Source organism: Nonomuraea sp. NPDC049709, from assembly GCF_040674815.1.
GTDB lineage: Bacteria > Actinomycetota > Actinomycetes > Streptosporangiales > Streptosporangiaceae > Nonomuraea.
Map to the genome: position 1 here is coordinate 1 of NZ_JBFANM010000010.1, position 56,454 is coordinate 56,454.

54 protein-coding genes and 2 riboswitches (1 of these 56 only partly in view) are annotated in these 56,454 nt (G+C 69.6%); of the genes, 14 read left to right on the top strand and 40 right to left on the bottom strand.

Annotated features, from left to right (window positions below; all coding sequences use genetic code 11):
- From AB0J69_RS11820 to AB0J69_RS11840, 5 genes are all read right to left on the bottom strand, one after another.
- Positions 1-1,544 (bottom strand): Clp protease N-terminal domain-containing protein (locus tag AB0J69_RS11820; RefSeq protein WP_146178305.1); only part of this gene is annotated, 1,544 nt, incomplete at its 3' end.
- Between the two features lie 1,202 nt (positions 1,545-2,746).
- Positions 2,747-3,079, bottom strand: coding sequence for an Lsr2 family protein (locus tag AB0J69_RS11825; RefSeq protein ID WP_043615857.1), 333 nt, complete (start codon positions 3,077-3,079; stop codon positions 2,747-2,749).
- A 522-nt stretch (positions 3,080-3,601) separates the two neighbouring features.
- Positions 3,602-4,090: an RDD family protein gene (locus AB0J69_RS11830; protein WP_364115709.1), complete on the bottom strand. Its 489-nt coding sequence runs from the start codon at positions 4,088-4,090 to the stop codon at positions 3,602-3,604.
- 111 nt (positions 4,091-4,201) lie between these two features.
- Positions 4,202-5,695, bottom strand: a complete 1,494-nt coding sequence (locus AB0J69_RS11835; RefSeq protein ID WP_364115712.1) for an RDD family protein — start codon at positions 5,693-5,695, stop codon at positions 4,202-4,204.
- Between the two features lie 85 nt (positions 5,696-5,780).
- Positions 5,781-6,350 carry an amino-acid N-acetyltransferase gene (locus AB0J69_RS11840; RefSeq protein ID WP_364115714.1) on the bottom strand — a complete coding sequence of 190 codons (570 nt, stop codon included), beginning with the start codon at positions 6,348-6,350 and terminating at the stop codon, positions 5,781-5,783.
- A 277-nt stretch (positions 6,351-6,627) separates the two neighbouring features.
- Positions 6,628-6,777, top strand: a riboswitch (cyclic di-AMP (ydaO/yuaA leader).
- A gap of 95 nt (positions 6,778-6,872) precedes the next feature.
- On the opposite strand from AB0J69_RS11840, the gene AB0J69_RS11845 reads away from it, so the two are divergent.
- Entirely contained in the window at positions 6,873-7,826 is a 954-nt protein-coding gene (locus tag AB0J69_RS11845) for an NlpC/P60 family protein (RefSeq protein WP_364115717.1), read from the top strand.
- 19 nt (positions 7,827-7,845) lie between these two features.
- On the opposite strand, the gene AB0J69_RS11850 is transcribed toward AB0J69_RS11845, so the two are convergent.
- Complete coding sequence (locus AB0J69_RS11850) at positions 7,846-8,058, bottom strand: LuxR C-terminal-related transcriptional regulator (RefSeq protein ID WP_043615366.1); 213 nt, start codon at positions 8,056-8,058, stop codon at positions 7,846-7,848.
- Positions 8,059-8,286: 228 nt separating this feature from the next.
- Between AB0J69_RS11850 and AB0J69_RS11855 the strand changes: the two genes are divergently transcribed.
- Positions 8,287-9,441 (top strand): cytochrome P450, encoded by a 1,155-nt coding sequence (locus AB0J69_RS11855; protein ID WP_364115720.1) that lies wholly within the window; start codon positions 8,287-8,289, stop codon positions 9,439-9,441.
- On the opposite strand, the gene lysX is transcribed toward AB0J69_RS11855, so the two are convergent.
- Positions 9,438-10,919, bottom strand: coding sequence for a bifunctional lysylphosphatidylglycerol synthetase/lysine--tRNA ligase LysX (lysX, locus tag AB0J69_RS11860; RefSeq protein ID WP_364115723.1), 1,482 nt, complete (start codon positions 10,917-10,919; stop codon positions 9,438-9,440). The two genes, AB0J69_RS11855 and lysX, sit on opposite strands and share 4 nt — an antisense overlap.
- A gap of 145 nt (positions 10,920-11,064) precedes the next feature.
- Between lysX and AB0J69_RS11865 the strand changes: the two genes are divergently transcribed.
- Complete coding sequence (locus tag AB0J69_RS11865; protein ID WP_364115726.1) at positions 11,065-11,544, top strand: hypothetical protein; 480 nt, start codon at positions 11,065-11,067, stop codon at positions 11,542-11,544.
- A 54-nt stretch (positions 11,545-11,598) separates the two neighbouring features.
- Here the strand turns inward: AB0J69_RS11865 and AB0J69_RS11870 are convergent, their stop codons facing one another.
- The 6 genes from AB0J69_RS11870 to AB0J69_RS11895 form a co-directional block, all read right to left on the bottom strand.
- A complete protein-coding gene (locus tag AB0J69_RS11870; protein ID WP_364115729.1) occupies positions 11,599-12,381 on the bottom strand; it encodes a type III pantothenate kinase in 783 nt (260 codons plus the stop codon).
- Positions 12,382-12,384: 3 nt separating this feature from the next.
- Entirely contained in the window at positions 12,385-14,910 is a 2,526-nt protein-coding gene (locus tag AB0J69_RS11875) for an L-aspartate oxidase (protein WP_364115731.1), read from the bottom strand.
- A 76-nt stretch (positions 14,911-14,986) separates the two neighbouring features.
- Entirely contained in the window at positions 14,987-15,493 is a 507-nt protein-coding gene (locus AB0J69_RS11880) for a DUF6624 domain-containing protein (RefSeq protein WP_364115734.1), read from the bottom strand.
- A gap of 20 nt (positions 15,494-15,513) precedes the next feature.
- Positions 15,514-16,350: a pantoate--beta-alanine ligase gene (panC, locus tag AB0J69_RS11885; protein ID WP_364115736.1), complete on the bottom strand. Its 837-nt coding sequence runs from the start codon at positions 16,348-16,350 to the stop codon at positions 15,514-15,516.
- 22 nt (positions 16,351-16,372) lie between these two features.
- Positions 16,373-17,263, bottom strand: coding sequence for a DUF2520 domain-containing protein (locus AB0J69_RS11890; RefSeq protein WP_364115739.1), 891 nt, complete (start codon positions 17,261-17,263; stop codon positions 16,373-16,375).
- 313 nt (positions 17,264-17,576) lie between these two features.
- Complete coding sequence (locus tag AB0J69_RS11895) at positions 17,577-17,804, bottom strand: chaplin (protein ID WP_364115742.1); 228 nt, start codon at positions 17,802-17,804, stop codon at positions 17,577-17,579.
- Positions 17,805-17,991: 187 nt separating this feature from the next.
- Here AB0J69_RS11895 and AB0J69_RS11900 point away from each other — a divergent pair, with 187 nt between their 5' ends.
- Complete coding sequence (locus AB0J69_RS11900; protein WP_364115745.1) at positions 17,992-18,954, top strand: SAM-dependent methyltransferase; 963 nt, start codon at positions 17,992-17,994, stop codon at positions 18,952-18,954.
- A gap of 33 nt (positions 18,955-18,987) precedes the next feature.
- On the opposite strand, the gene AB0J69_RS11905 is transcribed toward AB0J69_RS11900, so the two are convergent.
- The gene (locus tag AB0J69_RS11905; RefSeq protein WP_364115748.1) at positions 18,988-20,181 is read right to left on the bottom strand and encodes a cytochrome P450; all 1,194 of its coding nucleotides are present in this window, start codon (positions 20,179-20,181) and stop codon (positions 18,988-18,990) included.
- Entirely contained in the window at positions 20,181-20,924 is a 744-nt protein-coding gene (locus AB0J69_RS11910) for a TerC family protein (protein WP_364115751.1), read from the bottom strand. The genes AB0J69_RS11905 and AB0J69_RS11910 overlap by 1 nt, the downstream gene beginning before the upstream one ends.
- Before the next feature lie 115 nt (positions 20,925-21,039).
- Positions 21,040-21,155: riboswitch (SAM riboswitch) on the top strand.
- Positions 21,156-21,199: 44 nt separating this feature from the next.
- Here AB0J69_RS11910 and AB0J69_RS11915 point away from each other — a divergent pair.
- Positions 21,200-22,486: an aminotransferase class V-fold PLP-dependent enzyme gene (locus tag AB0J69_RS11915; protein ID WP_364115754.1), complete on the top strand. Its 1,287-nt coding sequence runs from the start codon at positions 21,200-21,202 to the stop codon at positions 22,484-22,486.
- A 3-nt stretch (positions 22,487-22,489) separates the two neighbouring features.
- Here the strand turns inward: AB0J69_RS11915 and AB0J69_RS11920 are convergent, their stop codons facing one another.
- Positions 22,490-23,143 (bottom strand): DoxX family protein, encoded by a 654-nt coding sequence (locus tag AB0J69_RS11920; protein ID WP_364115757.1) that lies wholly within the window; start codon positions 23,141-23,143, stop codon positions 22,490-22,492.
- A 122-nt stretch (positions 23,144-23,265) separates the two neighbouring features.
- Here AB0J69_RS11920 and AB0J69_RS11925 point away from each other — a divergent pair, with 122 nt between their 5' ends.
- The 3 genes from AB0J69_RS11925 to AB0J69_RS11935 are packed head-to-tail and all read left to right on the top strand — an operon-like array spanning position 23,266 to position 25,722.
- Complete coding sequence (locus tag AB0J69_RS11925) at positions 23,266-24,411, top strand: NADH-quinone oxidoreductase subunit D (protein WP_364115759.1); 1,146 nt, start codon at positions 23,266-23,268, stop codon at positions 24,409-24,411.
- Positions 24,408-25,544: an acyltransferase gene (locus AB0J69_RS11930; RefSeq protein WP_364115762.1), complete on the top strand. Its 1,137-nt coding sequence runs from the start codon at positions 24,408-24,410 to the stop codon at positions 25,542-25,544. The genes AB0J69_RS11925 and AB0J69_RS11930 overlap by 4 nt, the downstream gene beginning before the upstream one ends.
- Positions 25,537-25,722: a hypothetical protein gene (locus AB0J69_RS11935; protein WP_364115765.1), complete on the top strand. Its 186-nt coding sequence runs from the start codon at positions 25,537-25,539 to the stop codon at positions 25,720-25,722. Before AB0J69_RS11930 ends, AB0J69_RS11935 begins: the two co-directional genes overlap by 8 nt.
- On the opposite strand, the gene AB0J69_RS11940 is transcribed toward AB0J69_RS11935, so the two are convergent.
- The 11 genes from AB0J69_RS11940 to dacB form a co-directional block, all read right to left on the bottom strand.
- Positions 25,719-26,180: a DUF3180 domain-containing protein gene (locus AB0J69_RS11940; protein WP_364115768.1), complete on the bottom strand. Its 462-nt coding sequence runs from the start codon at positions 26,178-26,180 to the stop codon at positions 25,719-25,721. The genes AB0J69_RS11935 and AB0J69_RS11940 overlap by 4 nt on opposite strands.
- Positions 26,177-26,680 (bottom strand): 2-amino-4-hydroxy-6-hydroxymethyldihydropteridine diphosphokinase, encoded by a 504-nt coding sequence (gene folK, locus AB0J69_RS11945; protein WP_364115770.1) that lies wholly within the window; start codon positions 26,678-26,680, stop codon positions 26,177-26,179. The genes AB0J69_RS11940 and folK overlap by 4 nt, the downstream gene beginning before the upstream one ends.
- A complete protein-coding gene (gene folB, locus AB0J69_RS11950; protein ID WP_364115773.1) occupies positions 26,677-27,042 on the bottom strand; it encodes a dihydroneopterin aldolase in 366 nt (121 codons plus the stop codon). The genes folK and folB overlap by 4 nt, the downstream gene beginning before the upstream one ends.
- Positions 27,032-27,478, bottom strand: coding sequence for a nuclear transport factor 2 family protein (locus AB0J69_RS11955; protein WP_364115776.1), 447 nt, complete (start codon positions 27,476-27,478; stop codon positions 27,032-27,034). The genes folB and AB0J69_RS11955 overlap by 11 nt, the downstream gene beginning before the upstream one ends.
- The gene (folP, locus tag AB0J69_RS11960; protein ID WP_364116279.1) at positions 27,475-28,281 is read right to left on the bottom strand and encodes a dihydropteroate synthase; all 807 of its coding nucleotides are present in this window, start codon (positions 28,279-28,281) and stop codon (positions 27,475-27,477) included. The genes AB0J69_RS11955 and folP overlap by 4 nt, the downstream gene beginning before the upstream one ends.
- A gap of 109 nt (positions 28,282-28,390) precedes the next feature.
- Positions 28,391-28,969, bottom strand: coding sequence for a GTP cyclohydrolase I FolE (gene folE, locus AB0J69_RS11965; RefSeq protein ID WP_364115779.1), 579 nt, complete (start codon positions 28,967-28,969; stop codon positions 28,391-28,393).
- The gene (gene ftsH, locus AB0J69_RS11970; RefSeq protein WP_364115782.1) at positions 28,966-30,960 is read right to left on the bottom strand and encodes an ATP-dependent zinc metalloprotease FtsH; all 1,995 of its coding nucleotides are present in this window, start codon (positions 30,958-30,960) and stop codon (positions 28,966-28,968) included. Before ftsH ends, folE begins: the two co-directional genes overlap by 4 nt.
- 237 nt (positions 30,961-31,197) lie before the next feature.
- A complete protein-coding gene (hpt, locus tag AB0J69_RS11975; RefSeq protein WP_364115785.1) occupies positions 31,198-31,749 on the bottom strand; it encodes a hypoxanthine phosphoribosyltransferase in 552 nt (183 codons plus the stop codon).
- 10 nt (positions 31,750-31,759) lie between these two features.
- Positions 31,760-32,764: a tRNA lysidine(34) synthetase TilS gene (gene tilS / locus AB0J69_RS11980; RefSeq protein ID WP_364115788.1), complete on the bottom strand. Its 1,005-nt coding sequence runs from the start codon at positions 32,762-32,764 to the stop codon at positions 31,760-31,762.
- A gap of 491 nt (positions 32,765-33,255) precedes the next feature.
- On the bottom strand, positions 33,256-34,332 hold the full coding sequence (locus AB0J69_RS11985; protein ID WP_364116282.1) for a zinc-dependent metalloprotease: 1,077 nt from the start codon (positions 34,330-34,332) through the stop codon (positions 33,256-33,258).
- 46 nt (positions 34,333-34,378) lie between these two features.
- Complete coding sequence (gene dacB / locus AB0J69_RS11990; protein ID WP_364115791.1) at positions 34,379-35,800, bottom strand: D-alanyl-D-alanine carboxypeptidase/D-alanyl-D-alanine-endopeptidase; 1,422 nt, start codon at positions 35,798-35,800, stop codon at positions 34,379-34,381.
- 84 nt (positions 35,801-35,884) lie between these two features.
- On the opposite strand from dacB, the gene AB0J69_RS11995 reads away from it, so the two are divergent.
- Positions 35,885-36,376, top strand: coding sequence for an inorganic diphosphatase (locus AB0J69_RS11995; RefSeq protein WP_106243463.1), 492 nt, complete (start codon positions 35,885-35,887; stop codon positions 36,374-36,376).
- 7 nt (positions 36,377-36,383) lie between these two features.
- Here AB0J69_RS11995 and AB0J69_RS12000 read toward each other — a convergent pair whose 3' ends face one another.
- The 4 genes from AB0J69_RS12000 to AB0J69_RS12015 all read right to left on the bottom strand — a co-directional run bounded on the left by AB0J69_RS12000 (position 36,384) and on the right by AB0J69_RS12015 (position 41,581).
- Positions 36,384-37,484, bottom strand: coding sequence for an NlpC/P60 family protein (locus tag AB0J69_RS12000; protein WP_364115795.1), 1,101 nt, complete (start codon positions 37,482-37,484; stop codon positions 36,384-36,386).
- A gap of 79 nt (positions 37,485-37,563) precedes the next feature.
- Positions 37,564-38,982: a sigma-70 family RNA polymerase sigma factor gene (locus AB0J69_RS12005; RefSeq protein ID WP_364115798.1), complete on the bottom strand. Its 1,419-nt coding sequence runs from the start codon at positions 38,980-38,982 to the stop codon at positions 37,564-37,566.
- Between the two features lie 123 nt (positions 38,983-39,105).
- Positions 39,106-39,906 (bottom strand): hypothetical protein, encoded by an 801-nt coding sequence (locus AB0J69_RS12010; protein WP_364115801.1) that lies wholly within the window; start codon positions 39,904-39,906, stop codon positions 39,106-39,108.
- A 64-nt stretch (positions 39,907-39,970) separates the two neighbouring features.
- Positions 39,971-41,581, bottom strand: a complete 1,611-nt coding sequence (locus AB0J69_RS12015) for an ATP-binding cassette domain-containing protein (protein ID WP_364115804.1) — start codon at positions 41,579-41,581, stop codon at positions 39,971-39,973.
- A 121-nt stretch (positions 41,582-41,702) separates the two neighbouring features.
- Between AB0J69_RS12015 and AB0J69_RS12020 the strand changes: the two genes are divergently transcribed.
- From AB0J69_RS12020 to AB0J69_RS12040, 5 genes are all read left to right on the top strand, one after another.
- Entirely contained in the window at positions 41,703-42,866 is a 1,164-nt protein-coding gene (locus AB0J69_RS12020) for a DUF4185 domain-containing protein (RefSeq protein ID WP_364115807.1), read from the top strand.
- A complete protein-coding gene (locus AB0J69_RS12025) occupies positions 42,863-43,876 on the top strand; it encodes a DUF4432 family protein (RefSeq protein ID WP_364115810.1) in 1,014 nt (337 codons plus the stop codon). Before AB0J69_RS12020 ends, AB0J69_RS12025 begins: the two co-directional genes overlap by 4 nt.
- Complete coding sequence (locus AB0J69_RS12030) at positions 43,873-44,643, top strand: SDR family oxidoreductase (protein WP_364115813.1); 771 nt, start codon at positions 43,873-43,875, stop codon at positions 44,641-44,643. Before AB0J69_RS12025 ends, AB0J69_RS12030 begins: the two co-directional genes overlap by 4 nt.
- Before the next feature lie 279 nt (positions 44,644-44,922).
- Positions 44,923-45,342, top strand: a complete 420-nt coding sequence (locus AB0J69_RS12035; protein ID WP_364115816.1) for a peptidase inhibitor family I36 protein — start codon at positions 44,923-44,925, stop codon at positions 45,340-45,342.
- Positions 45,343-45,422: 80 nt separating this feature from the next.
- Positions 45,423-46,253, top strand: a complete 831-nt coding sequence (locus AB0J69_RS12040; RefSeq protein ID WP_364115819.1) for a hypothetical protein — start codon at positions 45,423-45,425, stop codon at positions 46,251-46,253.
- On the opposite strand, the gene AB0J69_RS12045 is transcribed toward AB0J69_RS12040, so the two are convergent.
- The 9 genes from AB0J69_RS12045 to AB0J69_RS12085 form a co-directional block, all read right to left on the bottom strand.
- Positions 46,212-47,648: a peptidase S10 gene (locus AB0J69_RS12045; protein ID WP_364115822.1), complete on the bottom strand. Its 1,437-nt coding sequence runs from the start codon at positions 47,646-47,648 to the stop codon at positions 46,212-46,214. The two genes, AB0J69_RS12040 and AB0J69_RS12045, sit on opposite strands and share 42 nt — an antisense overlap.
- Before the next feature lie 9 nt (positions 47,649-47,657).
- Positions 47,658-48,884, bottom strand: coding sequence for an enolase C-terminal domain-like protein (locus AB0J69_RS12050; protein WP_364115825.1), 1,227 nt, complete (start codon positions 48,882-48,884; stop codon positions 47,658-47,660).
- Positions 48,881-51,814: a glycoside hydrolase family 38 C-terminal domain-containing protein gene (locus AB0J69_RS12055; RefSeq protein ID WP_364115828.1), complete on the bottom strand. Its 2,934-nt coding sequence runs from the start codon at positions 51,812-51,814 to the stop codon at positions 48,881-48,883. Before AB0J69_RS12055 ends, AB0J69_RS12050 begins: the two co-directional genes overlap by 4 nt.
- On the bottom strand, positions 51,811-52,623 hold the full coding sequence (locus AB0J69_RS12060) for a carbohydrate ABC transporter permease (RefSeq protein WP_364115831.1): 813 nt from the start codon (positions 52,621-52,623) through the stop codon (positions 51,811-51,813). Before AB0J69_RS12060 ends, AB0J69_RS12055 begins: the two co-directional genes overlap by 4 nt.
- Positions 52,620-53,468, bottom strand: a complete 849-nt coding sequence (locus AB0J69_RS12065) for a sugar ABC transporter permease (RefSeq protein WP_364115834.1) — start codon at positions 53,466-53,468, stop codon at positions 52,620-52,622. The genes AB0J69_RS12060 and AB0J69_RS12065 overlap by 4 nt, the downstream gene beginning before the upstream one ends.
- Positions 53,465-54,715 (bottom strand): ABC transporter substrate-binding protein, encoded by a 1,251-nt coding sequence (locus tag AB0J69_RS12070; RefSeq protein ID WP_364115836.1) that lies wholly within the window; start codon positions 54,713-54,715, stop codon positions 53,465-53,467. The genes AB0J69_RS12065 and AB0J69_RS12070 overlap by 4 nt, the downstream gene beginning before the upstream one ends.
- 19 nt (positions 54,716-54,734) lie before the next feature.
- Entirely contained in the window at positions 54,735-55,433 is a 699-nt protein-coding gene (locus AB0J69_RS12075; protein ID WP_364115839.1) for a FadR/GntR family transcriptional regulator, read from the bottom strand.
- A 91-nt stretch (positions 55,434-55,524) separates the two neighbouring features.
- Positions 55,525-56,052 carry a DUF305 domain-containing protein gene (locus AB0J69_RS12080; protein WP_364115842.1) on the bottom strand — a complete coding sequence of 176 codons (528 nt, stop codon included), beginning with the start codon at positions 56,050-56,052 and terminating at the stop codon, positions 55,525-55,527.
- A gap of 105 nt (positions 56,053-56,157) precedes the next feature.
- A protein-coding gene (locus tag AB0J69_RS12085) for a phosphotransferase (protein ID WP_364115844.1) crosses the window boundary here: on the bottom strand, positions 56,158-56,454 show its final stretch. 774 nt of this gene lie beyond the right edge of the window; only the last 297 of its 1,071 coding nucleotides appear in the window; the start codon falls outside the window, past its right edge; it ends in the stop codon at positions 56,158-56,160.

The window sequence follows — 56,454 nt, forward strand, 5'->3', positions numbered from 1 at the left end:
ATGATCCGCTTGTGCAGCTCGTCCTCCATGCGGAGCAGGCGCTGCGACTCCTCCTCGGTCAGCTTGAAGACCGGGATGCCGGTGGCGGTCGCCAGAACCTCGGCGATGAGCTCCTGAGTGACCTCGGCCACGACATCCATGTCGCCGGCCTTCCACTCCTTCTCCCGCCGCTCGCGCTTGAGCTGGAGCTGCTTCTCCTGGTCACGGAGGGCAGCGGCCTTCTCGAAGTCCTGCGCGTCGATCGCGGACTCCTTGTCGCGACGGACGTTGGCGATCTTCTCGTCGTATTCGCGCAGGTCCGGCGGAGCGGTCATCCTGCGGATGCGCATCCGGGAACCGGCCTCGTCGATGAGGTCGATCGCCTTGTCGGGCAGGTAGCGGTCGCTGATGTAGCGGTCGGCCAGCTGCGCGGCGGCCACCAGGGCGTCGTCGGTGATCGACACGCGGTGGTGCGCCTCGTAGCGGTCGCGCAGACCCTTGAGGATCTCGATCGTGTGGCTGAGGCTGGGCTCGGCCACCTGGATCGGCTGGAAGCGCCGCTCCAGCGCCGCGTCCTTCTCCAAGTACTTGCGGTACTCGTCGAGCGTCGTCGCGCCGATCGTCTGCAGCTCGCCGCGGGCCAGCATCGGCTTGAGGATGCTGGCGGCGTCGATCGCGCCCTCGGCGGCGCCCGCACCCACGAGCGTGTGCAGCTCGTCGATGAACAGGATGATGTCGCCGCGCGTGCGGATCTCCTTGAGCACCTTCTTCAGGCGCTCCTCGAAGTCACCGCGGTAGCGCGAGCCGGCGACCAGGGCACCGAGGTCAAGCGTGTAGAGCTGCTTGTCCTTCAGCGTCTCGGGCACCTCGCCCCTGACGATCTTCTGGGACAGGCCCTCCACGACGGCGGTCTTGCCGACGCCGGGCTCGCCGATGAGAACCGGGTTGTTCTTGGTCCTCCGGGAGAGGACCTGCATGACCCGCTCGATCTCCTTCTCGCGGCCGATGACCGGATCCAGCTTGCCCTCGCGGGCGGCCTGGGTCAGGTTGCGGCCGAACTGGTCGAGCACCAGGGAGGTCGACGGGGCCGACTCCTGCGGCCCGCCCGCCGCGGCAGGCTCCTTGCCCTGGTAACCGTGCAGCAGCTGGATGACCTGCTGCCTGACACGGTTGAGATCAGCTCCAAGCTTGACCAGCACCTGGGCCGCCACACCCTCACCCTCGCGGATGAGCCCGAGCAGGATGTGCTCGGTGCCGATGTAGTTGTGACCCAGCTGCAAAGCCTCACGGAGCGACAGCTCGAGGACCTTCTTGGCCCGCGGGGTGAACGGAATGTGCCCCGACGGAGCCGACTGGCCCTGGCCGATGATCTCCTCGACCTGCTGGCGCACACCCTCAAGGCTGATGCCGAGGCTCTCCAGAGCCTTGGCGGCTACGCCCTCACCTTCATGGATCAAACCAAGAAGAATGTGCTCAGTGCCGATGTAGTTGTGGTTGAGCATCCTGGCCTCTTCTTGGGCCAAGACGACAACACGCCTCGCTCGGTCGGTGAACCTCTCGAACATCTCGTCGCTCCTCACAGAGCGGTCAGTCAGGCCGGTAAATCCGGTCCCGTCCTCCCGCATGCTAGCCCTGGCTCGGCGAACCGTGCCCACTCGCCGCTGACACGCTCTATAGCAGACACGTTCCCCGAGAGCAGGGCGTTCACCCTCCATCCAACTACTGTTCGGGGGTGACATGTTCCCGATACGCCGCAAGCGAACGATGTTTAGGACCCTTCGCGGAAGCGGCTGTAAATTGCCGCCCGCGGCGCACACGGGTCCGCACGGGCCGGCCATCGGACGCCGGGCGTGAAGCCGGCGCGGGGACGCCTGTTCTCCCATGCATCTCAGATGCCGCGCCCGTATCTTGATACCTAATCATCCTATGTCCCACCGCAATGCTTGGCCAAGCGAGCGCGCTACGCCCTGAGCACAACACGGTACGGACCGCACATCCGTACGGCGGGACACATACGGTACACACGGTAATCGGTAATCCGGCATCCGGTCAGCCCGGTTACCGGATCCATCCCGCATCATGAGACGCCATCCCCGGGCGGCGGCGGGATTCCGGGACTCTCCTCACTCTTGCAGTTGCGTGGCAATCGCACTCTGAGGGGTCGAAGATTGTGCACCGGTGCCCCGGGAAGCGACATTGTGCGAGGGATGCTCATACTTGCGGGTTATGCCCCGCTCCCGGCGGCCGTTATACCCCGCGTCCACCGCAACCCGCCGAGCGAGGCGACGCTTCCGCACAGGCGGGTTTGGGCGGCCGGCCGCCCATGGAGATCTCGCAAAAGCGTTACAGCGAGTGAGGATCGCCGCCGGGTTAACCGCGCCCGCGATTTTCGCGATGGCCCGTTCCATGGGCGCGGTTGGATGGGGGCGGTGCCCACCCGTCGCGGCGAGCCAATGTCGCCGCCTCATGGCAATGCGCGGCGGGGAAGGCCATGCCGCGCGTGCCGGGTGTTCGTTGAATGCGGTGTGGGCACACCACACGGCATTCGGCCGCACGGAGCATGGCGCCATCGCATATCTGGCACCGCCCGGTGAATCAGTGCCGGGGTGGGCAGGAACGTGTGCCCAAAACGCCCGCATATGGGGCCCAGGAGATCAACATCCGGGAGGATCCCGGTTTCGGGAACACCCCAGAAACGATCATGCGCTTATGGCGGCCGCCGGGGTCCAAGGCGAACATCATAAGCGCATGGTCGAGAGCCGGCTCCTTAGTGAGCAGCTTCGTACTTCTCCACGACGGTGGAGGCGATGCGGCCGCGCTCGCTGACCGGCAGGCCGTGAGCCTTGGCCCACTGCCGGATCTCCGAGCTCTTCTCGCGGCTCATCGCACGGTTGCCGCCGCGGCCACGGCGACGCGTGGATACGGCGCCCGCCCTGCGCGCATGCTGCACGAAAGGCGTGAGAGCGTCCCTCAGCTTCTTCGCGTTAAGGTCGCTGAGGTCAATCTCATAGGAGGAGCCGTCAATAGCGAAGCTGACCGTCTCATTGGCCTCGCCCCCATCGAGGTCATCGATGAGAATCTCCTGGATCTGCTTGGCCATCTACGCAATCCTTTCGCGGAGCATTGTTTCATTCGCCTGCCCAAACATATACCCGGAAAGGCGTGGAGACAATTCAGCGCTACGGGGATTCGGCTGACTAGCCGATCAGTTCTGGCTCTCGGGCTGATCCTCGCGGTTTCGACGGCCTCCCAGGGCCTCCGACCGGACCAACTTCACTACGCCAAAGATGAAGGCGCCGCCCACCACCACAGGGGGGATGAGCGCTGACAATACGTCTGTAAGGGCTTCCATTCGTCCTCGCCTCCACGGCTAGCGGGGTTTCGGGGGCGCATTATGCGCTGGGAGCGCGGCCGGTGAGCCCGGCTCCTCATGACAGCGCAGGCGACTACCGCCCGCACCCGACCATAGCGGCACACAGATGCCCTGCGCGTCGCAGGGGCGCCAACATCCGGCAACCCGGACGCCCCATAGCCTAATGCCAGTCTCTCCAGGCTCCTTACCGGATCAAGCGAAAATTTTGCGAAAAGGCACCCGCCAGGCATCTGCCCAGGTACGGATGGCTCAGCGAAGATCTTTTACCACCCGCGTACCGGCCAGCCGGTCGTGCGGACCCCGCTCCAGCGGCTTGTCGATCAGGATGAGCAGCCCGACGCCGAAGAGCAACATTCCCGCCAGCAGATTGGCGACCGGAATGCCCATCAGCATCACGGGGGCGGGATAGACCATGGCTCGTTTGAGCAGTGCGCGGGACGGCAGGTCACCCGGCGCCAGGCGAATCTTCATGATCGCCTTACCGAACGTCCGCCCGTACCGGGAATGCGCCCACCAGTCGTAGCCCGCATAACCCAGCCCGGCCACCAGCCACGCGAACACGCCCGGGAGCCGCCCCTCGAACACCTCCATCATCCCGACAGTTCGGAAGATGCCCCACAGCGCGATGAACAGAATGTAATAGAAGACCCCGAAGACGAGTGCTTCAATCAGCCGGGCGGCCAGCCGTTCCCACCATTCCGCGGGCGGCGCGTCCGGCCGCGGGACCGTCCCGGCCATAACTTCCCACCTCGCGTCATCGGCGGCTTGGATCTCCATTCTGGTACGGGCACGTGGACAAAACACAGGGGCCGGCGGGAAGCCGGCCCCTGTTTTTGTGTGTGCAGAGGACTACTTGATCTTCACCACCACGGTCTTCGCGAACTTGTCCGCGAAGGTCAGGTGCAGCGGCTTGTCCCAGAGCTGCGATGCGCCGTTGAGGGCGTAGATCACCGCGGCGAGCAGGGGGCCGAGCAGAGGCACCCAGTAGAGGATGTAGCCGCCCACCGTCACGAGCGCCCGCTTGAGCGACACGTCGGTCGGCAGGCCCTCCGGCTGCACGTGCCCGCCGATCTGGACGACCTTGATGCCCATCACCATCTTGCCGACCGTCTGGCCCTTCATCTTGACCAGGAGGAAGTCGTAGGCGACGTAGATCAGGGTCGCGACGATCGAGACCACGAGGTAGTACAGGAGCCCGAAGGTGAGGCCGCTGGTGATCCCGGTGATCGAGCTGTAGGAGGGATACAGCGGGGTGAGGACCAGCTGCACCAGGAAAAGCACGATGCCGAAGATGACACCGTCGATGATCCTGGCCACCAGCCGCTGCCACCACTCCGCCAGCGGCGCCGGCGCCCCGGGCGGCTGGACGCCGACCGGCTGGCCGTAGGGCTGGCCGTAACCGGGCTGCTGCCCGTAACCGCCCTGACCGTAGGCCTGGGGCTGCTGCCCGTAGGCCTGGCCGTACTGCTGCTGGTCACCGTACTGCTGCTGGCCGTAGCCGGGCTGGGCGTAGCCGGGCTGGGACTGCTGCTGCCCGTAGCCCTGCTGCTGACCGTAGTCAGGCTGGGACTGGGGCTGCTGCCCGTAGCCGGGCTGCTGGCCGTAGCCCTGCTGACCGTAGTCGGGCTGGGACGGCTGCTGCTGCCCGTAACCCTGCTGGCCGTACCCCTGCTGCTGACCGTACTGCGGCTGCTGGCCCGACTGCGGCTGCTGACCGTAGCCGTGCTGCTGGCCGTAGTCAGGCTGGGACGGCTGCTGGCCGTAGCCCTGCTGGCCATAGTCCGGCTGGGACGGCTGGGACGGCTGTTGCTGCTGGCCGTAGCCCTGCTGCTGACCGTAGTCGGGCTGGGACGGCTGCTGCTGCCCGTAACCCTGCTGACCGTAACCCTGCTGCTGACCGTACTGCGGCTGCTGGCCCGACTGCGGCTGCTGACCGTAACCCTGCTGCTGGCCGTAACCCTGCTGACCGTAGTCAGGCTGGGACGGCTGCTGCTGCTGCTGCTGACCGTAACCCTGCTGCTGGTCATAGCCCTGCTGGCCGTAGCCGGGCTGGGACGGCTGTTGCTGTCCGTAGCCCTGCTGGCCATATTGCGGCTGCTGCTGGCCGTAGCCGTGCTGCTGGCCGTACTGAGGTTGCTGGCCGTAGCCCTGTTGCTGGCCATAGCCTTGCTGGCCGTACTGGGGCTGCTGCCCGTAGGCATCGTCCGCCCGGTAGCCGACCACAGTGACGTCGGGGTCGGGCTCGCCGGGGTGGCGGCCCGTGTTCTGCTGCCCGTAGGGGGTGGCAGGCGCAGAATTTTCGCCGGATTCGTCCTGTGGATACGGCGGCTGTCCGGTGCTCACCGTGTCACCTCGCTTCGAGTGCGCATGTGGCACGTGTCAGGACACATGCCTGTGCTGCCCAACGTATCGACATAGGTATCAACAATCACCTTTCCATCTGGTCAAGGTCCGCGTCACCCGATGTCAGATGGAGCAGCATGCGGGTGTTGCCCAGGGTGTTCGGTTTGACGTGTTCCAGGTCGAGGAACTCCGCCACACCCTCGTCGTACGAGGCCAGCAGTTCGGCGTACACCTCAGGGGAGACCGGTGTGCCCTGAATCGGGCGAAAGCCATGCCTCGCGAAGAAGTCGACCTCAAAAGTCAGGCAGAATACACGCCGCAGACCCAGATCCTTCGCCTGCTGTATGAGAGCTGAGACGATCCGATGGCCGACGCCCATCCCCCGGCACTCGGGGTCCACGGCAACGGTGCGGACCTCGGCGAGGTCCTCCCAGAGCACGTGGAGTGCGCCGCAGCCGACGACCTGTCCGCCCAGCTCGGCCACCCAGAACTCCTGTACGTCCTCGTACAGGGTCACCGTGGCCTTCTCCAGGAGCCGCGGTCCCGCGCCCGCGTAGGTGTCCACCAGGCGCCTGACCGTCCGCACGTCGGGCGTGCGGGCACGCCGGACCACCACCGCGGTCTCGGGCACTGTCAGTTCGGCCACCTGCTCCATGGCTCTCCAGAGTACAGATGTCATTACGGCTCAGCCCTAACTCCCATCTGTGGGCTCATCCTGTTACATCCCGTGGCCATGCAGGCACGCACCCCGCGGATCTCTGCATTCGGCCGCATCGACGGCAAACAGGACATAAAGTCGGTTCTGCACGAGCGTGCACGAGATCACCTTGTGACCCTTCGGTTGTGAAACCTCTACAGACTCGGCAGTTCTGGTTGAGCACGAACCCGGAGTGCATTAGTGTCCTGCGACGATGTTCCCCGCGTATCGCGACGAGGGGGACACGCCCAATCCCCGCGAGGGGAGCCGGGGACCCGCCGGTGGCGTCACCCGACGCCACCACTGGGGTGAATCCGAATCATTCGGTAGGGCTGCTCCGGCCCGAACCCGTCAGCTAACCCGGTAGGCGTCTATGAGAGGAGCTGGTTGGTGGAGCTCACGCTCAACCGTGGGGGGAAGGCGGCGGGCAAGCACGCCCGCCCTCCGGAACGGGCCCGGCGACCGCGCCGCTTCGGTGTGGTGAGTGTCACAATCGCCGCGCTGCTGATAGCCATCCCCGTCGGTTCGGCGTCCGCGGACCCCAAACCGTCGCTCCAGGACCTGGCCAAGCAGGTCGAGAAGATGCACACGGAGATCGAGACGCTGTCCGAGGAGTACAACGGCCAGCGGGAGAAGCTCAAGACCGCCAAGAAGGCCTCTGAGGCCGCGCAGAAGACGCTGGCGACCAGTGAGGCCGATCTCGAGGCCAAGCGCGCCAAGGCCGCCCTGCTCGCCGAGAACGCCTACATCACCGGTGGTCTGGGCAAGGCGCTGGCGTTCGCCACCTCCGAGGACCCCGACACCTTCCTCGACCGCGCCGCCACCACATACGTGCTCGAACAGCAGCAGGGCGAGGAGGTCAACCAGGTCGCCAGGGCCAGGGAGGCCGCCGAGCGCGCCAGGGCTGGCGCCAAGACGCGCATCGAGGAGGTCCAGAAGCTGGTCTCCGAGCTCGACACCAAGCGCGACAAGATCACGAAGCTGGTCACCAGGGTCGAGAGCAACCTGTTCCAGCGGGCGCTGGGCGAGGCCGGACGGCCCGGCACGCGGGCGGTGCGCGTGAACCTGCCGATCATCGGCGGCGGCAAGGCGGCGCAGGCCGCCCGCTGGGCGCTCACGCAGCAGCTCAAGCCGTACGTCTGGGGCGCCGAGGGCCCGAACTCCTACGACTGCTCGGGCCTGGTGATGGCGGCCTACCAGCAGGTGGGCATCTCCCTGCCGCACTACACGGGCAGCCAGTGGACCGCCGGCAGGCACATCTCGCGCGAGGAGCTGCGGCCGGGTGACCTGGTCTTCTTCTACAACGACCTGCACCACGTGGGCATCTACCTCGGCGGCGGCATGATGGTGCACGCGCCGCAGACCGGTGACGTCGTCCGCATCGCCTCGATCGCCCGGCGGCCGTTCGCCGGCGCCGTACGCATCGCTGACTGAGCCCCGGCACCGCCCGTCGCTAGATCAACTGGCGGCGGGCGGCCCAGGCCACCGCCTCGATCGCCGTGGCCACGCCGATGCGGTCGCAGATGCCTCGCAACCTCCGGCGTACCGTCCGCCCGCTGATATCCAGTCGTCTCCCCACCCGGTCGACCGTGACCCCCTTGGCCAGCTCCGCCAGCAACGCAAGGTCCGCATGGCTCAGCTCAACACCTTCAGTGAGCACATCCATCGGGAGCCCTCCCCCCCAACAGCAGAACTTGGACCGATCGACCCGGCCAAGTTGCTCCTCGCAGACGGTAAACGCATCCTGGAAAGGTCGTCAAGCATGACAATCTCCACCCTTGACGAGCACTATTGACATGATCCGAAATATGTGACGTACTCGCGATATGTCGGCACCGTGCGTCGCCCGATGAGTGATCTCGTCGAGCCCTCCCCAGCTCCGGATCCAGCGTCGATGAGCGCGGCGGACGTCCTGGGTTTCGACCCGTTCGACAAAGGGTTCCTGCGCGATCCGTACGCCCGTTATCGCGAGATGAGCGCGCGCGGGCCTCTCTTCCGCACGCGCGGCGGGCTGCTCGTCGCCACCACCCACGAGCTCTGTACGGTGCTGCTGCGCGACCCGCGTTTCGGCCGCGGCTCCGCCGAGGCTAACCGGAACAACCCAGGTCAGCCCGTTGAATCGTTCCTGTGGCTGGACCCGCCCGACCACACCAGGCTGCGTGCCCTGGTGAGCAGGGCCTTCACCCCGCGCATGCTGGAACGGCTCCGCCCGCGGATCGAGGCGATCACCGCCGAGCTGGTCGCCGGGTTGCCCGAGGAGGCCGATCTCGTGTCCGGCCTGGCGTACCCGCTGCCGGTCATGGTCATCAGCGAGATGCTCGGGGTGCCTCCGGAGGACGAGGAGCGCTTCCGCGGCTGGAGCGAGATCCTGGCTCGCGGCCTTGACCCGATGCTTACAGACGACCTCGTATCGGAAACCGGGCGTGCCAGAAGGGAGTTTCGCGACTACTTCCGCGAGCTCTCCGCGATGAGGCGCGAGCGCCCCGGGGACGACCTCCTGAGCGCCCTGACGCAAGTGCGGGAGCTGACCGAGGGCGAACTGCTGGCCACCTGCGTGCTGCTGCTCGTGGCCGGGCACGAGACCACCGTCAACCTCATCGGCAACGGGGTGTTGCACCTGGCCCGGCACGGCCTGCTGGCACACGCCGCGGAGCGGCCCAAGCAGGTGGTCGAGGAGGTGCTCAGGTACGACCCGCCGGTCCAGCTCACCTCCAGGCTCGCGATGGAGGACGTGGAGCTGGCCGGCGTGCCGGTGCCCAAGGGCACCCTCGTGATGGCGGTGATAGGCGCGGCCAATCGCGACCCGGCGGCCTTTCCCGATCCCGACCGCTTCGACGTCACCCGGGAGGCCGGCCGGCATCTCGCGTTCGGGCTCGGCATCCACTTCTGCCTCGGCGCCACGCTGGCCAGGATGGAGGGCGAGATCGCGCTGTCCGCCCTGGCCGCGGCGGCGCCCAAGCTGGAGCTGGCCGACCCGGCGCCGCCGTACAAGGAGAACGTGGTGCTGCGCGGCCTGGCCGCGCTGCCGGTGCGCCTGCCCCGGCCCTAGTGGGTGGGCTTGACCAGCGGGAACAGGATGGTCTCGCGGATGTTGCGGCCGGTGAAGGCCATGATCATCCGGTCGATGCCCGCCCCCATGCCACCCGTCGGCGGCATCGCGTATTCGAGTGACTGCAGGAAGTCCTCGTCGAGCTGCATCGCCTCCAGGTCGCCCCCGGCGGCCAGGAGGGACTGCTCGACCAGGCGGCGGCGCTGCTCGATCGGGTCGTTGAGCTCGGAGTAGCCGGTGCCCAGCTCGGTGCCGAAGCCGATGAGGTCCCACTTCTCCGTCAGCAGCGGGTCGTCGCGGTGGGTGCGGGCCAGCGGCGAGGTCTCCAGCGGGTAGTCCATGACGAACGTGGGCTGGACGAGCGTGTGCTCGACGAGCGCCTCGAACAGCTCCTGCACGAGCTTGCCCGAGCCCCACTTCGGGTCCCAGTGGATCTCGCGATGGTCGGCCAGCTTGCGCAGCTCCTCCAGGGTGGTGGAGGTGGTGATGTGCTCGCCCACGGCCTGCGAGACCGCGTCGTAGAGGGTGACGCGGGGCCACTCGGCGATGCCGAGGTCGATCTCGGTGCCCTCGTGCACGACCACAGAGGTGCCCAGGGCGGCCATCACGGCCTTCTGGTACATCCGCTGGGTCAGGTCCGCGATGCCGTTGTAGTCGAGGTAGGTGCCGTAGGCCTCGACCATGGTGAACTCGGGGTTGTGCGTGGAGTCCGCGCCCTCGTTACGGAAGTTGCGGTTGATCTCGAAGACCTTCTCGATGCCGCCGACCACGAGCCGCTTGAGGTAGAGCTCGATCGCGATGCGAAGGTAGAGCTCCATGTCGTAGGCGTTGATGTGGGTCTTGAACGGCCGGGCCGTGGCGCCGCCGTGGATCGGCTGCAGCATCGGCGTCTCGACCTCGAGGTAGCCCTCCTCGTGCCAGAAGTCGCGCACCGCGCGCACCGTGGCGCTGCGGACCCGCGCCATCTTCCTGGCCTCGTCGTTGACGATGAGGTCGACGTAACGCTGGCGCACCCGCGCCTCGGGGTCGGTGAGGCCGACGTGCTTCTCCGGCAGCGGGCGCAGGCACTTGGCGGTGATCTCCCAGCTCTCGGCCAGGATCGACAGCTCGCCCCGGCGGGAGGTGATGACCTCGCCGCGCACGCCCACGTGGTCGCCCAGGTCGACGTCGCGCTTCCAGCGGGCCAGGGACTCCTCGCCCACCTTGTCGAGCGAGATCATGACCTGCAGGTCGGCGCCGCCGTCGCGGAGCGTGGCGAAGCAGAGCTTGCCCCCCACGCGGTTGAGCATGACGCGCCCCGCGACCGCGACCGTGTCGCCGGTGGCGGTGTCGGGCTCCAGGCCCTGGTATTTCTCCCTGACCTCGGCGTTGGTCGCCGTGCGTGGGAAATTCACCGGGTAAGGATCGACGCCCTCGCTGCGAAGGCGGTCGAGCTTCTCCCTCCGGATGCGCATCTGCTCGGGAAGTTCGTCGCTCACAACATCAAAGGGTAGGGGATATGGCGAACTGCAAGGGCTCGTCGGTTCTCTGCAGGACCGCTGCAAGAGCCCTCGCCTATCAATATCTCACGAGCTCAGGGGGGAGCCGGCAGGGAGCCGGCCCAGGGGAGCTCAAGGAGAGAAGATGTTGAAGAAGATCGCGACCGGTTTCCTCGCTGTCGCCGCCACCACCGCCGTGGCCCTGTCGCTTCCGTCGGCCGCCAGCGCCACCACGTCGGACCACGACGACTACTCCGAGTACTGGGGCCCGGTCTACTCCAAGTACCACCTGGCCAAGGCCGAGGGCCGGGTCAGCGTCGACTGGGACCACCAGGGCGACTCCAACGAGGTCTCGGTCAGAGGCCGCCTGTACGACCTGGACAACCGCTCGTACGGCCAGGGTGGCAAGTGCGCGTTCGTGAAGTTCGAGGCCAGCGACTTCGACCACGACTGGTCCCCGGTCTACTACAAGAAGTACTGCGGCTACCCGGGCTACAAGAAGTTCTCCTTCCAGGAGCACGACGTCTACAGCCTGCGCGCCAAGGTGTGCCAGATCGGCCCGCACAGCAACTACCCCAGCAAGTGCGGCCCCTGGGAGTACCTCTACACCGCCGAGAGCGAGTGACGTCTGAAGACGCGAGCGGCCCCCTGTCCGAGCGGGGGCCGCTCGTTTGCTTTGTCAGGTGGTGTTGCGGTGGTAGACCAGGCGCAGCCCGATGAGCGTGAGCCACGGCTCGTGCACGTCGATCGACCGCGACTCGCCCACGACCAGCGCCGCGTGCCCGCCGGTGGCCACCACGGTCACCTCGTCGGGGTCGTCGGCCAGCTCGGCCGCCATGCGCTCGACGATGCCGTCCACCTGGCCGGCGAAGCCGTAGATGATGCCGGCCTGCAGCGCCTCGACCGTGTTCTTGGCGATCACCGAGCGCGGCCGGACGAGCTCCACCTTGTGCAGCTGGGCCCCGGCGGCGGCCAGCGCGTCCACGGAGATCTCGATCCCGGGGGCGGTGACCGCGCCGACGTATTCGCCCTTGGCCGAGACCGCGTCGAACGAGGTCGCGGTGCCGAAGTCCACGATGACGCAGGGGCCGCCGTACTGGTCGATGGCGGCCAGCGCGTTCACGATGCGGTCGCTGCCGACCTCTTTGGGGTTGTCCATGCGTACGGGCACCCCGGTGCGGATGCCCGGCTCCACGATCACCGCGGTCACGTCGCCGTAGTAGCGGCGGCACATCTCGCGCATCTCGTTGAGCACGCTCGGCACGGTGGAGCAAATGGCGATGCCGTCGACGTCGGCCCCCTTGAGCAGCGGCGACTGGGTCAGCAACCCCTGCAGCACGACCGCGATCTCGTCGGCGGTGCGGCGGGCGTCCGTGGCCAGCCGCCAATGCTCGATGACGTCCTCGCCCTCGAACAGCCCCAGCACCGTGTGCGTGTTGCCGACGTCGATCGTGAGCAGCATCAATTACCCCCGCAAATCCAACGCGATGTCCAGGGCCGGCGCAGAGTGAGTCAGCGCGCCTACCGCAAGGTAGTCAACGCCAGTTTCCGCTACATCACGGGCCGATTCCAAGGTCAATCCCCCGCTGGCCTCAAGCGCAACCCTGTTTTTCGCCCGATTTTTCACGACATGTACGGCATGTGCGGTGTCCTCAACCGTGAAGTTGTCCAGCAAGATCAGCTCCGCGCCTTCGTCGAGAACGGGGTCGAGCTGGTCCAGCCGGTCGATCTCCACCTCGATCGGCAGGTCGGGGTAGCGCTCCCTGACCGCCCTGAACGCCTCGGCCACCCCACCGGCGGCCACCACGTGGTTGTCCTTGATCAGGGCCGCGTCCGACAGCGACATCCGGTGGTTGACGCCGCCGCCGCAGCGCACGGCGTACTTCTCCAGCGAGCGCAGCCCCGGCAGCGTCTTGCGGCTGTCGCGCACGCGCGCGCCCGTGCCGTCGATCGCCTCGACCCACCTGCCGGTCAGCGTGGCCACCCCGGACAGGTGCGTGAGCAGGTTGAGCGCGGTGCGCTCGGCCGTCAGCAGCGCGCGCACCGGGCCCTCGACCGTCATCAGCACGTCGCCGGCCCTGACCCGCTCGCCGTCCTTGGCCCGGCGCTCGGCACTGGCCGCGCCCAGCCGCACGAACACCGCCTCGGCCACCGCCAGGCCGGCCACCACGCCGTCCTTGCGGGCCACCACGTCGGCCACCGAGCGCTGCTCGGCGGGGATGGTGGCCAGGCTCGTCACGTCGCCCGCCTCCTGCAGATCCTCGGCCATCGCGCGGTCGATCAGCGCGTCCACCTCGGCCGGGTCCAGCCCGGCGGCGGTGAGCTCCTGCGCCAGGCGCGGCGGCATCGCGTCGCCGTGGGGCGTGTACGTCATGAAGGGGCCCTCCTCTGCCAGGGTCACGTCCAGGTGGCCCAGCCATTCGTGATCGTCGCGCTCGTCGTGGTCCTCGCGCCAGTGTGAACCGCGTGTCTCCAGCCTGGCGGCCGCCGCGCCGGTGAGCACGGTGGCGACGGTGAGCAGGTTCGTGGTCTCCCAGGACTCGGTGCAGGCCGGCACCTCGACGGGGGTCCAGCGGGCGTCGCGCAGCGCCCGCGCGGTGGCGGTCAGCGACTCGCGGCTGCGCAGCACGCTCGCCCCGGTGCTCATGTGGGCCTGGATCCTGGCCCTGACCCTCGGGTCCACCAGCCCCTCGGCGGCCGCGTTCGCGACCGGCTCGCCCGGCGCCGGGCGTACCTCATGGATGTCCTCGGCGATGCGCTCGGCGAAGACGAGGCCTTCGAGCAGGGAGTTGGAGGCCAGCCGGTTCGCGCCGTGCACGCCCGTGCAGGCGACCTCGCCGCAGGCGTACAGGCCGTCGATGGAGGTACGGCCGCGCAGGTCCGTACGGACGCCGCCGCTGGCGTAGTGGGCCGCCGGCGAGACCGGGATCGGCTCGGTGGCCGGGTCGATGCCGTGCTCGCGGCAGACCGCGTAGATCGTCGGGAAGCGGGACTCCCACTTGTCGCGGCCGAAGTGGCGGCCGTCCAGGTACACGTGGTCGCGCCCGGTCAGGCGCATCGTCCGCATGATGGCCTTGGCGACGACGTCGCGCGGCGCCAGGTCGGCCAGCTCGTGCGCGCCCTCCATGAACCGGTTGCCCTCGTGGTCGATCAGGAAGGCGCCCTCGCCCCTGACCGCCTCGGAGATCAGCGGCTGCTGGCCGGTCGAGCCCTCGCCGAGCCAGAGCACGGTCGGGTGGAACTGGACGAACTCGATGTCCCGCACCACCGCCCCGGCCCGCAGGGCGAGCGCCACGCCGTCGCCGGTGGAGACCACGGGATTGGTGGTGGCCGCGTAGATCTGGCCCATGCCGCCGGTGGCCAGCACCACCGCCCTGGCGCGCACCGCGCCCACCCCGTCGCGGGCGCCCTCGCCCATGACGTGCAGGGTCACGCCCCTGGCCCGGCCCCGGGCGTCCTTGAGCAGGTCGAGCACCAGTGCGTGCTCGATCACCTCGATGGAGGCCGCGCGGACCGCTTCGATGAGGGCCCGCTGCACCTCCGCGCCCGTGGCGTCGCCGCCCGCGTGCACGATCCGGCGCCGGTGGTGCCCGCCCTCCCTGGTGAGCTGGAGCTCGCCGTCCGGCGTACGGTCGAAGCGGGCGCCGCGCGCCATGAGCCGCCGCAGCGCGCCCGGCCCCTCCGTCACCAACGTGCGCACCGCCCGTACGTCGCACAGCCCCACCCCGGCGACCAGCGTGTCGTTCAGGTGCTCCTCGGGGGTGTCGCGCGGGTCGAGCACGGCGGCGATGCCGCCCTGGGCCCAGCGGGTGGAGCCGGACGACAGCACGTCCTTGGTGACGACCAGGACCTTGGCCGCCGGTTCCAGCTCGGCGTAGCGCAGGGCCACGGTCAGGCCCGCGATGCCCGAGCCCACGACGACCACGTCCGCCTCTACGGTCCAGCCGGGTGCGGGAGCGGTCAGACGGAGGGGAATCGCCGGTGCACTCATTGGGGGTCTCCTCACTGAGGCGATTTCGTCACTATGACGATAACGCCTGGCGTTGCGTGAGCATGCCCCGGGGGGCTCAGAGACCCTCGGTCTTCTTGATGAAGGCTTCGTACTCGGCGAACGGCTCCAGCCCCATGGCCCTGCGGCGCTCGTCGAGCAGGCCCGGGTCCTCGATCGGCATGGGTTCCAGGCCGTCGCCGCCGTCGTGGAACTGGGTGCCGTAGAGCTGGGGGCGGCCGGAGCGCACGCGTACGCGGTCCTCCAGGTACGCGAAGTCGTGCGACGAGGCCTCGTCCGACTCCACCGCGTCGGCCATCACGTAGTGGAACAGGCGCTGCACCTCGGGCGAGGTGGCGTGCTGCGCCAGGAGCCAGGCCGCCCGCGCCGCCCGCTCCCCCACCTGGGAGATCAGCGGCCAGCCGCGGTTGGCGACCACGGAATACAGCCAGGCGGTGTTGCCCTCGTCGAGCCTCTGGAGGCGCGCGAGCCGCTTGTCCCCGGGAAAGCCCTTGGCCGGGTGGCGCATCGCCTGGTCCATCTCCATGCGCCGGAGCAGCTCGGCCCGTAACTCCTCGTCCGTCATGCTCCCGACGGTAATCCGCCTCAGGCGGGATTCAAGGTGAGGGTGACGTTGTCGATCAGCCGGGTGGTGCCCACGCGGGCGGCCACCGCCAGCACGGCCATGCCTTGGTAGGAATCGCTCACTTCGACGAACGTGGCCGGGTCGACCAGCGCCAGGTAGTCCACGTCGAGCTCGGGGCCGGCCTCGTCGAGCACCGCCCGCGCCGACGCCCGGATCTCGCCCGGCGTCAGCTGGGCCGCGCCCGCCCGCAGGGCCCGCGAGAGCGCCAGCGCCACCCGCCGGTCGTCGTCCGACAGGTAGCGGTTGCGGCTGGACAGGGCCAGGCCGTCCGGCTCGCGTACGGTCGGCGCGCCCAGGATCTCGATGGGCAGGTCGAGGTCGGCGACCATGCGGCGGATGAGGGCGAGCTGCTGGGCGTCCTTCTGCCCGAAGACGGCCAGGTCGGGCTGGACCAGGTTGAACAGCTTGAGCACGACCGTGAGCATGCCGTCGAAGTGGCCCGGCCTGAAGGCGCCCTCGACGATCCGGCCCATCTCCCCGGAGGAGATGCTGATCTGCCGGTCGGCGGCGTACATGTCCTCGACGGCCGGGTGGAACACGACGTCCACGCCCTCGCCCCGGCACACATCCAGGTCGGCGTCAAATGTACGGGGATAGCGTGAAAAATCCTCGTTAGGAGAAAATTGCAGAGGATTGACGAAAATGCTGACCACAACCTGATCGGCGCGCACCCGAGCCTGCCTGATCAGCGACCTGTGGCCCTCATGGAGCGCGCCCATGGTGGGGACCAGCGCCACCGGCCCCGTGCGGCGCGCCTTGACCAGGTCTTCCCGGCTCCTGGCGACGATCAGCTCCATAACTGCCCTCCGAACGCGACGATCAGGTCCATATATTGCCCCCCAGCGCGTCGAGCAGCCGCTCCGCCTCCTCCGGTTTGAGCAACCCCGCAGCCAGCGCCCGGTCCGCCGTGAGCCGGGCCAGCGCGATGTAGGCGTCGGCCGCCTCGGGAGCCGCCAGGATGAGCGCGTCGACGTGCTTGCGTACCGTACCGGCGTCACCGCGCACGACGGGGCCGGTCAGCCCGGCGATGCCCAGCCGCAGCACGTTGTCGAGCGCGGCGCCGAGCAGCGGGCCCAGCATCCGCCCCGGATGTTCGACGCCGATGCCCCGCAACAGGTCGGACGACTCCGCGATGAGCGTGACCATGTGGTTGGCCGCCCCGGCCAGGGCCGCGTGGTAGAGCGGGCGGTCGGCGTCGGCGATCCACACCGGCTCGCCGCCCATCTCGATCACCAGGGCCTCGGCGACCGGGCGCAGCACCTCCGGGGCCGTGACGCCGTAGGAGATGCCGGTGAGCTTGTTGAGGTCGTCGTCGCGGCCCGTGAACGTCATCACGGGATGCAGCGCGAGCGGCAGCGCCCCGGCCCGGGCCGCCGGGTCGAGCACCGACAGGCCGTACGCCCCGCTGGTGTGCACCAGCATCTTGCCCTGGAGGTCGGCCCCGGTGGCGGCCAGCCCGTTGACGAGGTCGGGCAGCGCGTCGTCGGGCACGGTGAGCAGGACGAGCTGGCCCGCCGCCACCACCTCATCAGGCCGGGACGGCTTCACGCCGAGCCGGTCAGCCGCCCACCGCTGCGAGTTGTCCGACACTCCGCTGGCGGCCACCACCCGGTGTCCCGCCTGCGCCAACGCGGCGCCGAGGGCCGAACCGACCTTGCCTGCCCCGAGCACGCCGACGGTCAGCCGTGCCGGGCGATCACCTGCGTCCATGACGTCTCACCCCTGTCGACCGTGATGGCACTGCCGACCAGCGTAACGGCCTCTCAGGAGTGAGAGCGTGACCGGTGCTTTGCCGCGCGTTGAGTTAACGACAAAAGCGACAAGGGCATACAAAACGTGCACCCCCTGTCGGAAGAGATGAGGAGAGGGGTTCATCGCATGGCAGCGGGCGCCGAGGTCCCGGATCGGGACCTGACGCCCGCACGATGCGACCTCTTGGAGGTGCGCCGACTGGTCATCCGCCGAATGACCAGCGGGGAGACGAGCCCGGGGCGGCCTGCGCCGGCCCGGGCTCTTTCCCTGCTCAGTGGTGACTGGGCGCGTACGCGTTCGCGCCACCCTTGCAGCCCGCGATCGCGAGGCCGATGACAGCCACCGCGTTGCCGCAGACGTTGATCGGCGCGACGATCGGGACGTGCACTTGGTTGCCGGAGATCACGCCGCCGGTGCCGTTGGTGATGTCGGCGTGCGCCGGAACGGCCAGCGACATCATGGCAACGGCTCCGGTGACGACCATGACCTTCTTCAGCACGAGGGCTCCTCTCAGTTTCGCGGCCTGGGCCGCAGGTGCTTGCTCGAGAGTGAAGTGCTCCGCCACTTGGGGGATGGCGCAACGCAATCACTCGATGACAATGGGTAAACGTTATCGCAAGTTGACGACGTTGAGTAGTCATTCGATGACGATGCGTATCATCGGCCAGTCATGAGATAGTCCAGGCATGTGGCTCACCTGGCGCGTCGCAACGGAGCGCGCGCTGTACGGCGAGGAGGGCTTCTACCTCCGCGAACGCCCGTCAGGCCACTTCCGCACCTCGGTCAGCGCCTCGGCGGCCTTCGCCGGGGCGGTGCTGGCGCTGCTGGCGGAAGTGGACGCCGAACTGGGCGAACCTGACGTGCTCGACCTGGTGGACATCGGCGCGGGCGAGGGCGTGCTGGTCACCCAGGTGCTCGACGCCGCCGAGCCACGGCTGCGCGACCGGCTGCGCGTCACGGCCGTGGACCTGTCCCCCCGGCCGGAGGGGCTGCCCGAGCGGGTCGAGTGGTCCAGCAGCCTGCCCTCCGACATCACCGGGCTGGCCATCGCCAACGAGTGGCTGGACAACGTGCCGCTCGACGTGGTGGAGCAGACTCCCGACGGGCCGCGGCTCGTCATGGTCAACGTGCACACGGGCGAGGAGCGGCTCGGCGGGCCGCTGCGGCCGGCCGACCGCGCCTGGCTCGAGCGGTGGTGGCCGCTGACCCGCGTGGGGGCGCGCGCGGAGATCGGCCGCCCGCGTGACGAGGCGTGGGCCTCGGTCCTCGTCCGCCTCACCAGCGGCCGGGCGATCGCCATCGATTATGCACACCCTGTGGACAACCGGCCGCTGCACGGAACGCTGACCGGATACCGCGACGGGGCGGTCGTCGCCCCCGTACCCGACGGGACCTGCGACATCACGGCTCACGTCGCGCTCGACGCGTGCGCGGAGGCCGGGCGGCGGGCCGGCGCGATATCCACAACCTTGTCCACACAGCGCGCGGCGCTGCGGGACCTGGGGCTCACCGGCACGCGTCCGCCGCTCGACCTGGCCCGCGCCGATCCGCGCGGCTACCTCCGGGCCCTGGCGAGGGCCTCGGAGGAGGGCGAGCTGATCGACGCGTCGGGGCTCGGCGGCTTCGGCTGGCTCAGCCAGCGACGCTGAGCCCTGCTTCAGGCGGTGACGCTGAGCCCTGCTTCAGGCGGTGACGCTGAGCTTCAGGGATTCGAGTCCGCGGATGATGTAGCCGGGCTTCCAGGCCGGCTCCTGCCGCAGCTCCAGCTTGGGCGCCCGGTCCAGCAGCGCGCCGAACGACTCGACCAGCTCGATGCGGGCCAGCGGCGCGCCCAGGCAGAAGTGGATCCCGGCGCCGAAGGAGATGTGCGGGTTGTCGGCGCGGCCCACGTCGAGCCGGTCCGGGTCCTCGAACACCGCCGGGTCCCGGTTGGCCGAGCCGAACAGCAGCGCCACCTCCGAGCCGCGCGGGATCCGTACGCCGTGGACCTCGATGTCCTCCAGCACCCAGCGCTCGAACATCTGCAGCGGCGTGTCCCAGCGCATCAGCTCCTCGACGGCCGTGGGCAGCAGCGAGCGGTCCTCGCGCAGCCGGGCCAGCTCGCCGGGGTTCCGGAACAGCGACCACCAGCCGTTGCCCGTCACGTTCACGGTGGCCTCGTGGCCGGCGTTGAGCAGCAGGACGCAGGTGCCGACCAGTTCGTCGTCGGTCAGCTCGTCGATCTGGGTGAGGGCGCTGATGAGGTCCTCGCCGGGGTCGGCCCGGCGCTCGGCGGCCAGGGACTTGAGGTAGCCGGCGAACTCCGACGCCGCGCATACCGCGGTGTGCTGGGCCTCGGGGGCGGGGTTGAGCTCGTACATGCCGCAGATGTCAGCCGACCAGGGGCGCAGCAGGTGGCGGTCCCGGTCGGGGATGCCGAGCATCTCCGCGATCACGGTGACCGGGAGCGGCTCGGCGACCTCGGCGATCAGGTCGCCGCCGCCCTTGTCCACGTACGCGTCCACCAGGCTCCCGGCGATGGCCCGGACCCGGGGGCGCAGCGACTCGACCATGCGCGGCGTGAACGCCCTGGAGACCAGCCGGCGCAACCTGGTGTGCACCGGCGGCTCCACGTCGAGCATGCCCGCCCTGATCACCCGCCAGAACGGCTCCTGGAACTCCGGCTCCGGCTCCCTGCCGAACTCCTCGTGGGTGGCCACGTGCAGGTAGGAGCGGCCCAGCCGGCGGTCTCTGAGCAGCGTGTTCACGTCGGCGTGCCGCGCGATGAGCCACTGGCCCGTCGGCTCGAAGTAGCTGACGGGCGCCTCGCGTCTCAGCTGGTCATAGACCCGGTACGGGTAAGCGACAAAATCCGGATTCCAAGGATCAAAGCCCACTATTGCATCTTAGGAGCGGGGTCCTCCTGCTTCGCATGCCTGCCGCGCATCCGGATGTTGAGCAGCTCCACGATGACCGAGAACGCCATCGCGAAGTAGATGTAACCCTTGGGGATGTGCTGGTCGAGGCCCTCGGCGACGAGCACCACGCCGATCAGCACCAGGAACGCCAGCGCCAGCATCTTGATGCTCGGGTGCGCGTCCACGAACCGGCTGATGGGCCCGGAGGCGAACAACATCACCAGCACCGCCACCACGACGGCCGCGATCATCACGCCGAGCTCGTCCACCATGCCGACGGCGGTGATGACGGAGTCCAGCGAGAACACGACGTCCAGGATCATGATCTGCACGATCACCGAGGTGAAGGAGATGGCGGCGGCCTGCTTGCCGTCCTTGCCGGGCCCGGGCTCCATGCTGTGGTGGATCTCGGTGACGCTCTTGCCCAGCAGGAACAGGCCGCCGAGCAGCAGGATCAGATCGCGTCCCGATATCTCCTGGCCGAGGACCGTGAACAGCGGCTCGGTGAGCTGGACCACCCATGACAGGCCGAGCAGCAGGAGCAGGCGGCTGATCAGGGCCGCGGCCAGACCGAGCACGCGGGCCCGGTCCCGTTGTTCCGGTGGGAGTTTCCCGGCCAGGATGGAGATGAAGATGATGTTGTCGATCCCCAGCACGATCTCCAGGGCGACCAGGGTGAAGAAGCCGATCCAGATCTGTGGGTCGGCCACCCATTCCAGCATCTGCGTACCTCCATGACTCATGGCTGACGGGGGTTTCCGGTAGCAACGAGTCAGGGGCCGGATTAGTTCGCGGCTTGCGATTCCTACCCTGGTGTCGGTTATAGTGCCGAACGTAGGTCATGAGTGCCAGCGACAAGCCCCGGCTAGCTGGCCGGCAACCCTCGCGTCCGCGGCGGGGTGCCCCGGGTGAAGACCTGGTCCGTCACGAGGTGTGGCGGGCAAGCGCGGGCTCCGTGGCTGCTCCCAGGGGTCCGACGACCCTGAGGAGGTTCGCCGTGTCCACTCTGACGATCTTCAGCTCCACCCCTGCCGCCGGGACGACGGCTCCCCCGGCCGCCACCGGCCGGGCCATCCCCGCCGTGCTCGGCGCCGACCTCGAGGTGCCGGTCAAGGGCGGCCGGCTGGTGGGGTACGCCAACCTGGACTACGCCGCCAGCGCCCCCTGTCTGGAGCCGGTCAGCGCCGCCGTCGCCGCCGCGCTCCCGGCCTACTCCAGCGTCCACCGCGGCGCCGGCTACGCCTCGCAGCTCACCACCGCGAGGTACGAGCAGGCCCGCCACACGGTCAGGGCGTTCGTGGGCGCCCGCCCGGACGACGCCGTGATCTTCACCCGCAACACCACCGACGCCACGAACCTGCTGGCCGGCTGCCTGCCCGCCGGGACCACCACCGTGGTCTTCGACACCGAGCACCACGCCTCGCTGCTGCCCTGGCAGCGGTCCGTACGGCTGGCGCCGCCCGCCTTCCCCGGCGAGGCCGTGCGCGCCGCCGACGAGGCGCTGGCCGGGATCGACGGGCCGAAGCTGCTCGTGGTCACCGCCGCCTCGAACGTCACCGGCGAGCTGTGGCCGATCGCCGCCCTGGCCCACATCGCGCACCGCCACGGGGCCCGCATCCTGGTGGACGCGGCTCAGCTGGTGCCGCACCGGCGGCTCAACCTCACCGCGCTCGACCTGGACTACGTGGCCTTCTCGGGGCACAAGCTGTACGCGCCCTTCGGTGCCGGCGTGCTGGTCGGGCGGCGGGACTGGCTGGCCGAGGGGGAGCCGTACCTCAAGGGCGGGGGTGCGGTGCGCTCGGTCGGGGAGAGCGCCGAGTGGCACGACGACCCGGAGCCGCGCCACGAGGCGGGCACCCCGAACGTGCTGGGCGCCATCGCCCTGGCCGCCGCCTGCGACGCGCTGACCGCCACCGGCTGGACGGCCCTGGTGCGCGAGGAGGAGCGGCTGATCGCCCGGCTGCGCTCGGGGCTGGCCGCGATCGACGGCGTGCGGGAGTTGTCGCTGTGGGGGGACGATCACCCGCGGGTCGGCATCGTGTCGTTCACCGTGGCCGGCTACTCGGCCCGTGAGGTGGCCGAGGTGCTGTCCAGCGAGTACGGCATCGGGGTGCGCGACGGCAAGTTCTGCGCGCATCCTTTCGTCCGGCATTTGCTGGGTACGGCCGATGGCGGGTGTGAGGACGACACGGCCTCCGCGGTGCGGGCCTCGATCGGCATCGGCAGCACGCAGGAGCACGTGGACCGGCTGATCGAGGCGGTGCGCGACCTGGTCACCCGCTGACGCTCAGCGGTTCGGCGGCTTGCGGTGCTGCGGCGGCTCGTCCGAGACCAGGGCGTCGATGTCCCTCATGTCCTCGTCGTTGAGCCTGCCGGAGGTGGGTGCGGCCGGCTGCCTGGGCACGTCCGGCTGCTCCCGAGTCGTCTCCGCGGGCGTCGTGGGCCCGCCGGCGTGGCCGGTGGGCGTCGTGCCCGTGGTCCTGCCCGGGGTGTAGGCGGCGAGGTCGTCCTCGGCCGCGCGCCGCTCCGAGCGCCGGCGGAACATCGCGTTGAAGATGCCGTCCAGCCCGATCCGGCCGCCGCCCAGCGCCAGGAACAGCAGGCACAGCGCGCCCAGTGCCCCCGGCAGCTCCCAGCCGCCGCCCTCGGTCAGGATGCCCTTGCCCCCGTGCACGAACGCGATCGCGCCGAGCATGTTGAGCAGCAGCAGCAGCGCCACCGGGCGCACCAGCAGGCCGAGGATCAGCAGGATGCCGCCCACGGTCTCGACGAACATCGCGTACCCGGCGGCCAGCTCGGGCATCGGGATCTGCATGTCCCTGAAGCCCTGCGTGGTGGCGCCGTGGCCGCTTGCCCACTTCTGCCACCCGTGGGCCACGAAGATCACGCCGGTGGCGATTCGCGCGATCAGTGCCGCCACATCAAAAAGAACTCTCTTCATGGTGATTTCTCCCCCCGTTCCCGATATTCCTCCCCATGTCCGGCTTCGGGATGCATTTCCATGCCATGTCTTGACCAACCCCCCTGCTGGATCACCAGCGGCGACGGTGGCAGCATGGCCGTATGACGGAACGTGTGGTCGGAATCGGCGCGGGCGCGAAAGAGCTGGCCACCGAGGACATGATTCTCAACATCGGCCCTCAGCACCCGTCCACGCACGGGGTGCTCAGGCTCCGGCTGACGCTCGACGGCGAGCGCATCGCCACCGCCGAGCCGATCATCGGCTACATGCACCGGGGCGCGGAGAAGCTGTTCGAGGTGCGCGACTACCGTCAGATCATCATGCTGGCCAACCGGCACGACTGGCTGTCGGGCTTCGCCAACGAGCTCGGCGTGGTGCTCGCCGCCGAACGCCTGCTGGGCATGGAGCCGCCGGTCAGGGCTGTGTGGGCGCGCACGCTGCTGGCCGAGCTCAACCGGGTGCTCAACCACCTGATGTTCCTCGGCTCCTACCCTCTCGAGCTGGGCGCGATGACGCCGCTGTTCTACTCCTTCAATGAACGCGAGCGCATCCAGGCCGTCATGGAGGAGATCTCCGGCGGGCGCATGCACTACATGTTCAACCGGGTCGGCGGGCTCAAGGAGGACCTGCCGCTCGGCTGGCTCGACCGGGTGGCCGAGGCCGTCGCGGAGACCCGGCGCCGCGTGCCCGACATCGAGAACCTCATCCTGCACAACGAGATCTTCGTCGCCCGGACCAAGGGGGTGGGGGTGCTGACCCGGGAGCAGATCATGCAGTACGGCGTCAGCGGCCCCGTCTCCCGCGCCTCCGGGGTCGACTTCGACCTGCGCCGCGACGAGCCGTACCTGGCCTACCCCGAGCTGCCGGTGAAGGTCGTCACCCGGAGCGGGGGCGACTGCCACGCCCGGTTCGAGGTCCTGCTCGAACAGCTCAAGGTCTCGCTCGACCTGGCCGAGGCGTGCGTCGAGCGGCTGCGCTCGCTGCCGCCCGGGCCGATCAACCAGCGGCTGCCGAAGGTGCTCAAGGTGCCGGAGGGGCACACGTACGCGTGGACGGAGAACCCGCTCGGCATCAACGGCTACTACCTGGTCTCCAAGGGGGACAAGACGCCGTGGCGGCTCAAGCTGCGCTCGGCCTCCTACAGCAACATCCAGGTGCTGCGCGAGATGCTGCCCGGTCACCTCGTGGCCGACATGGTGGCGATTCTCGGCTCCATGTTCTTCGTGGTGGGTGACATCGACAAGTGAAGGCCGCCGACGCCACTGACCGCGACAAATACGTCGACTGGCTGCGGGCGCTCAGCCTGATCGTCGTGGTGGTGTGGCACTGGGCGTTCACCATCCTGCAGTGGAAGCCGCACGGGCCCGAGCCCACCAGCCCGCTGGGCTTCACCTCAGGACTGTGGATCCTCACCTGGCTGCTGCAGGTGCTGCCGCTGTTCTTCTACGTCGGCGGGCACGTCCACCTGCTGTCCTGGCGCCGGGCCCAGACGCGCGGCGTGGGCATCGGCTCGTTCGTCTGGCGGCGCATCCGCGCGCTCGCCTTACCGGCGCTGTTCCTGTCCGGGGTGTGGGTCGTCATCGGGGCGGTGGTGACGTACACGTTCGGGGTGGACTGGATGTGGCGGGTGGTGCTGCTGGTGCTCAGCCCGCTGTGGTTCCTCGGCGTCTACCTGGTGCTCATCGCGCTGCTGCCGGTCTCGCTCTGGCTGCACCGGCGCTACGACGTGCTGACCCTGATCTGGCTCGGCGGCGCGGCGCTGGTGGTGGACGTGCTGCGCTTCCGGTACGGGATCGACGGGGTGGGCTGGCTCAACATGGTCATCGTCTGGGGGCTGGCGCACCAGGCCGGGTTCTTCTATGACCGGGTGGTGGTCCTGCCCAGGCGCTATGACGTGGCCCTGCTGTGGACGGGGCTGTTCGCGCTGTTCGGGCTGGTCTACTCGGGCATCTACCCCGGCTCCATGGTGGGCGTGCCGGGTGACAAATGGTCGAACATGGCGCCGCCCACGTTCGTGATCGTGGCGCTGCTGCTGTTCCAGATCGGGCTGGTCGAGGTGCTGCGGCCGGCCATGGAACGCGTGCTGGAGCGGCCGAGCTGGCAGCGGGTCAACGACTTCATCAACCGGTACTCGCTGCCGCTGTTCCTGTTCCACACCACCGGGATGGCCATCTCGCTGGGGCTGTCGTGGTGGTTGTTCGGCACCCTCGGCGACCAGATCCCGCCGGACCTGGTGTGGTGGCTGGAGCGGCCGATCGCCATCATCGGGCCCCTCATCTGCACGGCCCCGGTCATATACCTCTTCGGCCGCCGCCGCACCCCGGTCAGGCAAATGCGGGACAAGGGTGTCGGCGGATCCATAAGCTCAGAGCATGGCTGACATCGCCTTCCGGGCCAACGCCGAAGACGAGCGGATCATCCGCGCCGCCCTGCGGGAAGGTGAGCGGCCCAGCGACGTCCTGCGCCGCGCATTGCGCCTGCTCCAGCGCGAGATGTGGCACGACCGGCTGACCGCCGGCGCCCGCCCGGCCGTCGAAGGGCTGGGCGAGCACAACTAGTCCCGCTTCTGGTCGTCCGGCTCCTTGGGGATGCGGCAGGCGTGCTCCAGGTAGAGGGCGGCGCAGATCAGCACGACACAGGACACGAACGACGCCGTCGCGACGAAGAACTCGCCCCTGGGCGTGTCGCGGTCGAGGATCCGGACCGTGTAGAGGGCGAACCCGGCGAACACGCCGCCGAACACCGCCCCCGCGTACGCCGACGCCTTCGCCAGCGCCGCCAGCCGGGCCACGGCCAGCGGCTCCACCGGCTTGGTGCCCGGCTTCCGGTCGATCCTGGCCTTGGTCGCCCAGGCGGTGTAGCCCTCGCCCAGGGCCAGCAGCAGCACCGTGGGGATCGCGGTCCACGGCATGAGGGGCAGCTCGGAGTAGAACGGGCTGATCGCCGCCATCGTGAGCAGGGCCACGACGACGACGATGCCGACCAGGTGGCCGGGGTGGGTGGGCTTCAGCTTCAATCGGGCCTCTGCAGCTTCAGGTCTTCGCGCAGGCGTACACCTTGCCTGTCGACCCCCTCCAGCAGCTCCGCCACCAGGCCGTGGCCGGGCAGCCGGCCCTCGGGGTCGGCCTTCGACCAGGGCACGAGCACGAACGCGCGCTCGTGTGCCCGCGGGTGCGGCAACGTGAGGTCGGGGTCGTGGCAGACGGTCTCGCCCACGACGATCAGGTCGAGGTCGAGCGTGCGCGGCCCCCAGCGCTCCGCGCGTACGCGGCCGAAGGCGTTCTCCACGCCCTGCGCCCGCTCCAGCAACGTGCGCGGCTCCAGCGTGGTCTCCGCGATCACGATCGCGTTGAGGTACGGGCGCTGCCCGCCGGGCCCCCCGACGGGGTCGGTCTCGTAGACGGGCGACGCCTTGACGAACTCCAGCCCGGGGGCGTCGAACAGCGTGTCCACGGCACCCTGCAACGTCTGGAACCGGTGTCCCAGGTTGCTGCCGAGAGAGAGCACGACCTTCATGCGCGGCTCCGCTCGATGGTCACGATCACGTCGTCGAACGGCAGCGGGATCGGCGCCGCCGGTTTGTGCACGCTGACTTCCACCTTGTGCACCAGCTCTCCGGCCAGGCACACGTCGGCCAGGCGCTGCGCGAGCGTCTCGATCAGCTCGACCGGCTCGCCCTCCACCACCGCGACCAGCGCCTGCGCCAGCTCCCCGTAGTGGACGGTCTTGGTGAGGTCGTCGCCGGCCGCCGCCGGCGCGGTGTCGAGGAACAGCGTCGCGTCCACCACGAACTCCTGCCCGAGCTCCCGCTCGGCAGCGAGCACGCCGTGCCTCCCCCGGGCCCGCAGGCCCTTGAGAGCGATGCGATCAGCGCTCAAGCTCGCCTTCCTCCTCCTCGTCGTCGTCTCCCTGGAGCACCGGCGAGCCGTGGTGCATCCACAACCGCCAGCCCTGCGAGGTGCGGATGTAGACGTTGCTCGCCACCACCTTGCCCGCGGCGAAGCTGGCCTCACCCTCCTCCCCGGCGGTCAGGATGTTCTCCACGCAGGTGAGGACGGCGACGTCACCCAGCACGGTCGTGTTGACGTCGGTCAGCACGAACTGGATGTAGGTGGTGTTCGCCATGATCAGGGCCCACGACCGCAGCACCTCCGAGCGGCCCGTCAGCAGGGTCCAGCCCGGGTGCACGCAGCTCACCTGGTCGTCGGTGGAGTCTTCGGCCCAGATCTCGGTCATCTTGTCGAGATCGGCGCTCTCGATCGCGGCGTAGAACTCCTGGTTGACCGTCTCGATGGCGGCGGTGTCGACGCTCATGTGTTGGCTCCGGCTCTCTTCCATGCGGCGGCCACGCGCACGGCATCGGCATTGGGACCTACCTCGTGCACGCGTACGCACCAGGCGCCCGCGTGCGCGGCCAGCGCGGTCACGGCCAGCGTGGCGTCGTCGCTGCGACTGAACGGCCGGGGCGTGCCGTCGGGAGCCGCCAGCAGCCGCCCCAGGAATCGCTTGCGCGACGCCCCGATGAGCAGCGGGTAGCCCAGCTCGGCCAGCCGCGGGATCCCGGCCAGCAGCGCCCAGTTGTGCTCGGCGTTCTTGGCGAAGCCGAGGCCCGGGTCGAGCACGATCTGCTCCTCCGTGACGCCCTCGGCCAGCACCAGATCGACGCGCTTGCTCAGCTCCTCGCGCACCTCCGTGACCACGTCGGTGTAGACGGCGCGGGTGTCCATGTCATGACTGTGACCGCGCCAGTGCATCACCACGTAGGCGACTCCGGTCGCGGCCACCACGCGCGCCATCTCCGGGTCCGCCAGCCCGCCGCTCACGTCGTTGACGAGCTGCGCGCCCGCCTCGACCGCGGCCCTGGCGACCTCGGCCCGCATCGTGTCGACGCTGACCGGAACTCCCTCGGCGCGCAGCGCCCTGATCACCGGGACGACCCTGGCCAGCTCTTCCTCCAGGGGCACCCGGGCGGCACCCGGGCGGGTGGACTCGCCACCCACGTCGACGATGTCGGCGCCCTCCTGGACCAGGTCAAGGCCGTGCCGGATGGCGGCCGCCTCGTCGAACCACATGCCGCCGTCGGAGAACGAATCGGGCGTCACATTGACCACACCCATGACGAGGCACCGCTCCGCACCTCCCGGCACGCTGATGGGCACGCTAGTCATGGGCCAAGCCTAGGCGCTTCCCCACACCTGGTGACATCGTGGGTACCCCGTTCGGTCTTCAGCGGCCCAGGATGAGCGCCATGGCCTCGGATCGGGTGCTGTCACTGGTGCGGAAGCTGCCGCGGACGGCCGAGGTGACGGTCTTGGCGCCCGGCTTGCGCACGCCACGCATCGTCATGCACAGGTGCTCGGCCTCGACCACCACGATGACCCCGCGCGGCTCCAGCACCCGCATCAGCGAGTCGGCGATCTGGGAGGTCATGCGCTCCTGGACCTGGGGCCGGCGGGCGAACACGTCGACCAGGCGAGCCAGCTTCGACAGGCCCGTGACCTGGCCCTTCTCGTTGGGGATGTAGCCCACGTGGGCCAGCCCGTGGAACGGAACGAGGTGGTGCTCGCAGGTCGAGTAGACCTCGATGTCACGGACGAGCACCATCTCGTCGTGGTCGACGTCGAAGACCTTGTTGAGCACCTCTTCGGGCGTCTGGCCGAGCCCCGAATACTGCTCGGCCATGGCGCGGGCGACCCGGGACGGGGTCTCGAGCAGGCCGTCGCGATCGGGATCCTCGCCGATGGCGTAGAGGATCTCGCGAACGGCCTTCTCGATCCGCCCCAGGTCGACGTGGTCCTGCGTCACGCACTGTCCCCTGACGGCAGGGCGTCCTGGTGCCCCGTGGTGAGCGAGCCGTTGGCCGACTGCTCCTTCGGGGTCAGGATCGGCGGGCGGTCGGACGGGAGCCGCTTCCCGTAGCCCGCGTAGGACGGACGGTGCTCCTTCACGACCACCGGCGCGAAGATCTGCAGCACCATGTCGCGGGAGAGGGTCTCCTTCTCCATGAGCTGCAGCACCAGGTTGTCGAGCACGTCGCGGTATTCGACCAGGATGTCCCACGCCTGGTCGTGCGCCGTCTCGATCATCCGGCGGACCTCCTCGTCGATCGTGGAGGCGATCTTCTCGGAGTAGTCGCGCTCGTGGCCCATCTCGCGGCCCAGGAAGACCTCGGCCTGGCCGGTGCCGAACTTACGGGCGCCGAGCTGCTCGCTCATGCCGTATTCGGTGACCATCCGGCGGGCGACGGCCGTGGCCTTCTCGATGTCGTTGGAGGCGCCGGTGGTGGGCTCGTGGAAGACGAGCTCCTCCGCCGCGCGGCCGCCGAGCAGCATCGCGAGCTGGTCCATCATCTCCGACCGGGTGGCCAGGAACTTGTCCTCCATCGGCAGCGTCATCGTGTAGCCGAGCGCGCGGCCGCGGGACAGGATCGTGATCTTGTGCACCGGGTCGGAGTTGGGCAGCGCGTGCGCCACCAGCGCGTGACCGCCCTCGTGGTAGGCGATCATCTTCTTTTCCTTGTCGGACATGACCCGCGTCTTGCGCTCGGGCCCTGCCATGACACGGTCGATCGACTCCTCGAGGACGTCCATCGAGATCAGCTTCTGGTCGGCCCGCGCGGTGAGCAGGGCCGCCTCGTTGATCACGTTGGCCAGGTCGGCGCCGGTGAACCCGGGGGTGCGGCGCGCGATGACGTCGAGGTCGACGTCGGGCGCGAACGGCTTGCCGCGGCCGTGGACCTTGAGGATGCCCTTGCGGCCCTCGAGGTCGGGGCGGTCGACGGTGACCTGCCGGTCGAACCGGCCGGGACGCAGCAGCGCCGGGTCGAGGATGTCGGGCCGGTTGGTGGCGGCGATGAGGATCACGCCACCCTTGACGTCGAAGCCGTCCATCTCGACGAGCAGCTGGTTGAGCGTCTGCTCGCGCTCGTCGTGACCGCCGCCCAGGCCGGCGCCGCGGTGGCGGCCGACGGCGTCGATCTCGTCGATGAAGATGATCGCCGGGGCGTTGGCCTTCGCCTGCTCGAACAGGTCGCGAACACGCGAGGCGCCGACACCGACGAACATCTCGACGAAGTCGGAGCCGGAGATCGAGTAGAACGGCACACCGGCCTCGCCGGCGACGGCGCGGGCCAGCAGCGTCTTACCGGTGCCGGGCGGGCCGTACAGGAGCACGCCCTTGGGGATCTTGGCGCCGATCGCCTGGAACTTGGCCGGGGCCTGCAGGAACTCCTTGATCTCCTGGAGCTCCTCGATGGCCTCGTCGGCACCCGCGACGTCGGCGAACGTGGTCTTGGGGGTGTCCTTGGTGATGAGTTTGGCCTTCGACTTCCCGAAGTTCATCACCCGCGAGCCGCCGCCCTGCATCTGGTTCATGACGAACAGGAAGATCAGCACGATGATGACGATCGGCAGGAAGCTCACCAGGATGCTGACGAGGAAGTTTTCCTGCGGCACGTCGGTGGTGAAGCTCTTGGTCTTCTTCGCGGCGACCTGAGCTTCCAGCTCGTCGGTCAGCTTGGCGCCATAACCGGTGACCCAGTAGGACTGGATGAGTTTGGTCGGGGTGTCGCCCTGCTTGACCACGATCGGGCTGTTCAACGTCAGCTCGATGCGCTGGTCCTTGTCGACGATCTTGGCGTTGCTGACGTTTCCGGCGCGAATCTGCTGAAGAACCGTGGACGTGTCCGCCTGCTTGAAACTACCGCCGCCACTCCAGAGCTGGGTGACGAGCAGGAGCAGCACGACGATGCCCAGGATCCACAGCAGTGGCCCACGTGTAAATCGCTTGAGATCCATCCGATGCGGAACCCCTTGCGGGCCCGTCCCTTCCTGACCATGGCCTGGAACCCCGGGCATGCCCGGGGCCGCGGCATCCGACACCGCGACTTCTGACTACCCGAAGGGGACGCACGGTCACCCTTCCGGAGTCTGAAGGTACACCGGCAGAGCGCACGGAGGGACCCGCCGCTACACCGGTCTTGCCCTATCAACGTACGTCACGTTGCGCGATGTTCCCGGCCATGGCGGAGAGTGCTACTTATAAACGTGTGGTGCCAGAGTTCCGATGAACGGCAGGTTCCGGTATCTCTCGGCGTAGTCGAGCCCATAACCGATGACGAACTCGTTGGGAATGTCGAAGCCCACATATTTGACGTCGATCGGCACCTTCACGGCATCGGGTTTGCGCAGCGCGGCGCAGATCTCCAACGAGGCCGGATTGCGCGACTTCAGGTTTTCCAGCAGCCAGTGCAGGGTCAGGCCCGAGTCGATGATGTCCTCGACGATCAGCACATGACGGTTCAAGATGTCGGTGTCGAGGTCTTTCAGCACGCGTACGACGCCGGAGGACTTGGTGCCCGCACCGTACGACGACACCGCCATCCAGTCCATCTGCACCGGGACGTGCAACGCTCTGGCCAGGTCGGCCATCACCATGACGGCGCCCTTCAACACGCCCACGAGCAGGACGTCCTGACCCGCGTAATCCTCGTCGATCCGCCCGGCAAGCTCTTTGATCTTCGCCTGGAGCTCGTCCTCGGGAATGAGGACCTTTTCCAGGTCATTGCCCATGTCGGCAGCGTCCACCTGTGGTTCCTTACGGGATGGGACTGATGGCGAATATCAGGGTGCCATACCGCCGTGCGGCGGACAGACCCCCGGGCAGGTCCACGGCCTTCTGCCCGCGCCAGCGCGTGATCAGCCGGTCCACGGCGAGCACATGGGTGGCGGACAGAGCCCCGGACGGGGCTCCCGCGGCGAGTGCCGCCTTCCGCAACACCCTTCGCCTGACGGCATCGGGCAGCTTCTCCAACTCCGCCACCGCGAGCTTTATCGACACGCCGATATCGCTAAGAGCGCAATTCTGGTACGCCGTCTCGGCCCATTGATCGAGCGCGTCCGCGTCCTCGCGCGCCATCCCGGCGGTCCTGGCGAGCGCCTCGGCCACCCCCGGACCGAGCTCCGCCTCCAGCACGGGCAGCACCTTCCGGCGGACGCGGACCCTCGTGTAGCGGGGGTCCTCGTTGTGCGGGTCGTCCCAGGGGTCGAGGCCCAGGGCCCGGCAGGCGGCGACCGTGGTGGATCTGGGGAGGTGGAGCAGGGGGCGGCGGTAACGGCCGGTCCTGGCGGCCATGCCGGACAGCGAACGGGGTCCGCTGCCCCTGGCCAGGCCCAGGAGGACCGTCTCGGCCTGGTCGTCCCTGGTGTGGCCGAGCAGCACGGCCTCCGCTCCCAGGCGGTCGGCGGCTTCCGCGAGGGCCGCGTACCGGGCCTCCCTGGCCGCCGCCTCGGGGCCGCCCGCCGTACCCACTGTCACGGTGAGCACCTCGGCCGGGGTCAGGCCCAGCCGGTCGCGGGCCAGGTCCGCCACCGTTCTGGCGCGTTCGGCGGAGCCGGGCTGGAGCTGGTGGTCGACGGTGAGCAGGCCGGCGCGCAGGTGCATGCGGGGGGCGACGAACGCGAGGGCGGCGGCCAGGGCCAGGGAGTCGGCTCCGCCGCTGCACGCGGCGAGGATCAGCGCGCCTTGCCGTACGTCGGCCAGCGCCTCACGCACTGCCCTGCGGACGTCGGCTACGGCTGGTTGTGGGCCCACGGCTGCCATTGTCCCGGCTCCCCGCCCACCATCGCGCCACCCACACGCCCCTGGACGACCGGCCACCGGGAACGGGCGCCCGCCGGCGCTGCCCACGCGCGCCCCACTCGCCAATACGCCCCGCTGGGCACCATGAACGGGCGCCGGGCTCCGCCGCACCGCCACCCGCCGACGCGGCGCTGTGCGGGAGCGGGTTGCGGGTGCACCGCATGACCTGCTGGCCGAAGTGGGCGCAGCGGTGGCGGCGAACCGGCTACGGCGCACACGGACTGCCCGAGTGGCCGGGCACCGTGAACGGGCGCCGGGCCCGCCGTACGGCCACCCGCCGACGCAAGCCCTGCGGGGCTGCTTGCGCGGCCCGGCCCGCCTTTACGCCCGGCTGGGGGCCGGGAACGGGCACGCAGCTCCACCGCGCCGACCCGCCGACGCGGCGTATGCGGCGCGGCTTGCCGGCGAGCGGTGGTCAGGCCGGAGCGGTCGGCGGGCGATGGGCGGGTGGGTCAGGCCGGAAGGGCCGGGGTGCCGATCACGCGGCTGATCCAGGCGTCCGGGTCGGCGATCTCCGGGGTCGTCGGGAGGGTTTCCGGGGACGTCCAGACCTTGTTGAAGCCGTCCATCCCCACCTGGCCGACCACCTTGCGGACGAAGGCCGAGCCCTCCGCGTACTGCTTCATCTTGACCTCGATCCCCAGCAGCCGCCGCACCGTGCGGTCCAGGCGGGAGCCGCCCTCGCGGCGCTGGGCGAACTTGGCGCGGATGTCGGCCACCGAGGGCACCACCGAGGGCCCCACCGCGTCCATGACGTAGTCCCCGTGGCCTTCCACGAGGGTCATCACGGCGGTCAGGCGGTCGAGGATCTCCTTCTGGCCGGGCGACTGGATGGCGTCGATGAGGTTGCCCTCCCCGCCGCGCACCACGTCGGCCACCGTGTCGGCGGCGTTGCGCAGGCGTTCGAGGAGTGTGGGCAGGTCGAGGTCGGAGGCGAGCAGGAACTCGGTCATCTGCGAGCGCACGTATTCGCGCAGCCAGGTCACACCGGTGAACTGCACCCGGTGCGTCTCCTCGTGGAGGCAGACCCACAGGCGGAAGTCGTGCGGGTTGACGTTCATCTCACGCTCGGCGTGGACGATGTTGGGGGCGACGAGCGTCAGGCGGCCGGCGGCCTCCTGGCCCGTGGGGTCGGGCGGGAGGAACAGCTCGTACTGTCCGAGGACGCGCGAGGCGAGGAAGGCCAGCACGGCCCCGACCTCGACGCCCGTGATGCGGGAGCCGACGGCCGTGACGATCGCCGGCGGCGCGTTGGAGCCGTTGCTCATGCGCTGCGTCAGCGGTTCGAGCACCACGCGGAAGCCCTCGACGTTCGCCTTGATCCAGCCGGGCCGGTCCACGATGGTCGCGGGCTGCGGCGCGGTCTCTGTGTGGATCTTGGTGAACTCGCGCACGTGGCCCTCGGCCTCACGTGACAGGGTGCGGAGCTCGGTGACGGCCTGCCTGGCCTCCTCCCGGCTCACCTGAGGACCGGGGCGCACCAGGCGCGTGCCGGTCGTGACGGCCAGATCCCAGTCGATCACCTGCATAACGTCCACCGTACGTGGTTCTCCTCGACGCTGCGAAGGACCGCCGTCACGAACGTGCGACGGTCGCCGCCAGCCGGTCGAGTACGGGCTCGGCGTTCACCGGCACCTGGTCGGCCATGAACGCGAACGTGACCAGCCGCCCGTCCTTGGTCGTCGCCATCCCCGCCAGCGTGTTGATGTTGTTGAGCGTGCCGGTCTTGGCGCGTACGAGGCCCACCTGGCCCTTGCTGTCCTTCCCCGTGAACCGGCGGCCGTTGCCCAGCGTGCCGGTGAAGCCCGCGATCGGCATGCCGGAGGCGATGGCGTGCAGGTCGGGGTGGCTCGCGGAGCCGGCCAGGGCGAGGGCCTTGGCCAGGGCGTTCGGGCTGATGCGGTTGCGGATGGACAGGCCGCTGCCGTCGTCGAGGGAGACGTTCTGGGCCACGCCGAGGCGCTGGAGCACGGCGACCACGGCCTTGGCGCCGCCCGCGAAGGACGCCGGCTGGCCCTCCTTGAGCGCGACGTGCCGCATCAGGGCCTCGGCGAGGTCGTTGTCGCTGCGGGTGAGGGTGTGCTCGACGAGGGAGTAGAGGGGGGCCGAGTCCACCTTGCCCAGTTCGGGGGCGTTGGCCGGGGCCTTGGCCGGGCGTACGGACTTCGCGACCGAGATGCCCTGCTTCGCGAGGAGCTTGGCGAAGGCGGCGGCGGCGTATTGGGGCGGGTTGGGCACGCGCGGGCTGCGGAAGCGGGGGTCCTGGCGGCCCTCGTCCATGGTCAGGGCGTAGACGGGGGCCACCTCGCCGTCGGGGATGTAGTTGGGCTTCCAGCCGGGTGCCTTCGGGGTGCCGGTGAACAGCGTGGTGTCGTACGACAGGGTGACCTTGCGGACGCCCTGGGACTTGAGGGTGGCGGCGGTACGGGCGGCGAGGGTCGCCAGGCCGGCCTGCTTCGGGTAGGTCGGCTTGGCCGAGGGGCCGGCGAGGAGGGGGTCACCGCCGCCGACGAGGACGACGGTGCCCGGCTTGGCGCCCTGGACGGTCCTGGTGGACAGGCGGGTGTCGGGGCCGAGGGAGGCCAGGGCGGCGGCGCAGGTGACGATCTTGGTGGTGGAGGCCGGGGTGACCGCCATGTCGGGATTGGCGGCGAAGAGCTGCTCGCCGGTCACCGTGTCGATGACGACCGCGCCCACCCGGCCGCCGAGCGCTTTGTCACCCAGGGCGCTGGTGAGCTGCCGCGTCAAAGTACCCTTAGTCGGGAGAGGTCCGTCTCCTGACCTCGCCGACAGCTGGGCCAGCACAGGTCCGGAGGTGACCACGGGGACGGGGGGAGTGCCTTCCGCCGGTGACGCCGTCGGCTTGGTCGGTGAAGACCCGCTCGTCAGCACGCCAAGGCTGAACTCGGTGGTCATCGCATAAATGCCGGTGACGATCGTCAGGGCCTGGAGCACGGCGAGAGTGGTCAGCATCACCCACCGGTCGCGCCGCGCCACGTCGCCTGCCCTCTCTCCTGTGTTCGCCTACGAGACATTAACGCCCAGCCGGGGGTGCCCGGGGGCCTGAGCGGAGGAACCGCGGTGGAGTTCGACGTTGTCGTTGAGATTCCCAAGGGGCAACGGAACAAGTACGAAGTGGACCACGAGACCGGGAAGATCAGGCTGGACCGGCTCCTGTTCACCTCCACGCAGTACCCCGCCGACTACGGCTTCATCGAGCACACCCTCGGTGAGGACGGCGACCCGCTGGACGCGCTGGTGCTGCTGCAGGAGCCGACGTTCCCCGGCTGCTACATCACGTGCCGGGCGGTGGGGATGTTCCGCATGACCGACGAGAAGGGCGGTGACGACAAGGTGCTCTGCGTGCCGTCCACCGACCCCCGGATGCATCACATCCAGGACATCCATCACGTGTCGGAGTTCGACCGCCTGGAGATCCAGCACTTCTTCGAGGTCTACAAGGACCTCGAGCCCGGCAAGTCCGTCGAGGGCGCCAACTGGGTCGGCCGCATCGAGGCCGAGGCCGAGATCGAGCGCTCGTTCCGGCGGGCCAAGGAGGAGGGGCACCACTAGAGCCCCCTCAGCGGGGCCTGGTGGCGCCCACCAGGTCCCCGCGCCAGATCGAGGCGACCCGCACCACGTCGCCGGTCTGCGGAGCGTGCACCATCTGGCCGCGCCCGACGTAGATCCCGACGTGGTGGATGGTCGATGGGTCGCCGGTGTGGGCGAAGAAGAGCAGGTCGCCGCGGCGCAGCTGGTCCAGCGGCACGTGCGGGCCGGCGGTCCACTGCGTGCCGGTCCAGTGGTCCAGCCGCACGCCCGCCTTCTCCCATGCCCGCATGGACAGGCCCGAGCAGTCGTAGGTCTCCGGGCCGTCGGCCGCCCACACGTACGGCTTGCCGAGCTGGGTGAGCGCCCAGTTCGCGGCCGCGTCGCCCATGGTCGACCCGCCGGTCACCAGCCCGGCCAGGGCCGCCGCGCGCCGCCTGGCCAGCAGCTCCGCGCGGCTGCGGGCCGCGTCCACCTGACGCTGCAGGCTCTCCTTGCGCGCCGTGAGCTCCCTGGTGTCGCGCCGCTGCGCGGCCACCGCGGTCTCGGCGGCGATCTTGGCCTGCCGGGCGCGCTCGGCGGCCGCCTGCCGAGCCGCGTACGCGCCCTCGGCCTGGGCCCGCAGGATCGCCGCGACCTCCTGGGCGTCGCGCATCCGGCCCAGGATCGCCGACCGCTCACCCCTGAGGTGGCCGAGCACGCCCGCCCGGTGCAGGAACCCGTCCGTGCCGCCCCGGTCGACGAGCATGCCCACGACCGGCTTCATCAGTCCCAGCCCGCCGTAGCTCTCGGCCGCCAGCAGGGCCACGTCCCGCCGGGCCAGCTCCACCTCGGCGTCGGCCGCCGTCAGGCGTGCCCTGGCCTGCGCGTACGCCTCCTCGGCCTGCCGGAGCCGGACGACCTCCCCGTTGTACGCCTCGACCAGCCGCTCCACCTGGGCGGCCAGCTCGTCCAGCCGCGACTGCGCGGTGACCAGCTCGGCGGTCGTCCGGCTGAGGTCCTGGGACCGGTCGCGGACGGCCTGGCGGGCCTTCTTGACGTCGCGCGAGGAGGGGCCGGGCTCGGCCTCGACCGGCGGGCACAGGGCGACCAGCAGGCAGCCCACGAGGAGCCCGGCCCGAAATGCGCGCATAGGTCCCCCTGACCACGGATGGTTACTCTATGCACACAGTTCCCGGCCATTCACTCACGTAACGTAAAGACTCCTCACGTCAGCTCGTCGTCTCCGACGGGGTGACCGAGGGCTCCTCGGTGGGCGTGGGGGTGGCCGTCTCCGTCGGCGTGGCGGTCGGGGTCGGGGTCTGGGTGGGAGTCGGCGTGGGGGTGGGCGTCGGGGTCGGGCAGGGCGTCCGCGTGCCGGGGCCGGACGGTGGCGGCTCCTCGGGCGGGGCGTCGGTCGGTGGGACCTTCGTCGGGGGCTCCTCCGGCGGCCGGCTCGGCTCGGGCCCGGGATCGGAGCCGGGGTCGGGCGGAGGTGACGAGGGGGGCGGGCCGCCGGTGGGCGAGGACTGGACGTACGACGGCACCGCGGCCGGCGGCCCCGGCGTCGGCGACCCGGTCACCCCGAGGGGCTGCGTCGAGGTGCTGTCGAGGATGGGCACCACGGTCAGCGGCGCGTCCTGGGGATCGGCCTGCCAGGGCAATCGGATCCCGGGCGGCTCGCCCGTCGCCGGGAACGCGGCCGTCGCGACACCTGTCACCCCACCGTTCTCCCTCCCGATCTGATCGAAGATCACCGCTATCGCCACCACGGCCGCGACCGCCGCCAGCGCGCCCGCCAGCGCCTGAGGCCACTTCCGGCCCTGCCTGCCCGCGGAAACGGGAAACCCGGCGGCGCCCAGCACACCGCTGCGCCTGGCGACATAGCGGCGGTAGGGCAGCAGCTCGGGATCGACGAAGCAGCTCATCACCCTGATGCGCAGCGAGTCGGGCAGGACGGCCCCGGGCAGCAGCTCGTAGACCTTGGCCGCCGAGATCTCGCGCGCGCGGTGCGGCGCGCAGACCTCGCAGCGCGGAAGGTGCCTGACGAGATGCTCGCGCATCTCCTGGGTCAGCTCGCCGGAGAACCCGGCCAGGATGCGGGCGCGCCGCGGGCAGTCGTACGGACCCTTCCTGGCCAGGATCTCGGCGGTGATCGCGTCGCGCAGGCGCTCGCGGGCCTCCGCCAGGAGCAGCTCCACCTGGCGCGGCGGCAGGGCGAGCACCTGGGACAGCTCGGCGGCGGGCAGCTCGTGCCGGTGGACGAGCTCCAGCGCCTCCCGCTCGGCCAGGGGCAGACTCTGCACGGCGTTCCACGCCATGACGCGCAGGTCGGCGTCGGCCGGATCGTCCAGCGGGGGCGCCTCGGCCAGCGCCTCCGCCGCGCCGGGCGGCGCGGCGGCCCTGCGGCGCAGGCACTCGACGCGGGCCAGCGCGTAGAGCCAGGCGGCCAGCCGGTCGGGGTCGGCCAGGGCGCCGGCGTGCGCCTCGGCGGCGATCAGCGTGTCGCGGAGCGCCACCTGGGCGCTGTCGGCGCTCAGGAGCAGGGACCAGCAGTAGCGGTAGACGCTCTCCGCGTACGCGTCATAGAGCGCGGTCAGTGCTCCTGGATCACGGGCGCGGAGTGCTTCGACCAGGACGCGGTCATTCATGTAACCGAAGGTAATGGATCGGTAACTAGTAGTTCTACCGGTTCCACGCCGATGGCATCGCTTGTCGGGCAGGACGCCCGAATTCCGTGCTGATAATTCGGGCTATCGCGCTATAAAAGCGATTTACTGCTTGTGCTCGGAAACTACCTGTGTGCTCCGATCCACCACGAACGGCTCGCTCGTCGGCTTGACCGTGTGCATGGGCACGGCCCCGGAAAGGGCCAGGTCCTCGTACGGGCGGCCGGTGGATCCCCAGGTCCTGGCGGCGATCTCGGTCTTGGCCACCTCGGTGCCCTTCGGCAGGCCGGTCACGGTGAGAATGAAGCGCGGCGGACTGCCGGCCTCCACCTCGTCCACGAACGTGCTGCCGCCACCGAGCAGTTTGCCCGACTTGTCGCGCAGCAACGCGTTCACGACGAGCGTGGTCGCCGAGATTTTATAAGGATTTCCGACATATCCCGTAATAAGGTATGAGCCATCTTTCTGGCGCAAAGTCTGGACACGTGAGATCGGGAACCGCTGGAAGGCCGAGGCGATCCGCGCCGCCGGCCGCCACTGCGCGGGGCGGTACTGGATCGTCACCTTGGCCGGCTTCTGCGTGGCGCTGGCCTGGCCGGTGAAGGCCAGCGACCCGCCCGGCGGCACGGCGTCGAGCGGCTGGTCCATCTTGAGCACCTCGGCGCCCTTGGCGTCGTGCCCGACGATCGTGGCCACCACGTGCTCGCCGAAATGCCACGGGTTGGCGTTGCTGAGCACCCCCGCCCAGTTGACGGCGTACCCGTCGGCGGACTTCACGATATTCGAGACCTGCTCCTTGAGAGCGAGCGGCTTGAGCTGTTGTACGGGCTGTTCCTCACTCGCGCACCCGGAGAGGCAGAACGCCCCGAGTGCGAGGAGGCTGACGGTTCGGCTACGCGGGATCACTTTGCCGTGATAACCCGAGCATGGGTACGGCTGGCAGTGGACACGCGCCAGCCGTACCAAGTCTTTAACGCTGACGGACCACTCTGGCCTCGTCCCAGACCGGTTCGGAGGATTCGTAGACGTTGCCGTCGGAGCCGAAGACCAGGTAGCGATCGAAGTCGGCGGCGAACCAGCGGTCGTGGGTGACCGCCAGGACCGTGCCGTCGAACGCGTCCAGCCCCGCCTGCAGCGCCTCCGCGCTGGCCAGGTCGAGGTTGTCGGTCGGCTCGTCGAGCAGCAGCAACGTGGCTCCGGACAGTTCGAGCAGCAGGATCTGCAGGCGCGCCTGCTGCCCGCCGGACAGCGTGTCGAAGCGCTGCTCGGCGATCAACCCGGCCAGCTCGTAGCGGGCCAGGGCCTTCATGGCCTCGTTCTTCAGCTTGGCGTGCTCGGCCATGACGATCTCGACCGGGGTGCGGCCGAGCAGGTCGGGCCGGGCGTGGGTCTGGGCGAAGTGACCGGGCACCACGCGGGCGCCCAGCCTGGCCGCCCCCTCGTGGGCGATCTGTTCCCCCGCCAGCAGGCGCAGGAAGTGGGACTTGCCCGAGCCGTTGGAGCCGAGCACCGCGACGCGCTCGGAGTACCACACCTCCAGGTCGAACGGCCGCATGAGACCCGAGAGCTCCAGCCCCTCGCAGATGACCGCGCGCTTGCCGGTGCGGCCGCCGCGCAGGCGCATCTTGATGTTCTGGTCGCTCGGCGCCACCTCCGGCGGCCCGGCCTCCTCGAACTTGCGCAGCCGCGTCTGGGCCGCGTGGTAGGCGGCGGCCATGCCGTCGTTGTATCGCGCCTTGTTCTTGAGCATGTTGACCAGGGCCTTGAGCTTGGCGTGCTCCTCGTCCCAGCGCCTGCGCAGCTCGTCGAGGCGCTCGTTGCGGGCCTTGCGGGCCGCGGCGTACGTGGTGAAGCCGCCGCCATGGATCCAGATATTTCCGGACTCGACGGTGATGATGCGGCCGGCCGCGTTCGCCAGGAGCTGGCGGTCGTGGCTGACCAGCAGCACGGTCTTGGGCGTCTCCTTGAGCTGCTGCTCCAGCCACTCCTTGCCGGGGACGTCGAGGTAGTTGTCGGGCTCGTCCAGCAGCAGCGTCTGGTCGGGCCCGCGCAGCAGCGCCTCCAGGACCAGGCGCTTCTGCTCCCCGCCCGACAGCGTCGACACGTCCCGATATTTCACCCGGTCGAAGGGCACGCCGAGCGCGGCCACCGTACAGGTGTCCCAGAGCACCTCGATGTCGTAGCCGCCGGCGTCGGTGTAGTCGCTGATGGCCTGCGCGTAGCGCATCTGCGTCTTCTCGTCGTCGCGCTCCATCATGGCCAGCTCGGCCGCGTCGAGCCGGTCGGCCGCCTGCCGCACGGCGGGTGGCGCGACGCTCAGCAGCAGGTCGCGCACGCTGCTCCCGTCGCGCACGCTGCCGATGAACTGCCGCATCACGCCCAGCCCGCCGGAGCTGGTCACGCTGCCCTCCACCGGCTGCACGTCGCCGGCGATCAGGCGCATGAGCGTGGTCTTGCCCGCGCCGTTGGGCCCGACGAGCGCCGCCTTGACGCCTTCGCCGATCCTGAAGGACACGTCGTTGAGCAGGGGCCGCCCATCGGGCAGCACGTATGTCAAATGTCCTACTTCAACGTGGCCCATCCTGGCAGGGTAACCGCCGCCCGCCACGCGGTCACCCGGATTTCCGCTCGCTCACACAGGCCTAGACAGTAAGTGATCTAATGACTAGAACTGTAGGGAACCCCCTCCCCTAGGACAAGTGATGACGCGATTCCGCACTGCCCTCGCACCCCTCGCCATCGCGTTGCTCGGCCTCACGGCCGTACCGCAGCAAGCCTGGGCCGCCCCGCCCAAACCCGTACCGCCCGTGCAGGGGAAGCAGGCCGCCACGGCCGCCTCACCCTGCGCGCCCACGGTCAGAGGGGCCACCACGAACACCCGGCTGACCAGCCTGTTCACCACCTACGGCAACGACAACAGCAGCCTGAACGACTGGACCGGCGCCGACGGGACCTACTCGCTCAGGCTGCCGAGCGGGCGGGAGCTGTGGGTGTTCTCCGACACCTTCCTCGGCCGGGTCAACCCCGACGGCTCGCGGCCCCCGGTGGTCGAGGAGGGCGGTACGACGGTCTTCCTCAACAACTCCTTCGCCGTCGAGCGGGACGGCCGGCTGTCCACCATCCATGACGGCACGGCCGCGAAGCCGGAGGCCGTCATGCCGCCGCGCGACAAGAACCACTGGTACTGGGCCGGTGACGCGACGCTGGCCGGCGGGATCGTGGAGGTCACCTACCAGGAGTACGAGCGCTACGGCCCCGGGGCGTGGGACTGGCGCTGGCACCGGAACGTGCTGGCCAGGTTCGCCCCCGGGCGGCTCCAGCAGCCGATCAGCGTGCACGACCTGCCGTCGGAGCACGGCGTCTCCTGGGCCTCCGGGACCCTCAAGGACGGGGGTTACACCTACGTCTACGGGGTCGAGGACCTCGGCTCGCCCAAGTACATGCACATCGCCCGGGTCAAGGGGCAGAGCCTGCTCGGCGCCTGGGAGTACCTCAAGGCCGACGGCACCTGGTCGGCGAGCGAGGCCGACTCGGCGCGCGTGATGAGCGGGGTGGCGAACGAGTACAGCGTCAGCCGCGTCGGCTCCGGATACGTGCTGATCACGCATGACACGACCGAGGCGCTGAGCGCGAACATCGTGGCCTACTCCGCGTGCTCCCCCTTCGGCCCGTTCACCGGCAGGCAGCACGTCTACACCACGCCCGAGACCGGCGGGAACATCTTCACCTACAACGCCCACGCCCATCCCGAGATCGCCGGCGGCGGGCTCGTGGTGTCGTACAACGTCAACAGCTTCGTCAACACCGACCACTACCGCGACGTCTCCATCTACCGGCCCCGGTTCCTGGATGTGACGTTCGGGTGAGACGCAACTGGGCGGCGCGCCTGCGGCTCGGCACCGTCGCCGGGCTGCGGGCGGTCACGCTGGAGAACGAGCGGCTGCGCGTGACGGCCCTGCCCGGCAAGGGCGGCGACGTGGTGGAGTTCCTGCACAAGCCCACGGACACGGACTTCGTCTGGCTCTCGCCGCAGGGTCTGCGCGACCCGCACGACCACCTCCGGGGCGCGGCCGACGACGTCGCCCAGTTCGTCGACCACTACGAGGGCGGCTGGCAGGAGGTCTTCCCCAACGGCGGCGCGCCGAGCGAGTACCGCGGCGCGCGGCTGGCGCAGCACGGCGAGGTGTCCGGGCTGCCGTGGGAGTGCGCGGTCGTGACCGACTCCCCCGAGGAGGTCGCGGTACGGCTGAGCGTGCGGACGCGGCGGCTGCCGTACCGGGTGGAGAAGGTCTTCCGGCTGCGGTCGGGCACGGCGGCGCTGGAGATCGAGGGGCGGGCCACCAACGAGTCGGACCTGCCGCTGCACGCCATGTGGGGGCAGCACATCGTGTACGGGCTGCCGTTCCTGCGCCCGGGGGCCCGGATCCGGCTGCCGGAGGGTGTGCGCGTGATTCCGCACGAGAGCGCGATCAACCCGGCGGCCGGGCGCAGAGTCCGGGCCGGCGGGCCGTGGGAGTGGCCGGTCGTGCCGGCCGACGGCGGCGGCGAGACGGACCTGAGCGTGGTGCCGGGGCCGGGCGGGCCGAGCGACATCGTGTACCTGACCGGCTTCGACGAGGGTTGGTACGAAATTTCGGGGGATATCGGTATGCGGGTGGAGTGGGAGGCGGCGCTGCTGCCGTACCTGTGGATGTGGCAGGAGCTCGGCGCGTCCACGGACTACCCGTGGTGGGGGCGGGCCTACACGGTCGGGCTGGAGCCGTTCTCCAGCATGCCGACCGACGGCCTGGCCGCCGCCGTGGCCAACGGCACGGCCCTGGCCCTGGACCCGCAGGAGACGAAGGTGCTGAGGTTGCGCGCGGAGGTGCTGGCATGAATGAGTTCGGCGGCAAGGTGGCGCTGGTCACGGGCGGTTCGATGGGGATCGGGCGGGCAGTGGTGGACCGGCTGGCCGACGGCGGGGCGTCCGTGGTCTTCTGCGGGGTCGACAAGAACGCGGAGCTGGACAGCGAGCACGTCACCGGCAGGATCGCCGACGTGCGCCGGGCCGGCGAGATGCGCGACCTGGTGGACCTGGCCGTGACCAGGTACGGCGGGCTCGACATCGTGGTGACCTGCGCGGGCGTGCAGCGCTACGGCACCGTCGAGGACACCCCGGAGGACGTCTGGGACGAGGTGCTGGACATCAACCTCAAGGGCGTCTACCTCACGTGCAAGGCCGCTGTCCCCCGGATGCGCGAGCGCGGCGGCGGCTCGATCGTGATCATGTCGTCGGTGCAGGCGTTCTCCTCGCAGGCGCAGGTGGCGGCGTACACGGCGAGCAAAGCCGCGCTCAACGGCCTGACCAGGGCCATGGCGCTCGACCACGCGGCCGACGGCATCAGGGTGAACGTGGTCTGCCCCGGCTCGGTGGACACCCCCATGCTGCGCTGGGCGGCGGACCTGTGGCGGGGGGAGCTGTCGCAGGAGGAGCAGGTGGCGCAGTGGGGCCGCGCCCACCCGCTGGGCCGCGTGGGCCGGCCGGAGGAGGTGGCCGAGCTGGTGGCGTTCCTGGCGGGGCCGCGCTCGTCGTTCATCACGGGGGCCGAGCACCGCGTGGACGGCGGCCTGCTGGCGCAGAATCCGGCGGCCCTGCCGGAATAGCCGCACCGATCGCCGCGCGAACAGCGTCACGAATGGCTTCCGAATAGGTCTTGCGCAGCCCACGGGTTCCTCCGGTCGCACACCCGAGCTGGCAAGAGTTGCGTCAATGCGACGAAGTCTCCGGTCATACCCCTGATACGAGTGGGTCTGGCGGGCCTGGGCACGCGACCCCTTTCCGGGGCGCGCAGCCCTTATGGAATCGGCGAGTCACGACGGCTCGTATTCGATTCGGCACGCTAAGTTACGAGGTCGAAACGACTCACCCATGAGGAGAGACCTGTGAGGCTATCCAAGAAGGCCGCCGGCTTCGTCGCCGCGGCCGCTATCTTCGCGGCGGTCGTCCCCGCTGCCGCCGCGGTGGCAAGCCCCCGCTCGACCTGCTACGGCGGTCGTGTCTGCCTGTACGCCGGCTTCGACTACAACCGCGGACAGGTCGACCACTGGCGGGACTTCGTCAAGGACGACTCCAACTTCGCCGACAACAACTGGCTGAACTGGGACTTCAGCAACTCCTGGCACAGCATGAACAACGAGACCAGCTCCGTCAGGAACCGCATCGGCTGCAGCGCCACTCTCTGGCAGCACCCGGGTTACACCGGCGCCCACAGCACGTTCACGCACAACTCGAACGACGGTTTCCTGGCGAACAACGCCATCGGCAACAACCGCACCAGCGCGATCGACATCTGGTGCCACTGAGCAATAAGGGGAGTGCCGGTTTCCGGGCTTGGCCGCCGGAAACCGGCTGCCGCGGTCTCCTCGCCAGCGCGCTGTTGCTGGTGACGACCACCGCGGCCTGCGGCGCCGACGAGCCCGCGCCACCGACGCCCGTGCGGGGCGTCACCAAGGTGTCGCAGCTGGTGCTGCCGTTCGACGCCTACAAGACCACTCCCGAGCAGCGGGCCGTCCTGGGCAACGCCCACAACCACCTCGTCGTCCGATGCATGCGCAAGCAGGGCATCAGCGTCGCCCCACCGGCCGAGGACCCGGCCGAACTCGCCGCCGTGGACCCCGGCAACTCCCGCCGCTACGGCGTCACCGACACCGAGGCCGCCAAGCGTCACGGTTACCACCTGGCCAGGCCGCCCTCTCCCGACACGACCGGCGCCTGGGCCACCAAGCTGCCGAAACGGACCCGGCACCGCCTGTACGGCACCGCGGCGGACCGCGGCTGCCTGGACCGCGCGACGCTCACCCTGGACAAGGGGGCGCGCAAGGCGGACTGGCCGTGGCTGTCCCTGCAGGACTCGCTCACGCTGGAACAGGCCGCCAAGCACCCGTCGGTGACCGCGGCGATCAAGCGCTGGCAGTCGTGCATGAGCCAGGCCGGCCACTCCTATCCCGCTCCCGAGGCGGCCATCGCCGACGGCCGCTGGAACCTCGACGAGGCCGCGGTGAGCGAGGAGGAGCGGCAGACCGCGACCGCCGACACCACGTGCAAGTGGTCGTCGGGCCTGGTCGCCGCCTGGTACGCGGCCGACGCCGAGCTGCAGCGGGCCGTCATCCGCGACAACCCGGGCCGCTTCGCCGCCCTGCGCGCCAACCTCAGGCAGCGCCTGAGCCGGGCCTCACGCCTGCTCGCCGAGCACGAAGGCGGCCAGGTCCGCTGACTGGGCGAGCCTGCTGGGCTCGTGGACGTACATCATGTGGCCGGCCTCGTAGTACCTGAACTCCACGTTGCCGGCCAGCTCGGCGGGCACGGGCAGGTGGGCGAAGGTGTGCTCGGCGGCGAAGTACGGGGTCGCGCCGTCGTGATACCCGCAGGCCACGTGCACGCGCAGGTGCGGGTTGGCCCGCATGGCGGCGGCCAGGCGCGAGGCCACCTGCACGTGCGCGTTCTCGAACTCCTTGTACGACCAGGGCCGCACGCGCGAGGTGAGCACCTCGTACGGCAGGTCGTTGGCGTAGCCCAGCTCCGAGCGAAGGTAGTGGTTGAGGGCCGCGCTGTAGGGACCCATGATCGCGTCCATGCTGGGGTCGGCGGTGAAGTGCTCGCCGCCGGAGTCGGGGTCCCAGCCGGTGAAGCGGCCGTCGAGCCGGCCCACGATCTGCCGCCGGGAGCGCAGCACCTCCGTGAAGTACCGGATGTGCTCGATGCGCAGGTTCACCCGGTCCACGTAGTCCTCGCTCAGCCCGGTGAGCGCGGCCACCCTGGCGACCGCGGCCGCACGCTCCTCGGGCGTCAGGCGGTTGCCGCGGGTCAGCGCCCACAGGTAGTCGCCGCCCGCGTACTCCTCGGCCTCGCGCAACACCTCGGCCAGCGGCCGGTCCCCGTGCAGCCCGTGGTAGTGCGCGATGGCCGCGTAGGTCGGCAGGTAGAGGGCGTAGGCCAGGTCGTTGCCCTCGTTGAACTCGCCCGTGATGAAGTCGAGCACCGAGGAGATCAGCATCACGCCGTTGAGGTACATGCCGTAACGCGACTGCAGGTGGTCGGCCAGCCCGGCGGCCCGCACGGTGCCGTACGACTCCCCGGCCAGGAACTTCGGCGACATCCACCGCCCGTTCCTGGTGGTCCACAACCTGATGACCTCGCCGACGGACTCCAGGTCGCCGGTGAACCCGTGGTACGGCTCCGCCTTCTCCCCCTCGGCCGCCCGCGAGAACCCGGTGGAGACCGGGTCGATGAAGACCAGGTCGCTCACCCGCAGCAGGCTCTCCTCGTTGTCGGCCAGCCCGTACGGGGGCGGCAGCAGCGCCCCGGCGTCCCCCATCACGACCCGGCGCGGCCCGAGCACCCCCAGGTGCAGCCACACGCTGGACGACCCGGGCCCGCCGTTGAACGCGAACGTCACCGGCCGGCTCAGCGGCTCGGCCCCGTCCAGCGTGTACGCGGTGACGAACACCTCGGCCTTCGGTCGCAGACCCTCGAACTTGCCGTCGGTGATCACCTCCTCGCGCAGCACCATGGTGCCGGTGGTGGCGGTGTAGGACTGGCCGGACGGCAGCGTGTGGGAGGTGGCGACGAGGTTGTCGGCAGGGGCGGCAGGCTTTGACTCTTCAGACATATCGCCCCATTATGGTGCGATTTCCCGGTACGGGTCCGCGAAGCGCTCGTTGGGCACCGTGGCGTACCAGCCGGGCCGCCCGGGGTCCCGGTCGTACGGGTAGCCGCCCAGCTCCCGGTAGAGCTCGGCGTAGCGGGCCACCCGCTCCCGGTCCAGCCGCACGCCCAGCCCCGGCCCCGACGGCACCGCGATGGCGCCCTCCGAGTACGCCATCTTGCCGCCCTCGATCACGTCGTCCCTGAGCTGGTGGTAGTGCGCGTCGGCGGCGTAGGTGAGGTTCGGCAGCACCGCGCCCAGGTGCAGCATGGTCGCGAGCTGGATGCCCAGCTCCCCCGACGAGTGCACGGCCACCCCGAGCTGGAACGTCTCGCACACCCCGGCCGCCTTCACGCACGGCCTGATGCCGCCCCAGAACGTCGTGTCCAGCAGCACCACGTCGGCGCCCCTGCGCAGGACGTTCGAGGCCAGCTGCTCGAAGTTGACCACGACGGTGTTGGTGGCCAGCGGCACCCGGACCTGCTCGCGTACGAGCCTGAGCCCTTCGAGCCCCCAGACCGGGTCCTCCAGGTAGTCGTTGTTCAGCCCCTCGATGGCCCGGCCGAAGCGCAGCCCCTCGGCCACCGAGAGCACGGCGTTCGGGTCGTAGCGCAGCCGGTCGCCAGGGAACGCCGCGGCCAGCGCCCGGTAGCACTCCAGCTCGTAGTCCGGCGGGAAGACCCCGCCCTTGAGCTTGTGCACGGTGAACCCGTGGGCCTCCTTGAGCGCGGCGGTGTGCGCGACGAGCTGGTCGGGGGTGCGGATCTCGGCGTGACCGTCGGCGGCGTACCGGAAGAACAGGTAGGACGCGAACGGCACCTCGTCGCGTACGCGCCCGCCGAGCAGGTCGTGGGCGGGCACGCCGAGGTGCTGGCCGACGAGGTCGATACAGGCGAACTCGATGGCGGCCAGCAGCTGCGTTCGGTTGTTGTAGAGCGAGGCCGTCGGGTTGGCGATCTTGAAGCGCAGCGCCTCCAGCTGGAAGGGGTCGTGGCCCTTCAGGTACGGCATCAGCGCGCGGAAGGCCGACTCGGCGCTCTCCCCGCCACCCCCCATCTCCCCCAGGCCGATCAGCCCGTTGTCGGCCTCGACCTCGACGATCGTGCGGACGAACCGGCCCCAGTGGGCGCCGTTGCTGTGCCGCAGCGGCGCCTCCAGCGGCACGGCGACCGTCGTGGCCCTGATGTCAACGATCCTCACTGGCGCGTCCCCCTGACGACGGCCACCCCGCAGGCGGGCAGCCGTACCTCGACCGTCTGTTGCCCCGGCATCGACACCCTGACCTCGACCGGCTCGGCGGCCAGCGACTGCAGCCGCACGCCGTCCCAGCCCAGGGACGTGACCAGCACGTCGGGGTGGTCCACGGACACGTACGTCTCGGAGACGTCGGGGCTGTCGGTGATCAATGCGCCCACGAACGGCTCGCACAGCCCGGAGGCCACCGCCGCGCCGAGCCGCCTGCCCTGGACGCCCGGTTCCGAGGTCACGGCGTAGCGGAACGTGGTCTCGCCCTGCTGCTGCGCCGGGAAGTTGGTGTCCCAGATGTTGTTGAGCGCCCACGAGTAGACCGTGCCGTCCTCCTGGTCGAGGGTGGGCGGGAACGGCGCGTACGGCATGTGGATGGTGCCGAGCTGCACCAGCGGCGCCTCCAGCGTGGCCCAGGCGACGGTCAGCTCGGGGTCCTCGAAGGCGATCCAGTGCCTGATCGGCAGCATGTACTCGGCCGAGCCGGGCACCCGGGGCGCGTCCGGGCCGCCCACCCCGCCGGTCAGCTCCCAGGCGGTGGGCCGGCCGGCGGCGAACGGGAAGGCCAGGAAGACCGCCTCCTTGGCCGGGGTGCCCTGCTTGGCGAGCTGGTAGGTGAGATCGAGGCGGGGCACGCCGCGGTAGAGCTCGATCGTGGTGCGGATCCAGTCGACGCCCTTGCCGCTCAGCTCCACGACCAGCTTCTCGCCCACGGCCGTCCGCTTGGCCTCGGTGATGGTGGCGTGCCTGCCGATGGCCCGGTCACCGAGCAGCGTGCGGTCGTGCGCGCCGACGTGCCCCGACAGGTGGTTGAAGTGCGGGGCGGTGGCGTACTGGTCGTAGACGTACTGGCCGAAGCCGGCCGCCGCGTCACCGTTGACCAGCTCCCGGCCCGCGCGCTTGTCGAAGATCGAGCTGAGGTAGCCCTCGCGCACGTCGTACGCCACCCGGTAGAACTCGTTCTCGATCACCCCGCTCGGGTCCAGCTCGACCGGCTCCGGGGCCTGGCCCTCACCCGGCACCACGTCGACGCGGGCGTAACCGAACCCGGCGACGTCCGGGACGACCGCGTGGACGTGCCGCCCGATCGGCCGGGTCGGCCAGTCCACCGGGTCCACGAACTCCTCGTGGTGCGGCAGCGTCCGGCCGGTCCGCGAGTCCACCAGCGCGATCGGCACGTCCACGCCCACCACGTCCCTCGGCAGGAACGCGCGCACGATGTCGGTCCGCGTCCAGGTGCCGGGGTTGAAGACGGCGAAGGAGGCCAGGGCGCCGCCCTCGGTGCCCGACTCCGACAGGGCGGCGGCGAACCTGCGGGCGGCCGCGTGCAGCAGGTCGGCCGCGTCGTCCTGGGCCGAGTACGCGCCGGAGGACTTGCGCGTCCACTGCAGCCCGCCGGAGTCGCCCGCCTCCTCGGCGTCCTCCCACGGGTTGGCCGCGCCCCAGGTGTGCTCGTTGAACAGCGCGACCTTGTCGTAGGCGGCGTCGATCTGCTCGGTGGCGTCCACGCCGGCGATGGTGTGCAGCGTCTCGGCGACGCGCAGGGCCGACTGCGCCCGGCGTACGTACCCGAGGGGGCGCGCGCCGGAGCCGAGCCCGTCGGCCCACCAGTCGGTCCAGTCGCCCTCGTGCACCGCCAGCCGGTCGTGGTAGCGCTCCTCGACGTGCTCGAAGAAGTCGCTGTTCACCGCACTTCTGAGGCGAGGGTAGGCCCACTGCTCGTTCCACCGGCGCGCGATCGACGCGGGCACGATCGACGGCCCCGCGTTGTCGGCGTGCGCGCCCTGCACCCGCAGGTGCAGCACGTCCAGCTCGTACGGCTCCTTCGGCGCGTCCGGCCCCTGCCACCCGAAGGTCCCCGGCCCGTACGGGTAACCCCGCGTGGCCAGCGCCGACAGGTAGCGCGGCAGCAGGTCGTCGGCCAGCTCGTAGGAGTCGGTCAGCCCGACCGTGTTGCCCTCCATGTACGCCATCCCGTGCGGCGTGTCGGTGAACCACACGATGATCTCGTTCCCGCTCGGCGCCCGCCACCGGAACGGCCTGGTGAGCTTGTCCCCGCCGTGCAGGTAGGGCACCGACCGCCCGGCCCAGTTGTGGGCGGCGGCCAGATAGCGCACGCCCGCCGAGCTGAGCGCGTCCACCAGCCCCACGACCGCACCCGGCACGTCGGTGTGCATGGCCGACCTGGTCGCGAAGCCGTGCTGCCGCTCCAACTGGGCGGTGAAGCGCAGCTGGCGGTACAGCTCCTCGGTCGAGCACGCCTCGGTGTGCAGCTGGAACGGCAGCGCCGTCACCTCGATCACGCCGGCCCTGGCCAGGGCGGCGAACGAGTCGACCATCTCCTTGGGCCGGGCGTCGAGCCACTTCAGCGCCGGCATCGACGACTCGACCGTCCACCTGAACTTCGCGTCGTCCGGCCAGGACGCGGTCTCCTCGGCCAGCCGCAGCGCCGCGTCGAGGTAGTCGAGGTGGTGGCGCAGCACCGTGCCCTGCGGGTCGGTGTAGCCGATGTCCAGGTGCGAGTGGTGCACCACGAACACGCTCCACTTGCGCTGCGGGGTCACCGTGACCTGCGCGGTGCCGACCACCCCGGCGTCGTCGCGGCACTCCAGGGTCAGCTCGCGCGGCGCGTCCACCTCGGGCACCAGCAGCGTCACGTCGGTGCCGGACGCGCTGTCCACGCCGACCAGCACGTGCGTGAGCGGCTCGGTGCTGGAGACCCGGACCGCCTGGCGGCCGTCGTGGGTGAACAGCGGCAGCACCGCGACCCGTACCTCCAGCCCGCGCACGCTGATGACGGGCGTCGAGGTGTCGTCGCGCAGCGCCTGCCTGATCCCGTCGTAGTCGGGGCTCCCCAGGCTGCGCTGGAGCAACCGGCTGGTCATTGAACACTCCCTAGAGACAGGCCCCTGGCGAAGAGGCGCTGGGTGGCGAGGAACAGCACGACCGTCGGCAGCGAGACCACGAGCCCGGCGGCCAGGCCGACGGGGACGGGGGTGCCGGCGTACACGTCGGTCATGAGGCCCGCGATGGCGGTCATCACCGGCCGCACGTCCTCGGTCTGCGTGAGGGTCAGGCCGAAGATGAGGTCGTTCCAGATGAAGGTGAACTCGAGGATGAACACGGCCGTCAGCGCGGTGAACGAGATCGGCAGGTAGATCCGCCAGAAGATGCGCCAGGTCGAGGCGCCGTCCATCCGGGCGGCCTCGAAGATCGAGAAGGCCACGCCGGTGTAGAAGTTGCGCAGGACGAACGCGGCCAGCGGCACGTTGATGGCCGTGTAGATGAGGATCATGCCGACGCGGCTGTCGTACAGGCCGGCGTCGCTGTAGCCGACGAAGAGGGGCACGAGCAGCATCTGGGAGGGGAACACGGTGCCGCCGAAGATCAGCAGGAACCACCAGAAGCCGTGCCTGAGCCGCAACACCACGATCACGTACCCGGCCAGCGCCCCGATGATCACGCCGAGCAGCGGCGAGACGAGGCTGTAGAGCGCGGTGCTGGCCAGGCTCTGCGTGAGGTTCGCGCCCTCCAGGGCCCGGCCGAAGTTCTCCAGCAGCGCGAAGTCGCCGGACGGCACCCACGCCCTGCTCGGATCGTACGACTCCGCCGGCCGGGAGGCGTTCACGAGCAGCAGGTACGTCGGCCCGAGCCAGATCAGCCCGAGCACGACCAGCACGACCCGTCTGATCATGCGGCCGTCACCTGCCTCCGGAGGTACAGGTAGGACGCCAGCCCCGTGACGACGGTCAGCATCACCGCCACCGCCGAGCCGTAGCCGTAGTCGCTGGCCACGAACGTCTCCTTGTACATGGTCACCGCCAGCGTCTCGGAGTTGCGCCCCGGGCCGCCCTGCGTCAGCACCCACACGATGTCGAACGTCTTCAGGCTGGCCACCAGCGCGAGCCCGACCACGACCGCCGTCAGCGGCCGCATGAGAGGCCAGATCACGTGCCGGAACAGCCCCCACCCCGACGCCCCGTCGAGCCGGGCCGCCTCGATCGGCTCCTTGGGGATGGACTGCAGCCCGACCACGAACAGCAACGTGTTCACGCCGAGCTGCTGCCACGTCCAGACCGCGAGCATCGCGAACGTGTTGGCCGGCGACTCCTGCAGGAACGCGGTGTCCACGCCCAGCAGCAGGTTGGCCACGCCGTCATGCGACAGGATCGGGCTCCACACCATGGCCAGGCCCGCGCCGCTCAGCGCGTACGGCAGCATGAAAGGCACCCGGAACCACGCGCCGCCCTTGATGTCGTAGGACAGCACCGCGACCAGCAGCCCCAGCCCGACTGGGAGCACCATGGTGCCGATCACCCAGATCAGCGTGTTGCGGGTCGAGGTGAGCAGCGCCGCGTCGTCGAACAGTTTGGCGAAGTTGGCCAGGCCGATCCACCGCGGCGGCTCCAGGCCGTCGTACCGGGTCAGGCTCAGGTAGGCCGTCCACAGGAACGGCGCGTACAGCAGCCCGGCGACCAGCAGGGCCGCCGGCGCCACGTAACCGTGCCGGAACCGCCCGAGCATTGGGCGTGCACTCACTGATGCGTGCTCCAGTACTCGTCGGCGGCCTTCTGGATCGTGTCCAGGACCTCCTTGTAGGTGTCCGGCTCGGTGACGAACTTGGAGAAGCCGTCCAGCGCGGCCGTCAGGATGGGCGGCGGCGTGGCCTCGAAGTAGCGGTTGACCAGGCGGTACTTGCCGCCGCCCGCGTCCTTGGTGACGGTGCCGAGCGCCTTGTCGTCGATCGTCACCTTGGGGTTGGCGCTCACGTCACCCCGGCTCGTCGCCCACTTCTCCTGGGCCTGCGAGGTCGTCCACCACTTGAGGTACTTCATGCTGGCGTCGGGGTCGGCCGCCTTGGTCAGCGAGCACAGCGGCCCGCTCTCGAAGATCATCGAGGTCTTGGGGAGCGACGCGTTGACGTTCGGGATGACGAAGAAGTCGTAGTCGGTGCCGGCCTTCATGCTCCGCTGGGTCATGCTGGTGTTGAACCAGGTGCCGAAGGAGATCATCGCGGCCTTGCCGTTCTTCATCACGTCGCCGGGGTCCGTCTTGTCACCCGGGTTGATGAAATATCCGGCGTCGATGAGCTGCTTCCACTTCTCCATCACCTGGACCACGCCGGGGTCGGTGTACTTCGCCTTGCCGGTGGACAGGCGGTCGTACAGGTCGGGGTCGGTGCCGGCCATGAGCTGCTCGAACCAGACGAAGGAGAACAGCACGCTGGTGTGGTAGAAGGCCTTGACGCCGTTCTTCTTGAGCGTCTCGGCGGTGGCGACCAGGTCCTCCCACGTCTCCGGGGGCTTGAGGCGGTACTTGTCGAAGATCTTCTTGTTGTAGAACATGCCCCAGTACGCGACGTTCATCGGCACGCAGTACTGCTTGCCGCCGATCGTGTAGTAGGGGGCGAGGTCCTGCGACAGGTCGCCGGCCTTGATCGCCTCCTGCCAGACGGCCGTGGTGTCGGCCACCTGCTTCTGCTTGACGATCTCCTCCAGCATCCCCCCGGTCTGCCAGGTGAACAGGTCGGGCTTGACGTTCGTCCGGAAAGACGCCTTGATGAACGCCTGGTACTGGGCCGAGTCGGTGTATCCCGTCGGCTTCATGCCCAGGCCGATGCTCTGCTTGGACAGCGCGCCCATCTGGTCGAAGTACTTCGTCCACGCGCCCTTGTCGTTGTACAGCGTCAGTTCGGTCTTCTTCTGCGGCGTCTCGGCGCCGTTGCCACCGCAGGCGGTCAGGACGAGCGCCGCCACGCCGAGCGTGGCCACACGTGACCGGAACATGGGCCGGCCTCCTTGGTTCTTATCGGGGGGTTCGCAACCTGTGCTCTACAACCGTCTTCACGTCGACCAGGTGGGCCCGCATGCGCGCCTCGGCCTGCGCCGCGTCGCCTGCTTCGATGGCCTCCAGGATCGCCAGGTGCTCGTCGTAGTCACGGCGCCGGTCGTCGAAGATCTGCAGGATCTCGCGCTGCTCCGGCCCGTGCACGGTGAGCAGCGAGTCGACGACCTCGTGCAGCACGCTGTTGCCCGCCATCCGGGCGGTCGCCCGGTGGAAGGTCATGTTCGCGTCGTGCAGCTCGGCGTCCTCGCCGCGCAGGTGCCTGCCAGCCTCGTCGAGCACCCGCTTGAGCGCCGCCAGCTCCTCGCGGCCGACGTGCTCGGCGGCCATCGCGGCCAGCGGCGGCTCGATCACGATGCGCGCGCCGAGCAGCTCCAGGAGCTGGGCGGCGTGGATCTCGCGCATGTTCGGGTTGGGCAGGACCAGCCGTTCGATGTCGGCCCCGACGTAGATGCCGGAGCCGTGCCGCATCTCGATGGCCCCGGTGGCCTCGAGCCTGCGTAGCGCCTCGCGCAGCGTCGGGGTGGTGACGGCGAAGCGCTGGGAGAGCTCCCTGGTCGAGGGCAGCCTGTCGCCGGGCCGGTGCCCTCCCGTACGGATGAGCTCCAGCATGCGCTCGGTCAGAGCGTCGGAAAGCGTGGGCCGCGTTACCTCGGACATATCAAGTGATCTAATCACTTCTGGCGATCGGCGTCTATGAGGAAAGTGTTTTTCGCCCCAGAGACGGGTGATGGCGTGGATCGCGGCCGTCTTACTTCTTGATCAGGTTCATCATGATGTCGATCTGCCCCTTGCGAGAGCTCTGCACCTGGGCCGCCCACCGCTGGACCTCGGGGTTGGCGCCGCCCGACACCTCGGCGGCGGCCATCTGAACGGCGTCGTCCTGGTGCGCGATCAGCAGGTTGCACAGGTCATACTCGAAGTTCTTCGACTTCTTCAGCGCCTGGACCTGCTTGACGTCGGTCTCCGGCATGCCGCCGTGGTGGTCGTGGGCGCTCGTGGCCGGGGTGAGCGGCTGGTCCCAGGAGTGCAGCCAGCGCAGCATCATCTCGACCTCGCCCTGCTGCGTGCTCTCGATGGCCGCGGTCAGCGTCTTCAGCTCGGGAGTGGTGGCGCGGGACGTGCCCACCTTGGCGATCTCGATACCCTGCCGGTGGTGCTCCACCATCATCTGGACGAACATCACGTCCTCGGCGTTCACCTGCGGCTCGGGCTCGTCCTGACCGCACGCGGCGGCCAGCAGGAGACACAGGGCCGCTAAGACCTGCCTTACGCGCACTGGTGACTCCCCTAACTAATAGGAAACCTTCCTAAGAGTTGACGATTTCCACCAGGCGCGCAAGGCCCGGCACATCGGCACCGTAACCGTACACAAGGGGTTACGTCACGTCCGCAGGAAGCCGAGCGCCTCCTCCGTGTGCTGCCGGGCGATGCCCAGCATGAACTCCCGGTCGGGGAAGTCCCCGTCGAGCAGCCGCAGCGGCCCCGCGACCAGCGACAGGTGCTGGGCCAGGCGGTAGAACCGCAGCCTGCGCTCGTCCAGCCCGTCGACGCGCAGCGCCGCGTAGTGGTCGTGGAAGCGGATGCGCAGGTAGACGTGCTCCCATTCGACGTCGAAGAACATGGTGCCCTCGATGTCGATGAGCACCGGCTCGTCGTGCTCGTCCATCAGCACGTGGTC

Excerpts from the sequence above, each read along its gene's own strand:
- AB0J69_RS11825 (WP_043615857.1), bottom strand. The coding sequence starts at position 3,079 with ATGGCCAAGCAGATCCAGGAGATTCTCATCGATGACCTCGATGGGGGC.
- AB0J69_RS11830 (WP_364115709.1), bottom strand. The coding sequence starts at position 4,090 with ATGGCCGGGACGGTCCCGCGGCCGGACGCGCCGCCCGCGGAATGGTGG.
- AB0J69_RS11840 (WP_364115714.1), bottom strand. The coding sequence starts at position 6,350 with ATGGAGCAGGTGGCCGAACTGACAGTGCCCGAGACCGCGGTGGTGGTC.
- AB0J69_RS11850 (WP_043615366.1), bottom strand. The coding sequence starts at position 8,058 with ATGGATGTGCTCACTGAAGGTGTTGAGCTGAGCCATGCGGACCTTGCG.
- AB0J69_RS11855 (WP_364115720.1), top strand. The coding sequence starts at position 8,287 with ATGAGCGCGGCGGACGTCCTGGGTTTCGACCCGTTCGACAAAGGGTTC.
- AB0J69_RS11865 (WP_364115726.1), top strand. The coding sequence starts at position 11,065 with ATGTTGAAGAAGATCGCGACCGGTTTCCTCGCTGTCGCCGCCACCACC.
- AB0J69_RS11870 (WP_364115729.1), bottom strand. The coding sequence starts at position 12,381 with ATGCTGCTCACGATCGACGTCGGCAACACGCACACGGTGCTGGGGCTG.
- AB0J69_RS11875 (WP_364115731.1), bottom strand. The coding sequence starts at position 14,910 with ATGAGTGCACCGGCGATTCCCCTCCGTCTGACCGCTCCCGCACCCGGC.
- AB0J69_RS11880 (WP_364115734.1), bottom strand. The coding sequence starts at position 15,493 with ATGACGGACGAGGAGTTACGGGCCGAGCTGCTCCGGCGCATGGAGATG.
- panC (WP_364115736.1), bottom strand. The coding sequence starts at position 16,350 with ATGGAGCTGATCGTCGCCAGGAGCCGGGAAGACCTGGTCAAGGCGCGC.
- AB0J69_RS11890 (WP_364115739.1), bottom strand. The coding sequence starts at position 17,263 with ATGGACGCAGGTGATCGCCCGGCACGGCTGACCGTCGGCGTGCTCGGG.
- AB0J69_RS11900 (WP_364115745.1), top strand. The coding sequence starts at position 17,992 with ATGTGGCTCACCTGGCGCGTCGCAACGGAGCGCGCGCTGTACGGCGAG.
- AB0J69_RS11910 (WP_364115751.1), bottom strand. The coding sequence starts at position 20,924 with ATGCTGGAATGGGTGGCCGACCCACAGATCTGGATCGGCTTCTTCACC.
- AB0J69_RS11920 (WP_364115757.1), bottom strand. The coding sequence starts at position 23,143 with ATGAAGAGAGTTCTTTTTGATGTGGCGGCACTGATCGCGCGAATCGCC.
- AB0J69_RS11925 (WP_364115759.1), top strand. The coding sequence starts at position 23,266 with ATGACGGAACGTGTGGTCGGAATCGGCGCGGGCGCGAAAGAGCTGGCC.
- AB0J69_RS11935 (WP_364115765.1), top strand. The coding sequence starts at position 25,537 with ATGGCTGACATCGCCTTCCGGGCCAACGCCGAAGACGAGCGGATCATC.
- folK (WP_364115770.1), bottom strand. The coding sequence starts at position 26,680 with ATGAAGGTCGTGCTCTCTCTCGGCAGCAACCTGGGACACCGGTTCCAG.
- AB0J69_RS11955 (WP_364115776.1), bottom strand. The coding sequence starts at position 27,478 with ATGAGCGTCGACACCGCCGCCATCGAGACGGTCAACCAGGAGTTCTAC.
- folP (WP_364116279.1), bottom strand. The coding sequence starts at position 28,281 with ATGGGTGTGGTCAATGTGACGCCCGATTCGTTCTCCGACGGCGGCATG.
- ftsH (WP_364115782.1), bottom strand. The coding sequence starts at position 30,960 with ATGGATCTCAAGCGATTTACACGTGGGCCACTGCTGTGGATCCTGGGC.
- tilS (WP_364115788.1), bottom strand. The coding sequence starts at position 32,764 with ATGGCAGCCGTGGGCCCACAACCAGCCGTAGCCGACGTCCGCAGGGCA.
- AB0J69_RS11985 (WP_364116282.1), bottom strand. The coding sequence starts at position 34,332 with ATGCAGGTGATCGACTGGGATCTGGCCGTCACGACCGGCACGCGCCTG.
- AB0J69_RS12000 (WP_364115795.1), bottom strand. The coding sequence starts at position 37,484 with ATGCGCGCATTTCGGGCCGGGCTCCTCGTGGGCTGCCTGCTGGTCGCC.
- AB0J69_RS12005 (WP_364115798.1), bottom strand. The coding sequence starts at position 38,982 with ATGAATGACCGCGTCCTGGTCGAAGCACTCCGCGCCCGTGATCCAGGA.
- AB0J69_RS12015 (WP_364115804.1), bottom strand. The coding sequence starts at position 41,581 with ATGGGCCACGTTGAAGTAGGACATTTGACATACGTGCTGCCCGATGGG.
- AB0J69_RS12020 (WP_364115807.1), top strand. The coding sequence starts at position 41,703 with ATGACGCGATTCCGCACTGCCCTCGCACCCCTCGCCATCGCGTTGCTC.
- AB0J69_RS12030 (WP_364115813.1), top strand. The coding sequence starts at position 43,873 with ATGAATGAGTTCGGCGGCAAGGTGGCGCTGGTCACGGGCGGTTCGATG.
- AB0J69_RS12045 (WP_364115822.1), bottom strand. The coding sequence starts at position 47,648 with ATGTCTGAAGAGTCAAAGCCTGCCGCCCCTGCCGACAACCTCGTCGCC.
- AB0J69_RS12055 (WP_364115828.1), bottom strand. The coding sequence starts at position 51,814 with ATGACCAGCCGGTTGCTCCAGCGCAGCCTGGGGAGCCCCGACTACGAC.
- AB0J69_RS12060 (WP_364115831.1), bottom strand. The coding sequence starts at position 52,623 with ATGATCAGACGGGTCGTGCTGGTCGTGCTCGGGCTGATCTGGCTCGGG.
- AB0J69_RS12070 (WP_364115836.1), bottom strand. The coding sequence starts at position 54,715 with ATGTTCCGGTCACGTGTGGCCACGCTCGGCGTGGCGGCGCTCGTCCTG.
- AB0J69_RS12075 (WP_364115839.1), bottom strand. The coding sequence starts at position 55,433 with ATGTCCGAGGTAACGCGGCCCACGCTTTCCGACGCTCTGACCGAGCGC.